Source organism: Pseudomonas taiwanensis, from assembly GCF_013393345.1.
GTDB classification, from domain to species: Bacteria; Pseudomonadota; Gammaproteobacteria; order Pseudomonadales; family Pseudomonadaceae; genus Metapseudomonas; species Metapseudomonas resinovorans_C.
In genome coordinates this window covers 56,629-112,956 of sequence record NZ_QJRF01000057.1, presented here as the reverse complement: position 1 = coordinate 112,956, position 56,328 = coordinate 56,629, and the positions used below count along the sequence as shown (strand labels likewise).

Sequence of the window (56,328 nt, the reverse complement as noted above, 5' to 3'; positions counted from 1 at the left end):
GTTATGACGCAATCCGCCAGGGGCGTATCGAGCGGATGAAGACCATGGGCCTGCTGCCCGCGGACTTCCAGAGTGCCGCGCCTTTGCCCGCGAGCCCGCAACTGCCCGATTGGGATCACCTGAACGCCGCGCAGAAGCGCGTCGAGGCCCGCAAAATGGAGATCTACGCGGCCATGGTCGACAACCTCGACCACAACGTCGGTCGCCTGCTCGACTACCTGCGCCAGAGCGGCCAGCTGGACAACACCCTGGTGGTGTTCATCTCCGACAATGGCGCCGCTGGCGAGCGCCACGAGCAGTTCTACCCGGCCGGTCCCGACACCGACAACAGCCTGGCGAACCTTGGTCGGCGCGGCTCGCAGATCGACTACGGTCTGCGTTGGGCCGAGGTGAGCGCGGCGCCCCTGCGGCTGTTCAAGGGCAGCACCGCCGAGGGCGGTATCAGCGTCCCGGCCATCGTGCTGTTGCCAGCCAGCCTCCGTCGCCAGGGCCTGGAGCGCAGCGTCGCGCGGGTGGATGAACTGGCGCCGACCTTCCTCGCCCTGGCTGGTCTGCCCGATCCGGGTGACAGCTGGAAGGACCAGCCGAAGCACCCCATCACCGGCCGTTCGATGCTGGCCATGCTGGAAGGCCAGGGCCGCCCCGAACCATTCATGGCCGGGGAGCTGTTCGGCAGCCGCTACTACCGCGAAGGCAACCTGAAACTGCTCGGCCTGGTGCCCTGGGGTAAGCCCGGTGACGTTCCGCCGCCGCTCCGCTGGCAGCTGTTCGACCTGTCCCGGGATCGCGGCGAGCAGCGGGACCTGGCAGCTGAACAGCCGGCGACCCTGGAGCGCCTCAAGGGGGCCTGGCTGGACTATGCGCGCCGGGTCGGGGTGGTCGCGCCGCCGGTTGCAGGGGTGCAATGAGGCCGAAGCGCCTGTGCCGCATCGCCCTGGACTCCAACGAGGCGATGGGTTTCGTTCCTCTACCCATCCTACGGGCTGGAGTCAGTTCGTAGGGTGGATCGGGCGGTGTGCGCCGTGCACCCTACGCCCGGCGCAGCGGCAGGTCCTCCAGGCGCAGGGCGATCAGCAGCGGTAGCAGGGCGACCAGGCTGTCCAGCAGCAACAGCTGGCGGAAGGCCTCGCCGGCGAGTGCGCCGCCGGCCAGTTCGAGGGCGTCGCTCGGCGCTTCCGGCGAGAGCAGCCAGTAAAGGCTGGACAATGCTGCTACCCCTAGTGCACCGCCGAGGCCGCGCGAGAGGCCGCAGAGACCGGTGGCGACGCCCAGGTGCTCGGTCGGCACGGCGTTCTGCACCGCCACCAGGGAGGTGGGGAACTGCATGCCGAGGGCGGCGCCACAAAGCAGCAGCACCAGCAGATGACCGCCGGCGGACAGCGGTAGCCAGGCCCAGGCCAACAAGGCCAACGGCAGCAGTGCGCTGCCGGTGACCAGCAGGCCTTTGTAGCGACCCCAGTGGGCGCTCAGCCGTCCCCCAAGGTAGGCGCCAAGGGGCGCACCGAAGGCGATGGCGGTGAGCTGTGCGGTGCTGCTGGAAAACCCCTGGCCACTGGTATGCAGGGGAATCAGCACGGCGAGGCCAATCGCCTGGAAACTGGCGAAGAACAGCAGCAGCCAGCCGCCCCGCGCCGTCGCGATGCGCAACAGCGGCAGGGGGATGAGCGGATCGCTGGCGCGCTTCTGGCTGGCGACGAACAGCGGCAGTGCCACGGCGCACAACCCCAGCGCGGCGAGGTTGCCGGCGTCCAGAGGATCCACCGCGTGGCCGACACGGCCAACCAGCCAGAGCAGGGAGGCCAGGCCCAGGGACAGCAGGGCGGCGCCCAGGTAGTCGATGGGTGAGTCCCGGCGCTGCTGCACCAGGGACTTCAGCGCTGGGCGCGCCAACAGGAAGCACAGTACCCCCAGGGGCAGGTTCAGCCAGAACACCCAGTGCCAGGACAGCCGCGTGCTGAGGCCGGTACCCAGCACCGGCCCGGCAAGGCTCGCCAGGGCGAACATGCTGCTGAACCAGCCCTGGTAGCGGCCGCGCTCGGCGGGCTCCACCAGGTCGCCCACCAGGGCCTGGGTAGTGGCCATGAGGCCGCCGGCGCCGATGCCCTGCAGCAGCCTGGCAGCCACCAACTCACCCATGTCGCGGGCCAGCGCGCAAAGCACCGAGGCCAGGACGAACAGCAGCAGGGCGACGGCCAGCATCCGCCGGCGACCCAACTGGTCGCCCAGTTTGCCGAGCAGCGGCGTGGCCACCGTCATCGCCAGCAGATAACCGGAAACCACCCAGGCCAGCAGTTCGGCACCGGACAGTTGGCGGGCTATGGCGGGCAGGGCGGCGGCCACGATGGTCTGGTCGAGGGCGGCCATGAACAGGCCCAGCATCAGGCCGGGCAGCAGGCTGCGCAATTGCGCATGGCCGGCGGGGAGGTGGCGGGGTGGCGCGTTCATCGAATTCCTTGGCGGGAGGTCGGTGGCGTGACGAATGGCGTACAGGTTAAGGGATGGACCGATGTCCCTTACAGCCTGTCGCCATGGGGAACACCGGTCCGAGGGGATGAAAAAGGCGGAGCCCATGCCTTGTGGGCGGGGTCCGTGGCGTTGGCGAAGTGACTGATCGTCACCATGCCATGGGCGCAAAAAGACTCCCGGGCCAGCCGGCTCCCGGGAGTTGAGGCGGCAGGTTCCCCTTGCCCGGGGCGTGCGGCTCCGGGGGTGTGCCTGCCGATGACGACGGAGCGCGTCAATGCTTGGGCGGCGGACCACCCGGTGCCCATTTTTCCTGGTAGTGGAACAGGAAATACTGTGAATTGTCCGCGCCGGGCAGAGCCTCACGGGCAGTCCAGCTTTCGTCGTGCAGGTCCATGTCGGCGTCGTACTCCACGTGGCAGCCCATGGGGCTGTTGAAGTACCAGAACCAGTTGGAACCCAACTGGTGGCGGCCGGGGCCCCAGAACGACTCGTAGCCCTTCTCCACCAGACGGGTGCCGGCCAGCATCACTTCGGTGGGGCCGCCCATGTGGAAGGTGAAGTGCTCAATGCCCTTCATGAACGGAGGTGTCTGGATCAGGAACAGCGTGTGGTGGTCCAGGGTGCCGGCCGGGCGCAGGAACGGTCCGACATCGGTGAAGCGGTCGGTGCAGACGAAGCCGATGCGCAGGTAGAAGGCTTCCGCCTTGGCGTAGTCAGGGACGAAGTAGACGACATGGGACAGGCTGCGGGGCAGGGCGGCCATCTCGTCGCTGGAGCCCAGGGTATTGACCTCGCGGCTGAAGCTGGAACCAGGCGCGTTGCTGATCTCGCCGGGCAGGTCGAGAGTGCGTCGGCAGGTAATCTGGAAGCCGAGGGCAAAGCCCATGTCATCCACTACGCGGAGAACGCCGTCTTTACCACGGACTACGTCGCGATCTTTCGACAGCTCGGCCTCGATGGCCTGCAGAGTCGCTTCGTCGGCGACGCCATAGACCGTTTCACGAAGAGTGCTGGCGGTTTCCATCGCCTTCGGCAGGCGCGCGTCGTCGCGATGGCGAATGACGACGCCGGTGCCGTCCAGGGCTTCCAGGTAGCCGCCGGTTGCGTCGAGACCGCGTGGCTTGAGTCCATAGTCGGTGAGGTATTGCACGCAGGCGTCAACGTCGTCGACGCCGAACACCAGGTAATCAGGTCCGATGATCTTCATGGTCGGATTCTCGTTTTGGCAATCAGGCGGTACGGCCGCCGAGGGTCTCGGCGACCCAGTCGGCGATGTACTGGCCGGCATTGATGGAGTTGTCGAAGCTGGAGTGCTGCACACCGCCTTCGCGCGGGGTGAAGATCTTCAGTTCGCGCTTCGGGCTGTTCACCAACTGCTCGTAGGTACGGTGGGCCCACTTCAGCGGGATCTGGGAATCCTGTTCGCCGTGGGTGACCAGGAAGGGGACCTTGATGCGTTCCACCACACCGTCCAGGTGGACGTTCTCGGCGATGGTCATGAACTCGTCGACGTCCTTGCCGCCCCAGACCCAGCGCACGTGCTCCCAGTAGTGCGGCACCGGGAAGCTGCCCTCGCGCTCCAGGCGGCGTTTCTGCACGTCGCGCCAGTCATGGTTGGCGCCCCAGACCACACCACAGGCGAAGCGCGGTTCGAAGGCCACCACGCGGGGGCAGTAGTAGCCGCCGAGGGACACGCCTTCGCAGCCGATGCGGCTGGCGTCCACGTCCTCGCGGGTCTCCAGCCAGTCGAAGACGCGGCTGCCCCAGTGCTCGGCGTCGTAGCGGGCTTTCAAGTCATGCAGCCGCAGGGCCTCGCCGGTGCCCGGCTGGTCGATCAGCAGCGAGGACACGCCACGCTTGGCCAGCCACATCGGCAGGCCGACGCGGTATTTCATTTCCTTGGTGGAATCCAGGCCGTTTAGCTGCACCAGCAGCGGTGCGGGGCCTTCCACACCTTCGGCGCGGACGAGCAGGCCGGAGATGACCTTGCCCTCGTAGGGGATCTCCACGCGTTCGCAGTTCTCGCCGGAGAGGGCGATGCCACGGGCGAAGGTGTCGAGGAAGCGTTGGTACAGTTCCAGACGGCCGGGGGCACCGTGGGCCTGGAGCCGTTCGCAGGTCAGATAGTAGGTGGCGGCGCGGTTGTACTTCTCCCCGGCCGAGAGCAGGCGGCCTTTCTCTTCGTCCTCGCGGGCGAGGTCACAGAGTTTGTCGGCCATCTTCGACCAGGTTTCACGGAAGGCCCGGGTACCGGCAGCGTCGGGTTGCTTGGCGGCGTCCTGCAGGGGTTCGCACATTTCGACGATTTCACCGATACGGGCGCCCATTTCCAGCGCCAGGTCCACCGAGAGATTCCAGACGTAGTTCGTAGGGAAGTAACGGAACATGTTGTTGTTTTCCTTCTTCTGATCCGGGGCGCGCCTTCGCGGCGGTTGGCGCCGGACGCAAGGCGGGCGCTCCCTGGATGACTGCTCCCGCATCAGGCAGTGGTGCGGGCGTCGACCACCCGGCTGGGGCGGCCCTGGCAAGCTCGCATGGGGGTAGGAATTGGACAAATCGCTTGTTCGGATGCCAGCTATCGGATCGCGAGATACATGGCCCCACCTCTCGCGCGACAGGCATGGCGAACGGCGATGCCTTGCATCGTCAGTCTCGATTGGTTGGCCCGCACAGGGGCTGGCTAGGGTATGCGGCCGCGCTCGCTGCGCACTGCCCAACGGAGGAGGCTGCCTTGCCCGTCACCATTCGAACTCTCGATTCCCGGCCCGGTGCGCTGCGGCGCTGGCTGGACCACCTCAGTGTCGGCGGCAAGCTGTCGCTGGGGTTCGCCCTGGTATTGGCCTGCACCCTGGGCATGGCGCTCACCGCCCTTCATGCGCTGCGCGCGACCCAGGCCGGCGCGGAGCAGTTGCGCGCCCTCGATCGGCTGCAGGACAGCCTTTCCCGGGCGCGCCTGGCGGAAAAGGATTTCGGCCTGTCACCCGTGCCGGCGGCGGTCGAGCGGGTCGAGACCAACCTGCGGCGTCTGTCTGCCGAACTGCCCCTGACGCAGTCGGGAGAGGCCTTCGGCCGGGCCCTGGAAACTACCACCGGGCAGTATCTGGACGCTTTTCGGGGCTATGCCGGGGCACGCAGCGCAGCCGTCGATGCGCGCTTGCGCATGCAGGCGTTGGCGGAGACCACCGGCCAGCGTTTCAGCGGGCTGTTCCTCGACCAGCTGGATGACATCAACCTCGGCCTCGAACAGGACGCGGCGCCCGACCCGCAGCAGATGCAGTTGCTGGAGGAGGCGGCCAGCCTGCGCGAACGCTTGGCGAATCTGCGGGACAGCGAGCTGTATTTCTCCCTGGATGCGCAGAAGCGCTTCCACGACGATTGGGAGAACCGCAGTAACGAACTGGGCACCGCCCTGACCAGCGTGGCGTCGCGGCTGGACGGCGAGCGACGCCAGTCCCTCGACGAGGCCAGCCGTGCGCTGGAGGAGTATCGCCAGGCATTCCGGCGCTTCGCCGCCAGCGGCGAGTCGGCCACCGCCGCCCAGGCGAGCATGGCGGCATCGGCGGACAAGGTGACGAGCCTGCTGCAGGCGGAGCGGGTCCGGCGTGACGCCGCCCATACCGCACTGCGCCAGCGCCTCGACCTGCAACTGGCGGTCATGGTGCTGCTGGCGCTGGCCCTGAGCGTCGGCGCTTGCCTGGCGATCCGTCGCGCGGTGGTCGCGCCGCTGCGGCGCATGCTGGGGCTCGCCCAGCGGGTGGCGTCTGGTGACCTCGGTGAGCGCCTGGCGCCTTCCGGCCGGCGCGACGAGCTGGGCCGCCTGAGCGACGCCATCGGCCTGATGCTGGAGGCCTTGCGCGCGCTGGTGGGGAGGATTGGCGAAGAAGTGGCGCAGCTGGACCGCGCCGCCGGCTCCCTGGCCGGCATGGTGGAACGCACAGGGCAGGGCGTGCGCGCGCAGCGTCAGCAGACCGACCGGGTGGTCGACGCCATGCAGCGCATGACCGGCGCGGCGGCCGAGACCAGTGCGCAGGTGGACGGCAGCCAGACGGCCCTGGGAGAAGCCGGTGCGCTGATCCGCGAGGGCGACAGCCTGGTGCGCCAGGCCAGTGACAGCCTGCAGCGGCTGTCGCGGGAAATGTCCGCCAGCGCGGCTTCCATGCAAGTGCTGGAAACCCAGAGCGAGGGCATCACCGCCGTGCTGGACGTGATCAACGCGGTGGCCGAGCAGACCAACCTGCTGGCCCTGAACGCCGCCATCGAGGCGGCCCGAGCCGGCGAACACGGCCGTGGCTTCGCCGTGGTGGCCGACGAGGTGCGGGCCCTGGCCAGCCGCACGCGGGATTCCACCGGCGAGATCGACGCCATGATCCAGCGCCTGGGCCAACTGACCCGTGACACGGCCGCGAGCCTGCGCGGCAGTCAGCGGTTGACCGGGGAGGGCGTCGAACTCAGCGGCCGCGCCACTGGGGTGCTGGCGGCGGTCAGTGCGGCGATGGTGCGCATCGAACGCACCGGACGGAGCATCGCCGAGACGGCCACCACCCAGCACGACATGGCCCGCCACGTGGATGCGGCGGTGGGCCATGTCAGTCAGGTTGTGGAGCAGAACGCCGAGGATTGCGGCCGCCTTGAAGAGGCCTCGGGCAGCCTGCAGCGGCTGAGCGCCAGCCTCGGCGAGGCCGTGGGGGTGTTCCGCAGTGGAACGCCCGATGCCGATGGACTCAGAGGGTGACGGGGGACTCCGGGCGGCGGACCATCTCCATCAGCTTCTCGCGCAGCCAGCGCAGCATGGGGTCGCGATCCAGGCTGCGGTGCCAGCTCATGTACTCCTGCATCGTCGGCAGCTCCACGGGCGGCGGCAGGATGCGCAGCGGCAGGTTGCGCGCATAGAGTCGCGCGAGGCGGCTGTGCATGGTGGCGACGCGCTGGGTGCCGATGACCAGTTGCGGCAGGGTGTTGAAGTCGTGGGTGATCACTTCCAGGCGGCGCTTGCAGCCGTACTGGGACATGAACCATTCCTCGATGCCGGGCGTGCGGCTGCGGCCGAAGGCGACGCCCACATGCCCCAGCTCCAGGTAGCGTTCGAGGGTCAGGCGCTCGCCGATGCTGTAGTTCTCGGCGCACACCACGCAGACGTGCTGCTCGTCGAAGAGCAACTGCGAGGGGTGTTCCTTGGCGACGTAGTGCTCCGGCGCGATCATCAGGTCCACCTCTCCGCGCATGAGCATCTCGACGGCGGTCTCGCCGGGGCTGATGAGTTCGAAGGTGATGTTCGGGGCTTCGTTGTTGATCTCGCGGATCACTTCGGCGAACAGCACGCTGATCAGGTAGTCCGAGGCCATGATGCGGAAGTGCCGCTTGCTCTCGGCGATGTCGTAGACCGGCTTGGCGGTGATGGAAGTCTGGATTTTCAGCAGCACTTCGCGAACCGGGATTTCCAGTTCCTTGGCCAGCGGGGTGGGCATCATCTTGCGGCCGACCTGCACCAGCAGGTCATCTTCGAAGTAGGTCCGCAGGCGTCCGAGAACACCGCTGGTGGCCGATTGGGTCATGTGCAGGCGGGCGGCGGCACGGGTGATGTTCTGCTCTTCGAGCAGCACATCCAGTGCCACCAGGAGGTTCAGGTCCAGGTGCTTGAAGCGCATTCCAGGCATCTCTAGTTGTATTTATTTTCGCGATACCCTGCATCCCGACTAACGATTAGTCAAATTGTTCGCGCCTTCCTAGCCTGTGCTCCCAAGGGCCGCTCTCCGGCTGTCGTGCTGCCTGCCGCGCTTGCGTGGTCCCCCTCGAAATACCTACCCGGCACGGGCCGTCACGCTCGCGATCGCCCGTGCGCTCCCACAACAAGAACAAGGATTCATCCATGAGCGATATCAGCAAGGTACTCATAGTTGGCGGCGGCATTGGCGGGCTCTGCGCGGCCATCGCAATGCGCCGCCAGGGCGTGGCGGTGGACCTGGTGGAGATCAAGTCCGAGTGGACCGTCTACGGCGTCGGCATCATCCAGCAGAGCAACGTGGTGCGCGAGATGGCCCGCCTCGGCGTGCTCGACGACTACCTCGACGCCGCCTACGCCTTCGAGGACGTGGGTATCTACGACCTGCAGGGTAACGCCCTGGTGCGCATTCCCGGACAGCGCCTGGCCGGCCCCGAGTATCCCGCCAACGTCGGCATCTCGCGCCTGGCCCTGCACCAGGTGCTGAGCGGCACCGCGATCGAGCTGGGCGCGCAGGTGCGCCTGGGGCTGACGGTGGAGTCCTTCGAACAGGACGTGGACGGCGTGGATGTGGCCTTCACCGACGGCAGTACCGGCCGCTACGACCTGGTGGTGGGCGCCGACGGCGTCTATTCGAAGATCCGCGGCATGCTTTTCGGCGACACCTACAAGCCGCGTTTCACCGGCCAGGCGGTGTGGCGCTACAACTTCCCCCGCCACCCGTCCATCGACCACCTGGCGAGCTACGTAGGTGCCGAAGGCAACGCCGGCCTGGTGCCGCTGGCCGACGACCTGATGTACATGTTCTCCACCTCCCATGAGCCGAGTAATCCCTGGTACGAACCAGCGCAGCTCGCGGAGCTGATGCGCGACCGCATCGGCCAGATCGGCGGCCTGGTGGGCGAGTTGCGCGAGCAGATCACCGACAGCAGCCAGGTTGTCTACAAGCCGATGGAGGTGGTGTTCGTCAACGAGCCCTGGTTCAAGGGCCGCGTGCTGCTGATCGGCGATGCCGCCCATGCCACCACGCCGCACCTGGGACAGGGCGCCGGCATGGCCATCGAGGACGCGCTGGTGCTGAGCCTGGAACTGACCGGCGCGGGCTCGATTCAGGAGCGCCTGGAGCGTTTCATGGACCGCCGCTTCGAGCGCTGCAAGTACATCAGCGAGAACTCGATCATGGCCGGCGAACGGGAAATGGCCCGCGATGCCAGCTTCGACCGCATCGGTCTGACCAAGGCAATGCTCAAGCTGACAGCCGAACCCATCTGAAGTCCGCGGCCGGCCGCCGGAGCGGCCGCCGTTCCCGTCTTTCCGCACGCCGTACCCGGTTCGCTCCGGGCACGACGGGCGTCTTTGCATGAGGTCAGTGTCCATGATCGAGGTCAGGGTCACCCGCAAACACCCGGAAGCCGAGGGCATCGTCAGCTTCGAACTGGCCCGCGCCGATGGCGGCGCGTTGCCGCCGTTCAGCGCCGGCTCCCATATCGATGTGCATCTGCCCAACGGCCAGGTGCGCCAGTACTCGCTGTGCAACCACCCGGACGAGCGACACCGCTACCAGATCGCCGTGCTGCTGGACCCGGCCAGCCGTGGCGGCTCGCAGGCCATGCACGAACAGGTCGGGGAGGGCAGCGGCATCCGCATCGGCGAGCCGCGCAACCTCTTCCCGCTGGCCCATGGCGCCCGCCGCACGCGGCTGTTCGCCGGCGGCATCGGCATTACCCCGATCCTCTGCATGGCCGAGCGCCTGGCCGCCATCGGGGCGGAGTTCGAAATGCACTACTGCGGCCGCTCGGCGGCGCGCACGGCCTTCGTCGAGCGCATCGAGGCCTCGGCGTTCGCCGGACGGGTGAGTTTCCACTTCGACGATACCCGGCGCCTGCAGACGGCCGAGGCGCTGGCGGACTATGCCGACGGCGATCACCTGTATGTCTGCGGTCCCGGCGGCTTCATGGCCCACGTGCTGGACGAGGCGCGCAAGGCCGGCTGGCCGGAGTCGGCCCTGCACCGCGAGTACTTCGCTGCCGAGCCCCAGGCCAAGGGCGATGACGGTGCCTTCGAGGTGCAACTTGCCAGCGATGGGCGTTGCTTCCAGGTGCCGGCGGATCGCAGTGTGGCCGACGTGTTGCAGGAGGCCGGGATCGATCTGCCGCTGTCCTGCGAGCAGGGCATCTGCGGCACTTGCCTGACCCGCGTGCTTGAAGGCGAACCAGAGCACCGCGACATGTTCCTCACAGTCGAGGAGCAGGGGCGCAACGACCAGTTCACGCCCTGCTGCTCGCGCTCGCGCAGCCCGCGACTGGTGCTGGATCTCTGATCCCGGTGGCAACCCTGCCGGGCCGGCGCACGCCAGGGTCGGCAGGGTGCGCCGCTGTGCGACCTAGGGGGCCGGCAGCGGACCGATGGCGGAGGCGATCACCGCCGCTTCAGTCTGTTCGCGGGTCAGCGAGCCCAGCATGTAGGGCTTGAGCATGCGGCTCTGGCGCAGCCGCGCGTAGCCGTAGAGCGTCGACCACATGGCGATCAGGCGCGCCTGCAGGCGGTCATCGTCGGTTTCTTCCAGGGCTTCCTGCAGCGTCGCCGCGATGCCCGCGTAGATGCTCTGGAGCAGGCCGCCCAGTTCGTCTTCGTCCTCGGCCTGCTGCAGCAGGCCCGAGTCGTACATCAGCAGGAACAGCCCCGGCTGCGATTCGGCGAATGCCAGGAATGCCTGGCAGGCCGCCCGCGCCTTGTCCTGCGCCGTGCCCGTACCCGCTGCCACGTTGCGATGGGCTTGCAGCAGGCGGCGGAATCCTTCGCCCGCGCAGGCGCGCAACAGGGCGTCGCGATCGGCGAAGTGCCGGTAGGGCGCGCCCCTGGAAACCTCCAGTGCCTGCGCCAGGTCGCGTAGCGATAGCTCCTGGTAACCATTCTGTTCAACCGCTTCGAGGGCGGCGTCGATCAACGATTGCCTCAGGTTTCCGTGGTGATACGCACGTGTCTCGTTCATGGAATAAGCCATTGACCGGAGTAAGGGGGATGACTAATGTGAGCGCTGCTTACATTGCTTCGATGGGCCGTCCCCTGAGCCTTCCCGCCGCTGTCACGGCGGGAAGGCGCGAGCATATCAGGGGGACGGGCCATCGATGCAGGCAACCCTGTCGAAACGCCCATGAGGACAAGAACAAGATGAAATTACTGAACAACACCTGGTACGTCGCCGCCTGGGACGATGAGGTCAAGGCCGGCGAACTATTCGCCCGTACGCTGCTCAACGAGTCCGTGCTCTTCTTCCGCAACGAGGCGGGCAAGGTGCAGGCCATCCACAATCGCTGCCCGCACCGTTTCGCACCGTTGTCCATGGGCACGCTGTGCGACGGCCAAGTGCGCTGCGCTTACCACGGCCTGGAGTTCGACGGCAGCGGCGCCTGCACCCGCAATCCCCATGGTGATGGCGGCATCCCTCGGGCGGCGCGGGTAAGGGCTTTCCCGGTGGTGGAGAAGCACAGTCTCATCTGGATCTGGATGGGCGACGTGGCGGCAGCGGACGAAGCATCGATCCCGGACTTTGGCTGCATGGACCCGGCGCGCTACTACGTTGCCAAGCGCTACCTACATGCGCGGGCCAACTACGTGCTGGAGTCGGACAACATCCTCGACCTGTCCCACATCCAATACCTGCACCCGAGCACCCTCGGCAGCAGTGATGTCAGCCAGGCAATCACCCGTGTCGAGCAGCAGGGCGAGACGATCTGGTCGTACCGCCAGACCGTCGCCGAGATCATGCCGGACTTCCTCTACGGCGCGATGGGCATCGTCCACGGCACGCCGGTGGACCGCTGGATCGACGTGCGCTGGGACGCTCCGGCCAATATGCTCCTGCTGGCCGGCGCGGTGCCTACCGGGCAGCCGCGTGCCGAGGGCCGGGAAACCCCGCTGCCGCACCTGTTCACCCCGGAGACCGACACCACCACCCACTACTGGTTCTCCTTCCCCATCCCCCGCGAGATGGGCGAGTTGGGTGAGCGCATCGCCGAGGAGCAGGTGTCCGCCCTCAACCAGCCGTTCAGCACGGAGGACCTGCCAATGCTCGAAGCCCAGCAGGGGATGATCGGTGACGCCGATTTCTGGTCTCTGAAGCCGGTCCTGTTGCACGGCGATGCAGCCGCGGTGCGCGCCCGCCGTGTGCTGGACAAGCTGATCGCCGACGAGCAGGCGGCCCGGATCGACGTGCGCGCGGTCCAGGCCTGAGTATCCCGGCGGGCGATACCTCGCATCGCCACTCGCGATTGGTTGGGGCCGGCACGCCATGGCAGCCTGCGCCCCAACAGCATTTCCGAGACCGGCCGTGCCCGACGATCTGAACTACCTCTGCCACGACGACCAGTTGGAGGAGGGCCGTGCCCGTGGGTTCGACCCCTGGGGTCATGGCCGTGACACCGTGCTCGCCCTGCGCTGGCGCGGCCAGGTGCGGGTCTACCGCAACCTCTGCCCGCATCTGGACGTGGCCATGCAGTACCGCAAGGACCGCTTCATGTCCGGTGATGGGCAGCACATCGTGTGCTTCGCCCATGGCGCGCTGTTCCGTCCCGACAACGGCTTCTGCGTGCTCGGCCCGTGCCTCGGCCAGTCGCTGCAAGCCCTTGCGGTAACGACCGATGCCGAGGGTGGCCTGTGGCTGGAGGGGCTTGCCGACACGGAGGAGCCGGCGTGCGCTTCCACGGTCTCGACCTGAACCTGCTGGTGGTGCTCGATGCGTTGTTTCTCGAGCGCCACGTCACCCGGGCGGCCAACCGCCTGCACCTGACCCAGTCGGCGGTGAGCGCCGCCCTAGGCCGATTGCGCGAACACTTCCAGGACCCGTTGTTCGTCCTGGTGGGTGGGCGCATGCTGCCCACTGCGCTGATGCAGCGCCTTCACCCCGACATCCACCAGGTGCTGGACGGCGCGCGCGGGATCGCCTTCGCCAACGTCCGCTTCGAGCCCGGGCAAGCCCGGCGACGCTTCCGCATCATGGCTTCCGACTATGTGCTGGCGGTGCTGCTGCCGGCGCTGCGCCAGCTCCTGGCCCAGGTGGCGCCCGGGGTGGACCTGCAGTTGCTCAGCCTGGTCCCGCAGCGCGGCGGCGAGGCCGGCGGCCTGGTGGACGAGGCTCTGGAACAACGGCACTGCGACCTGGTGATCCTGCCCCATGCCCACGGCTCCGAACGCCATCCGCGACAGTCCCTGTTCGAGGATGGCTTCAGCGTCATCGCCTGCGTAGACAACCCGGCGCTGGCTGAGGGCCTGACGCTGGACTTGTACCTGGCGGCGCCCCATGTGGTGCGCGAGATGGGAACCGGTGCCCAGGGCAGCATGGAGGCGGAATTCCTCGCCAGCCAGGGCCTGGACCGGCGCGTCGCGGTGGCCGTCGAACAGTTCGGGCTGATCCCCGAGTTCGTCGTCGGTGGTCCGTGCCTGGCGACGCTCCACAGCCGCCTGGCGCGGCTCTATGCACGACGCTTCCCGATACGCCTGCTGGAGCCCCCGCTGCCGTTCCCGGTCACCCGCCAGGTGCTGCAGTGGCACACCTGCCAGGACGGCGACCCGGCACTGGCATGGCTACGCGGACTATTGGCGGAAGTGGCCGCCTGACAAGCGCGGCCATCAATTTCCTTCATGCCCAGCCAGCAGCAAACTTCACTTCCCGCACTCCAGGGGCACTGGGTAGCGTGATGGCACGACAACAAGAGGCCGCACCGCCATGTCCAGACTCCACGTCCACTGCAAGACCCTGTTCACCGGCCTGGAAGATCAGGCCCGCCACGACCAGGCGCTGATCATCGAAGACGGCCTGTTCAGTCATGTCGGCCCCCGCGCGAGCGCTCCGCAGCCGCTACCAGGCGAAACCCTGATCGACACCGGCGAGCACTTCGTCATGCCCGGCCTGGTGGATGTCCATACCCACCTGGTGTTCGGCAACGCCAAGAGCGAGGAGGACATCGACCTCCACGTCTCCGCGGAATTCCGCGCCTTGCGCGGCCTGTTCTTCGCCCAGCACGTGCTAGCCGCCGGCTACACCTCGGTGGTGGTGCCCGGGGACGCCGGCCAGTGCAGCATCGCGGTGCGCGACGCCATCAACGCCGGCCTGTTCGCTGGACCGCGCATCGCCGCCAGCAGCAACGTGATCGCCAACCGCCAGAGCCTCAACGACTGGTTCCCGAGCTGGGTCGGCACGCCGGAATACTTCACCGGGCGCTTGTGCGCCACCCGTGACGAGCAAATCGCCGAAATCCGCCGCCAGGCCAAGGATGGCGTCGACCTCATCAAGATCGCCATGGACGGCACCCAGCGCCGCGCCAACGGCGAACACATCGCCGCCTTCACCGAGGCGGAGACCCGCGCGATGGTCGAGGAAGCCCATCGCCTCGGCAAGAAGGTGGCGGTGCACGCCTACGGCCGCGAAGCGGTGCTCTACGCCGCCCGCGCCGGGGTCGACGTGATCTTCCACGCGTTCTTCCTCGACGACGCCTGCATCGAGGCGATGCTCGAGTCCGGCAGCCACCTGGCGCCCACCTTCACCATGCTGGCCAACAACGTCGAGTTCGCCGAGGACTACGAGCCCTCCACCCGCAGCGGATACGCGGCCATGCAGCAGCGGGTGATCGACGTCGGCTGCCGCAACCTGCGCCGCGCGCGCGAGGCCGGCGTGCCCTTCATGACCGGCAGCGACAGTGGCTTCGCCATCACGCCTTACGGTGAATGGCATGCGCGGGAGATCGAGATACTGGTGGACTGGTTGGGCTTCACCCCAGCCGAGGCGCTGCGCGCCGCCACCTCGGTTTCGGCACGCATGCTGCCGGCCACGCAGCCAGTGGGCGCCATCGAGGTGGGGCGGCGGGCTGACTTCATCCGTATCGACGGTTCGCCCCTGGAGAACGTCGCGATCCTGCAGGAGCGCGATCGCATTCGCGGCGTCTACCTCGGCGGGCAGCGTATGGAGCCCCAGGTGCCGGGCTACGACCCCTACAAGGTGAGCGACTTCAACACCGTCAAATGGGCCGAGCTGCATACCCGGCAGCGTGCGGTGGCGGCTGGCAAGCGTCCCGTCCCGGCGCGGGGGTGACCGGCATGCGCAGACTCACTCTGGAACTGGCCTCGCTGATGGTCGATGCCGCCCTCGCCGAAGGCCGACGGCTGGCCCTGCAGCCCCTGTGCGTGGCAGTGCTGGATTCCGGCGGGCACCCGCTGGCGCTCAAGCGCGACGAGCGCGCCAGCCTGCTGAGGCCACAGATCGCCAGCGGCAAGGCGGCGTCGGTGCTCGGCATGGGCTTCGGCGGCCGCGAACTGGCGCGCCGCGCGGCGGCGATGCCGGCCTTCTTCAACGCCCTGAGCGACCTGGCCGGTGGGCAGATGCTGCCGGTGCCGGGGGGCGTGCTGGTGCGCAATGGCGGCGGCGAGATCCTCGGCGCCATCGGCATCAGCGGCGACACCTCCGACAACGACGAACGCTGCGCCATCGCTGGCGTGCTGGCGGCGCACCTGGTGCCGGATACCGGCGAGTCCTGATCTGTCTGGCTAGCTGTACGACTCCAGCGAGACTCACGCTATGGCCTGCCAAGACGTGCGTGTTCGTTGATCTGCTGGTCGAGCATATCCGCGAGCAAGGGTGGGTACAGCGCTTCGACGCCAGGCACTAATTTGGAAGGTGAATGCCGGACGAGAGGCCTCAGGTGGGGAGGAGCGCTTCTCGCCGGAATCAGCCAGTCCCGAATGGCAGCAATCGGCCGATTCTGTTGAAAAAGGCGGTTTTGCGGTAGCCAGCCGGCCAGGCGTGACAGCTTTCGAAGTGGCTGCAAGCCACTCCAAGTTGCCTTTCGGCCTTTCACTGAGCGTTCCGGCTCAGGTTTTAGGGTTAATTCGAGGGTTTCTGCTCGCCGCAGGCGTACCTATCCCGTGATTGGTGGCCCGTGAAGCATGAGCTTGGCCATACGTCGCAGGTTTTGCACCGTCGCGGCCAAGGTGAATTCGTCAGTCGCACCTGTCAGGCCACGCAGGCGCAAGCGGTCGAGTTTCATGATGCGTTTGAGGTGGGCGAAGAGCATCTCCACCTTCTTGCGCTCGCAGCGGGAGCGGAGGTACTCCGGCGTCTTGGCGATGCGTCGCGCCACGTCGCGGGCGGCTTCATGGATGCTGCGGACGATCTTGCGGTTCGGCGTTTTGGGACAGCACTTGGCTTTCAGTGGGCAGGTGGCGCAGTCGGCTTGGCTGGAGCGGTAGATGATGGTGTTGGCCTTGGTCACCCGCGACCGTTGCTGGGTGAAGGCGCGCCATTCACTGCGTAGCGGTTTGCCGGTTGGGCAGCGGTATTCATTGGCCTCCTGGTCCCAGTGGAAGTCGTTGCTGGAGAGGCTGTCGTCCTTGCGTTCGGTCTTGTCCCACACTGGCACATGCGGCTCGATGTCCTTCTCTTCAACCATCCAGGCCAGCATCGGGGCAGTGCCATAGGCGGTATCGCCGATGAGGCGTTCCGGCGTGAGGTCGAATTGCGCTTCGACGCGCTCCACCATCGTTTTGGTCGACTCGACCTCGGCGGTGCGATGCGCCGGGGTGGCTTCCACATCCAGGATCACACCGTGCGCGGTGTCGATCAGGTAGTTGGTAGCGTAGGCAAAGAAGGCCGGGCCACCTGGCGCGGCGGTCCACCGCGCCTGCGGATCGGTGAGCGAAATTTTCTTGGGCAGGGCTTCCGCCAGCGCTTCCTCATCGAGGGCTTCGAGGTACTCGCGCACGGCACGGGTGCTGAGCGCCGGATCGCGCCAGTCGACCTCATCTCCCGCCACCCCACGTTGCCGGCTGTCATCCGCCTTGATGATGCTGGCGTCGACGGCGAAGCCTTCACCCTTGACCAGGCCGGCCGCCATGCAGCGCCGCAGCACCTCATTGAACAACCAGCGGAACAGGCCGCTGTCACGGAAGCGGCCGTGGCGATTCTTCGAGAAGGTCGAGTGATTAGGGACTTCATCCTCCAGACCCAGCCGACAGAACCAGCGATAGGCCAGGTTCAGATGCACCTCTTCACACAACCGTCGCTCGGAACGGATGCCGTAGCAGTAGCCCACGACCAGCATGCGCACCATCAACTCCGGGTCAATCGACGGGCGTCCGATGGGGCTGTAGAAGTCGGCCAGGTGGGCGCGCAGGTCGCTGAGATCCAGGCACTGGTCGATGCTGCGCAGGAGGTGTTGAGGCGGGACGTGATCTTCCAGATTGAACGAGTAGAACAGGCGTGCCTGTCCTCCCGGTAACTGTCCCATCATGCAGCCTGCCCCCACGTTCGCTGAGCGCGTGATTTTGCCGGCGGCCTGGGGCGGCAGCTACTTTTTCAACAGAATCGGTCGGAAGAGGACCTTCGCAAGTGCCCGCGGCCGATCTTGTGGCTGAGAGCCGACGCGTGGCCGTCTGCACCTCGTGCAGGCACGGGTACGCATAAAAAATGGAAGTAACTCGGTGTCGCTTTGCACCGTAACTGGCTTCAGACCACTAAAATGATGCGACTCGACAGAATAAGAATGAGTGGTCGTAAACGCCGTGAAAATCCAGCCTCTTCCGCCTCTCAACAGCCTGCTTGCCTTTGAGTCCGCTGCCCGTCATTTGAGTTTTACCCATGCCGCCAAGGAGCTGAACGTCACCCAGGGGGCGATCAGTCGCCAGATCCGGTTACTGGAAGATTATCTCGGCAAGACGCTGTTCGAGAGGACCACCCGAAGCATCGCGTTGACGCCGACAGGTACCCAGTACCACGAGACGGTACGTGACTGCCTGCTTCACCTGGCCCGCTCCACAGGTGAAATCCGGCAATGGCGAGGGGACCAGCAAGTGACGGTGGCCACCAGCACGGCCATGGCATCGCTCTGGCTCTTGCCCAAGGTTGCGGAGTTTCAAAGTCAGCACGAGGAGATCGACCTGCGCATCATCGCGCTCGATCATGTGAAGGACTACGCCCGGCTAGATTGCGATCTGGCGCTCTACTACTGCAGCACGCCGCCCAAGGACATGGAGGTCACGCCGCTTTTCTCGGAAGAGATCTATCTGGTCTGCAGTCCGGCCTACCTGGCGAAGAACCCCCGGCTCTCATCCATCGAAGGGCTGTCTTCCTGTACCTGGCTATGGCTTGAGGACTCGCAGCGCGACTGGATCGGTTGGCCGGAGTGGTTCAAGCGCCTGGGGCACGAGCCGGTCATTCCGAAGCATCGGGTCAATATCAACAGCTACAGCATGCTGATCCAGTCAGCCGCTAGCGGCCAGGGTGTGGCGCTCGCCTGGAACCGGCTGGTGGATGAACCGTTGAGCACCGGCGCGCTGATACGGCCGAACGATCTGGTGCTGCAGACAGACGCCAAGTTCTGCTTGCTGGAACCGCTCAATACCCGTGGGCCACGACACAGCGTGAAGCTGTTCCGCGACTGGCTCATGGGGCTCCCCTCGGTGCAGGGATGAAGAGACGGTCGCTGCTGGCGGTGCGCGGATCGGCTTTGCGGATGCCGGAACGACCAGGGCCGTCAGCTTGTGGCTGACGGCCCTGGTGCTGTCAGGTGGCTAGTGGCGCTTGCGGTTGATCGCGTACAGCAAACCGTAGCGGCGCCACAGGTTTGCCAATGTCAGCTGGCTCTTCGTGCGGTCAATGAAGTGGCCGCTACAGCCCCGCCCAGTACCGGTCCGCGAAGTTGCGAGACACCCTCCTGGGAATGTTCCTGAACCGGTAGACGGCCACCCGGGGGTAGGTCGTGTTGGCCGTTGAACGACTCCTGGCGCAGGCTGCGAACCAGGGTGTGGCTCATTACCATCATCAGGATTGCGATTGGCAGGCCGACCACGATGCTCGCCATCTGGATGGCCTTGAGCCCGCCCGCCAGGAGCAGTCCGGCGGCAACGGCGCCTTCGAGAATGCACCAGAGCAGCCTGATCCAGTTGGGCGGGTTGGTGCTGCCCAGCGCGTTCAAGGTACAGAGCACCTGAGTGCCCGCATCGGCGGTGGTGACGAAGTGCACGGCCAGAAGCAGGCACACGAGTATGGAGAGCGCGCCACCGACCACCGGGCCGTCCAGCTTCTCCAGCAAGGTGAACATGGCCGCCGTCGCTTCCTTCTTGGTCGCCAGGAGCACGGAGCCGCCTTCGAACTTCGCCTGTTCCTGCACGAGCTCAGTGCTTGCGGCCGATTTCTCGTACTGCTGGCGCTCGGTTTGTTCCTGCTTGAGTGCGGCTCCGCCGAAGACCGACATCCAGAGAATCGTCACCAGCGTGGGCACTACCAGGGCGCCGACGATGAGCTCCCGAATGGTGCGTCCTTTGGAAATCCGCGCGATGAACAGGCCCACGAACGGCCCCCAGGTCATCCACCACGGCCAGTAGAAGGCGGTCCACCAGTTCTGCCATTCGGTGTCTTTCTGGGTATCCATCCAGAGGCTCAGGCCGACCAGGTTCTGCACATAGTCCCCGGTGGATTCGAACATGAGATTGAGGATGTAACGGGTCGGTCCGAGGGCGAGGACGATCAGCATCAGTACGAAGGAGATGTACATGTTGAGCGTTGAAATCCGCTTCATCCCTTTCGACAGGCCCGCGAGGAGGGAGACGGAGGCGATGATGGTGACCCCCAGGATGATGGACAGCTGGAGCACGGTGCTGATGGGCAAGCCGAACACCAGGTGAAGCCCGGTATTGATTTGCGCCACACCCAGGCCGAGGGACTGGGACACGCCGAACGCCGTGATGGCGACGCCCATGATGTCCACGACATGGCCGATCCAGCCGTAGATGCGGTCGCCGATGAGGGGATACAGCAGGGAGCGCAGCGCCAGGGGCAAACCCTTGCGATAGGCGAAGTAGGCCAGGCTCAGGCCGATCAGGGAGAAGATCGCCCAGGGGTGCAGGCCCCAGTGGAACAGGGTTATCCGCATGGCCATGCTCGCGGCTTCATCTGTCAGCCCCTTGGAAAAGGGGTTGTCGGCGTAGTGCAGCATTGGCTCGGCGACGGACCAGAAGATCAGGCCGATGCCCATCCCGGCGCTGAAGAGCATGGCGATCCAGGAACCGAAGCTGAACTCTGGTTCGTCGTCGTGGGCACCGAGTTTCAAGGTTCCGAAACGGCTGATGGAGATCCAGATCAGGAGGCCGAGGGCACCGCTCACCAGTGCCAGGTAATACCACTTGAAGTTGTTCAGGATGAAGGTTGACGCCGATTCGAAGGCTTCGGCCGCTTGCTCGTCCATGAGCGCGCAGAACAGTACGAATAGCACCACGGTTGCTATCGAAATCAGGGTTACGGTCGGGTTTAGGCCTTTGAGAGGGCCGGACTCTGCACGCATGTTTGTCCCCTTTTATTTTTGTTCAAGGGTTTGAGGGCTTTGCTCGTCGAAGCGGTGGTTCGCCACCGGCTTTTGCCTGTGGCCACCGCTCCAGCGCAGGGCGTTCTCGAATCATTCGAGATCCGAGAAGTGGCATCAAAATGGGGGAAGCCTTTCACGCGGACAACTCATTTCTCCTCATCAACTTATTACCAGTGATCATTAATCGGATTGCCCGCTATGACTGCTTACAAGCCACTGAATATGTGGGCTTTGTTTGATATTGAGGTTTTCTGATTAATGATCAAAAGTAATTAATCAGCCAAAAAATATCGTTTGTCGACTGCTCCGTCTCTTGCCGAAACTCGCCGCCATGCAGCAGGCCCATCGGCTGCGCATTTCCTTCCGTGCTAGCAAGAGAGAACAACAATGACTTCGACTGCTCCCTGCCTTATTCCGACCCATGCCCTGGAAACCGTCCTGGCTCCCATCCATCAGGCGCACGGCCTGACCAACGAGTTCTACACCGAGCAGCGCTACTTCGAACTGGAGCGGGACCATGTGCTCGGCCGCAATTGGGCCTGCATTGGTTTTGCCAGCGACCTGCCGAAGAACAGCTATGTGAAGCCGGTGGACTTCATGGGCCTGCCGCTGCTGATGATGCGCAACCGCGAAGGTGTGGTTCAGGTCTTCCACAACGTCTGCAGCCACCGCGGCGTGAAGCTGGTGCAGCAGGCCGGCGAAGTGCAGGGCGTGATCCGCTGCCCCTACCACTCCTGGACCTATGACCTGAACGGCGGCCTGAAAGGCACGCCGCACGTCGGCGGGATCAACCAGCACAAGGACGAGCGCTTCGCCTGCGAGAAACACGGCCTGAAGGCCCTGCGCAGCACCATCTGGATGGACATGGTGTTCATCAACCTGTCCGCCGATGCGCCGGACCTGGAAGAGCAGCTCGCGCCGCTGACCGAGCGCTGGACCCAGTTCCTCGGCACCGACGGCATGGGCCTGCTGCGTCGCGAGGCCAACAGCGGCGCCATGAGCATCGAGGTCAACTGCAACTGGAAGCTGGCGGTGGAGAACTACTGCGAGGCCTACCACCTGCCGTGGGTACACCCGAGCCTGAACAGCTATTCGCGTCTGGAAGACCACTACAACATCATGTTCGACCAGTTCGCCGGCCAGGGCAGCCACGCCTACAACCTGTCCGACGTCGCCGGCACCCACCTGCCGATCTTCCCCTCCTGGCCGACCGACCGCCTGCGCACGGCGGAGTACGTCGCCTTCTTCCCCAACGTCCTGCTGGGCATCCAGGCGGATCACGCCTTCGCCATGATGCTGGAGCCGATCGCGCCCGGTAAGACCGTCGAGCACCTGCGTCTGTTCTATGTCGGCGACGAGGCCCTCGACAGCCGCTTCGACATGGCGCGCAAAGCCGTCATGGAGTCCTGGCGCGTGGTCTTCGCCGAGGACATCGCCTCGGTAGAGGGCATGCAGATGGGCCGCAGCTCTCCCGGTTACAACGGCGGTGCGTTCTCGCCCGAGATGGATCTGCCGACCCACTACTTCCACAAGTGGGCCGCCCGCCAGCTGCTCGATAACGCCCACAGCGCCTGAGGAAATCGCCATGCATTCGATCGCATCGCACTGGCTGAACTTCATCGACGGCCAGTGGACCGACAGTGAGCAACACCTCGGCGTCCACAACCCCGGCACCACCGAAGCGGTCGCCACCATCGCCCAGGCCACAGTGGCCGACGCGGAGCGCGCCATCCAGGCGGCGCGCCGCTGCGCCGACAGCGGCGAGCTGACCCGGCCGCGCCCGGCGCAACGGGTCGCCTGGCTGCTGAACATCGCGGCGCAGATTCGCGCCGTGACGGAGGAGGGCGCCTGGGTGCTGTGCCAGGAGAACGGCAAGAGCCTGCGTGATGCCCGCGACGAATTCGTCGAGGCAGCGCGCTACTTCGAGTACTACGCCGGCATGGCCGACAAGATCGAGGGGACGTCGATTCCCCTCGGCAATGGCTACATGGACTTCACCGTCTTCGACCCCATGGGGGTGTCGCTGCAGATCGTGCCGTGGAACTTCCCCGTGTCCATCTGCGCCCGCTCCCTGGCACCGGCGCTCGCCGCCGGCAACGCGGTGGTGATCAAGTCGCCGGAGCTCTCTCCGCTGGGCTTGTGCGTCCTGCTGAAGGCCATCGAACGTGCCGGGTTGCCGCGCGGCGCGGTGAACCTGATCTGCGGCCGCGGCCGGGAAGTCGGCGCCTATCTGGCGGGGCATCGCGAGGTCGACCAGATCGTCTTCACCGGCTCCGTCGGCACCGGCCAGAGCATCCTGCGTGCCGCCGCCGAACACGCCATCCCCAGTGTCATGGAGCTGGGCGGCAAGTCGGCTGCGCTGGTGTTCGCCGATGCCGATCGTGAGCAACTGCTCGCCAGTGTCCGCAATGGCATCTTCTTCAACGCCGGTCAGGTCTGCTCGGCCATGTCCCGCCTGCTGGTGCATCGCTCGGTCTACGACGAGGTGGTGGCTGATGTGGCGGCGATGGCCGAGGGCTTGAAAGCCGGCCTCGGCCAGGACGATCCGGACCTGACGCCGGTGATTTCCGCCGGCCAGCTCGACGGTATCCAGACCCTGTGCCGGCGCGCCCAGGAACAAGGTGCGGTGGTCGCCACCGGCGGCGAGGCGCTCAGCGGCCTTGGCGGGCACTTCATGGCGCCGACGGTGTTCCGTGATGTCCGCCCTGACATGGAGATCGCCCAGGCCGAGGTCTTCGGCCCGGTCCTCGCGGTGATTCCATTCGATACCGAGGAGGAGGCCATCGCCATCGCCAACGGCACCGAGTTCGGACTGGTGGCTGGGGTCTTCACCCAGGACCTCAATCGTGCCTTGCGTTGCGCCCGGCGCCTGCGGGCCGGCCAGGTATTCGTCAACGAATGGTATGCCGGCGGCATCGAAACGCCGTTTGGTGGGGTGGGGCTGTCCGGCTTCGGTCGGGAGAAGGGCCAGGAGGCGCTCTACAGCTACGTCCGCACCAAGAACCTGGCACTGCGGATCAAGGGCGAGTGAGGAGGTTGCGGCGATGAAGAAATGGCTCTGCATCATCTGTGGCCTGATCTATGACGAGGCCCTTGGTTGGCCGGACGACGGCATTGCCGCGGGCACGCGCTGGGAAGATGTGCCGGAAGACTGGCTGTGCCCGGACTGCAAGGTCGGCAAGTCCGATTTCGAGATGATCGAGATCAGCGAGCCGGTCACCGCCGTCGCCGCTCCGCCGGCCGCGGCCAAGCAACCGCTGGCGGCCGTCGTGCCTGCCGGGCCGGTGGTCATCATCGGCAGCGGCCATGCCGGTTACGGCCTGGCCCAGGAGCTGCGCAGGGCCAACCCGCAGTTGGATATCCGTGTGCTGACCCAGGAGTCCGGGCATACCTACTCCAAGCCGGCGCTGTCCATTGCCCTGGCGCAGGGTCGCAGTGCGGCGGCCCTGGCGACGGAGAGCCCGATGACCCTGGAGCGGCGCCTGGGCATCCGCATCTACACCCATTGCAGGGTCGAGCGAATCGATACCGAGGCCAGGCGCCTGTACACCAGCCTGGGTGAAATGGACTACGGCCAACTGGTCCTGGCCAGCGGTGCCTCACCCGTGCGGTTACCCATCGAGGGTTGCGCCGATGCACTGCTGAGCGTCAACAACCTGCAGGACTACCAGGCATTCCGTGAGCGCCTGGAGGGCGTGCGCCGGGTGGCGATCCTCGGCGATGGCCTGATCGGCTGCGAGTTCGCCAACGACCTGGCGAGCAGTGGCTACCAGGTGCGGGTGATAGGCCTCGGCGCCTGGCCGATGGAGCGCCTGCTACCGGAAGCGGCAGGCCAGCAGTTGCAACAGGCACTGTCCGGCCTCGGGGTGCAGTGGAACCTGCGCACGACCTTGCAGCGCATCGAGCAGGGGGCCGACGGTTACCGTCTGACCCTGGCCGACGGGGAGGTCGTCGAGGCGGACCTGGTGCTCTCCGCCGTCGGCCTGCGGCCGAATCTGCAACTGGCTGCGGACGCCGGTTTGCACTGTGGGCGCGGCATCAAGGTGGATGCCTCGTTGCAGACCTCCAGGCCCGGCATCTACGCCCTGGGCGACTGCATCGAGATCGATGGGCAGTTGCTGCCTTATCTCGCGCCGATCAACGAGGGTATCCGCGCATTGGCCCGGACCCTGGTGGGCCAGCCGACGGCCGTCAGCTACCCGCTCATGCCGGTGACGGTGAAGACCCCGGCGGCACCGCTCTGCCTGCTGCCACCACCGGTCAATTGCGAGGGCCAATGGCGCTGCGATGCGACCGGCGATGGGCTGAGCGCGGCCTTCCATGACGCCTCCGGTGCCATGCGTGGCTTTGTCCTTCTCGGACGCCAGGCACAACAGAAACGCAATGCCTGGCTGCAGAGCTGCCAGGACATCCCACAGAACGTGGCTTGAGAGCCGAACCATGAACAGTATCGTTAATCTGCCTCACGATGATCGCACTTGTGGCTGGTATGCCGCCCTGCCCGAACCGCTTCCCTGCAAACGCCTGAGCGGCGTGCAGAAGGCCGATCATGTGGTGATCGGTGCGGGCTTCGCAGGCCTGGCCGCCGCGCGTCGGCTGGCCGAGCACCTGCCGAACTCCCGCATCCTGCTGGTGGATGCCCAGCGCATCGGCTACGGCGCCTCCGGCCGCAATTCGGGCTTCGTCATCGACTTGCCGCACAAGTTCGCGCTCGAACATCCCGATCCGCAACACAAGCAACGTCTGCTCGGGCTCAACCGTGCCGCCATCGACCAGTTGCAGACACTGATAGGCCGCCACGGCATCGACTGCCAATGGTCCCATGCCGGCAAGTACCAGGGCGCAGTGGGCGAGCGTGGACTCGCCTATCTCGATCATTTCGAGAAACTGATGGCCGACCTCGGCGAGCCCTATCGTCTGGTGGAGCGGGATGAGTTGGCCGGCGTGCTGGGAAGCCACTACTACAGTCGCGCCATCTTCACCCCCGGCTGCTACCTGATGCAGCCGGCCGCCCTGGTGCGCGGACTCGGCGCGTCGCTACCGGAGAATGTCGAGGTGCTCGAGGAGTCGCCCATCCAGCGCCTGGAGAAGGAAGCCGACGGGCACTGGGTACTTCATGGCAATGGTGGATCGATCCGTACTCCGCGCGTTCTGCTGGGCACCAGTATCTTCACCCAGGAGTTCGGCTACCTGCGCAATCGCCTGCTGCCCGTCATGACGTTCGCCAGCTGGACGCGTCCGCTGACCGATGAGGAAGTGCGCGCCATCGGCATCCAGGCCGATTGGGGCCTGACGCCGGCCGACCATGCCGGCACCACGGTGCGGATGACCCAGGATCGTCGCCTGATCATCCGCAACACCTACAAGCACGTGCCGCGTTACGGGAACAGCGTCGGCGAAGGAACCCGCGCGAAGATCCGCGACGATCATCGCAAGGCCTTCCTCGCACGCTATCCGCAGCTCGCCGGCGTGCCGTTCACCCACACCTGGGGCGGGGCCTACGCCATCTCGCGGAACTTCACCAACTTCTTCGGCCAACTGGACGATGGGGTATTCGCCACGGCTTGCGACAACGGCGTCGGCGCCGCCTGGGGCACCATTTCCGGAACGCTGCTGGCCGACCGGGTGTTAGGTGCGGAGTCCTCGTTGCTCAGCGACATCCAGGCAGTGACCGGCATGCCCTCGCTCAATCCTCCGGAGCCTTTCCTCGGGTTGGGGGTGCGTACACGCATCCGCTGGGCGGCCTGGAACAGCAGGAGCGAGCTATGACGATAGCGCCGAGTGGCAAGGGGCCGGTGCTCCTTGTCGACCATCGGAACCTGGACTTCGTCCATCGCGGAGGGCCACCTGGCGGCGCCAGCGTGGCCCGCGCGATCACCAACGAAGTCTCGCCCAACCTGGGTATCGGCTTCGCACGGTGGGAGGGCGCCGAAGTCGCATGGACGCTGCTGTACGACGAGGTGATCTTCGTCATCGAAGGTTGTTTCGAGCTGAGGGCCAATGGCGAGCTGTATCGAGTAGAGCCGGGGCAGTTGTTGTGGATTCCCGAAGGGACCGAACTCGTCTACGGCGGCCGCGCGTTGTTCGGCTACGTCGTTCATCCGGGCGACTGGAAGCAGCGCCATGGGCTCGCCTGACAACTGACTTGGGGACACAACTTGTTCGCGCTCACCAAGGTATTCGGACCGATCTATACCGCGACCCTGCTGATGCAGCTGGGCTCAAGTCTGCTGATGACTTACCTGGCACTGCGCCTGGATACCGCGGGGGCCGCGGAGTTCTGGGGTGGCGGTCTCATGGCCGCCAATGCACTGGGGATGGTGGTGGGGGGGCGGGGCGGATACTGGCTGATCGGCCGCGTCTCCCACGTCCGCGCATTCGTGGCCGCTGCCGGAGTGATAGTGACTGCGGTGCTCGGCCATCAGTTCAGCGACTGGCTGCCGCTCTGGCTAGCGTTGAGATTCATTGTGGGCGTGGCAATGATGTGCCAGATGATGGTCATCGAAAGCTGGATCAACGACTGCGCACCGTCGGATCGCCGTGGCGGCGCCCTGTCGTTGTACATGGTGGCGAGCTACGTCGGCATGATGCTCGGGCAACTGCTCCTTGGCCTCGGCCATGGGCTGGGTGCATTGGTCCTGTCCGGCGTGGCCATCGCCTTTGCCGTTGGAATTGTGCCCATGGCGCTGCACCGTGGCGCGGAGCCGAGCGCCATCAGCCAAGTGCGCGTGCAGCCGATGCTCTACATTCGCAGACTGCCCCAGGCCCTGGGCACCGTGTTTGTCTCGGGGCTGTTGAATGGCTGCTTCTACGGATTGACACCAATCTTCGCGGCGCAGCTGGGATTCTCGCCCGAGGAGGTCGGTCAGTTCATGGCGCTGAGCATCGCCGCGGGGCTCATCGCTCAACTTCCCCTTGGCATGCTTTCGGACCGGTATTCCCGTGTCGCGCTGATTCGCGTGATCTCTATCTTGCTCTGCGTTGCCTACTTACCATTGGCCGTTATCGACGCACCGGGCGCGAGATGGGCGATGTTGGCCGGCGCGATCATCGGCTTCTTGCAGTTCTGCTTGTATCCACTGGGTGTCTCGCATGCGAACGACAACCTGGAAGCCGAACTCCGGGTGGCCGTAGCCGGGGTGCTGCTGATGGCTTTCGGCATCGGTGCCGCCGTCGGGCCGCTGGTTGCAGGCACGCTCATGGAGCGATCCGGGCCTCAGGCGCTCTACCTGTTCAGCATTGGCGTGACGGCGCTGCTGACCCTGCTGATCAGAACGAGACGGGAGAACTGCGCTTCGACCGCCGCCAAGTTCATCGCCTACTAGAGCCGAGAGTTAGTTAAAAAGCAGGCGTCCTCATCCCCACGCAGTACATATCCTTCGTAGAGATTTTCGAAGTCGAGAGCCTCAAAGCTGTTTCCCAGGAAGTTGAGCAGGGTCCTGACGGAGTGGGGCATCCCGCGGCGCGTGGGGAAGAGGGCATGGACAATGCCACCCTTCGGTCTCCAATCGTCCAGTACCGGCTGCAGTACCCCATTGCGGATGTCTTTGAACACCACCAGCTTGGGTAGTTGAACAATGCCGCCGCCCTCCAGGGCGACGCGGCGCAAGGTGATCATGTCGTCAGTGACCAGGCGTGGCGTATGACGCACGGTCGCCTGGATGCCGCCACGGTCCTCCATGTTCCACTCGTACTGGGGTGCGCTGGGTCCCATGCCCAAGCTCGGGAAACGAGCCAGGTCTGCGAGGCTGCGAGCGGGGCCGACACGCTCGATCAAGCCAGGACTGGCGACCAATTCCTGCGGGCTTGCCGACAGACGTTTCATGGTCAGCCCGCTGTCCTCGAAAGGCGGGAAACCGACTCGGAGCACGACGTCGAACCCTTCGCGCAACGGATCGACCTGACGATTCGTGCTCTCCAGCTGCACCTCTACTTCCGGATAACGGTCCATGAAGCGTGCCAGCATGCCGGCCACCAGGAAATTGAGCAGGGCGGTGGGGCAGGCAGTGCGTACCAGTCCGCGCGGCGCTGCCTGGTCGTTGTCGATCACGGCCTGGGCCGCCTGTGCTCCCTCCAGCATCGTCAAGCAGTGTTGGTAGTACGCCGTGCCGAGATCGGTCACTGAGAACTGACGCGTGGAGCGGTTGATCAGACGCACTCCGAGACGCTCTTCCAGCGCCGCGAGATGGCGGCTCAGCTTCGACTTGGTTACGCCCAGCGCGCGACTGGCGGCACCGATCCCCTGATGATCGACGACTTGGATGAAGTAATAGAGTTCATTCAGGTCATACATCGCGTGGTGTTCCATTTTTGAAATAGTGATTTCTGATCCGGCGTCTACCGAGCAATCGGACCGGCGTCTAAGGTGGCAACTCACCGGTGCGGCCGCCCGGTTTCCTCAAACCGAACAAGCAGTGGGGTCTGGAAAAGTGAAGTCTGCATTGGAGGTCGCACAACTTTTTTTTGCCAGTTATCGGGTCCACGACCTGACAAAGATGTTGGCTTGCTTTGCCCCAGAGGGGCGGATCGACTATCTCCCGATCGCGCTGGAGGGCTTCGCAGAAGAGGCCGGGTGCTCCATCTGGTCGGCCTTGATCGAAGTGTTTCCCGATCTCTCCAATGAGATCACTGCAACCTATCCCTGTGCTGACGGCCGTACCGTAATCCTCGAAGTGACCATCAGCGGTACACAGTCCCGCGATGCCTTTGGTATCCGCAACAAGGGGCGCCAGTTCCATTTGCCCCACGTTTTTATCGTACGGGTCGACGACCACCAGCGGATCAGCCAGATGAAGGCCTATTGGGACAATGCCGCCTGGTTCGCCGCCCTTGGCCGAACCAGCTTGGTCGAGACTCCCTGAAGCCGAACCGATCCGTACCGCTTCCTGACGGATGGGCCTATCTGAACGAGGCCGGGCCTGTCCTTCCACAACGCAGCAATGAGGTGTGACATGAGCAAGAAGATGCTGGTGGTGCTGACCAGTTTCCCCAAATACCCAAACCTCGCACGGGCCACAGGCCTTTGGCTGGGTGAGGCCGTTCACTTCGTGAAGAAGGTCGAGGCAGCCGGCTACCAGGTCGACTACGTCAGCCCGAAGGGCGGTTACACGCCTATCGACCCCCACAGCTTGGCAATGGCTGAGGCGGTTGACTGGGAGTGGTATCAGGACAAGGACTTCATGAATCGCCTGGGCTCTACCATGAAGCCAAGCGAGGTCAACCCCGATGACTACGCAGTGATCTACTACGCCGGCGGTCACGGGGTGGTCTGGGACTTCCCTGACAATGAAGAGCTGCAGGCGCTGAGCCGTCGCATCTACGAGAACGGCGGTATCGTCTCCTCGGTTTGTCACGGCGCAGTCGGGCTTTTGAACATTGAGCTTTCCGACGGCTCGTTGCTGATCAAGGGCAAGGAAGTCACGGGTTTCTCCAATGCCGAAGAGAAGCTCGCGGAGCTGGACAAGTACGTGCCCTACCTGACCGAAGACGAAATGGTGAAACGCGGGGCGATCTACAAGAAGGCCGCCGAACCCTGGATGCCGTTCGCTGTGGCTGATCAACGGGTCATCACTGGTCAGAACCCTGCGTCTGGCGCACCGGTCGCGGAGCTGGTCCTGAAGGCACTCGCCGGCTGATAGAGGCCCTTGCAAACGCCCCCGCGCCGCCACGCACGGCCGGGGGCGTTCGCTTTTTCCGGAGAAAATTTCCAATGTCTTTTCCGCTGTATGTGATGGCGTACTTCAGGGTCAGGCCCGAGGCCGTCAGCGAGATGCTGGAGCTGCTGCGCGAACTCAGCACGCTTACGCATGGAGAGCCAGGTTGCCTCGAATATGCCTACTACCAGTCCACGGAAGATGTGCTGGAGTTCTGCTCGTTCGAGGTCTGGAAAACAGCGGGCGACGAGGCCGCCCACTGGCAGACGGAGCATCTGCTGCAAGCCTTGAAGAAGGCTGAGCCGCTGCTGCAGTCTGTGCCGCACATCATTCGCTCGACCCGCGTCACCTGACTTCCCCGCGCGGGCGGGAATGACCCGCCTGCGCCCTGGGGTTACCAGACTGGCAGTGTGTAGCTGAGGATCAGACGGTTATCGTCCAGATCGTTACCGAAGTGGCGAGTGCGTACTGTGGCGTTGCGCCATTTCACGCCGAGGTTCTTCAGCGCTCCGCTCTGGAACACATAGGCGATATCCGTATTGCGCTCCCATTCCTTGCCATTCGCTTTGCCAGCGCCCAACTCGATACCGTCGCCCGTGATGTAACGGGTCATGAAGGTCAGTCCTGGTATCCCCATGGCGGCGAAGTCGTAGTCGTAGCGCAGCTGCCAGGAACGCTCGTCACGGTTGGCGAAGTCGCCGAACTGTACGTAGTTGAACAGGAATGGGTCGCTACCGGCGATGTACGCATAGCCCGTGTCTCCCGCCATGCGCTGGTAGGCGACGCCGAGAGAATGGGCGGCGAAGCGGTAGGTCAGCATGGCGCCATAGGCGTCGTTGTCGACATTGCTGCTGCCGGCATCGTTGGCTCTGGCCGCGCGCAATTCGGTACGCAGCGATTGTTGCGGCGAGAGCGCAAGGCTGTGAGTGAGGTTGAGGATGTGCTGACGGTAGAGGTCTTCCAGCTCGCCGTAGTGGTAAGCAGTCGCCAACTGGCTGCTCCACTGGTAGGTGAGGCCGGCAAAGTTGAATGCGTCGCTCGTCTTGCTGCTCTTCACGCCAATGCCCCCGGCGCTGCCATTGCTGACCGTCATGTCCTCGTAGTCCGAGGAATTGCGCTGGTTGACCTGGGTGAGCCGTCCGGCGTCCAGGGTCAGACCGTCGATTTCCTGCGAGCTCAGGTGGCCACCGCGAAAGGTCTGGGGCAGCAGGCGTCCGTCGTTGTAGGCAACCGACGGCAAGCGCGGCTGAAGGGTTCCCAGCTTCAGCAATGTGCGAGAGACCTTGAGCTTGGCGGTAAGTCCCAGCTCGGCGTATTCGTCCTGGGCGCGGCGGGTTTCCCGGTCTTGCTTTAGCAGTTGGGTGCCACTGCGTTGCGCACCCGAGTCGAGTTTCACACCGAGCAATCCCAGCGCGTCAACGCCCACGCCGATGCGGCCTTCGCTGAAGCCCGACTCGTAGCGCAGCAGGAAGCCTTGGGCCCACTCTTCGGCCTTGGCCTGAGTAGCGCCGCTCTGGCGGAAGTCACGGTTCATGTAGAAGTTGCGCAGTTCCAGACTGGCCTTGCTGTCCTTGGCGAACTCCGCCAGGGAAAGGCCAGGCAAGCCGAAGGCGCCACCGGCCATAAGCAGGCCGGCGGTGAAGGTGTTGCGATGCATGGTGAGTCCTCTGTTTCTTGTTGTTGGGGGAGGGCGGGAAAAAAAAGGACGCGGTCCAAAGGAGTCCGGACCGCGCCTCGCTCAACAGTCGGCGACGCGAGAACGGCGCCGGTGGTGGGGGCTGTCAGTGCGCGGTCGCCCCCGCCATGCCGAGGCCTGTCTCGGCGCGCACGGCCTGGTCGGCGAAGCCCTGGCGGTCCCGCGCGGCCTGCGCGCTGCGGTCGAACCTGGACACCATCACGATGACCAGGAAGGCCAGTGGCATGGAGAACAGCGCAGGGTGGTCATAGGGGAAGATCGCCTTGTCGTGGCCGAGCACCGTGACCCAGACGGTGGGCGAGAGGATTACCAGCGCCAGTGCGCTGATCAGCCCCGTGAGTCCGCCCCAGATGGCGCCGCGGGTGGTCAGGTCCTGCCAGTACATGGCCATGATCAGCACCGGGAAGTTGGCCGACGCGGCGATGCCGAAGGTGAGGCCGACCAGAAAGGCGATGTTCACCTGTTCGAAAAGAATACCGAGGGTGATCGCCTGCAGGCCGAGGCCGAGCACGGCCAGGCGCGAGACCCGCATTTCCTGTGCTTCGCTGGCCTGGCCACGCTTGATCACGGTGACGTAGAGGTCGTGGGAGATGGCCGAGGCGCCGGCCAGGGTGAGCCCGGCGACCACAGCGAGAATGGTGGCGAAGGCCACGGCGGAGAGGAATCCGAGGAACAGGTTGCCGCCCACCGCCTTGGCCAGGTGCATGGCCACCATGTTGCTGCCACCCACCAGGGCGCCGCCCAGCTTGCCGTCGACGAAGTACTGCGGGTCGGTGCCGACGATGACGATGGCGGCGAAGCCGAGCACGCAGACCACCAGGAAGAAGAAGCCGATGAAGCCCGAGGCGTAGAACACCGATTTGCGTGCCTCGCGGGCGTTGGGCACGGTGAAGAAGCGCATCAGGATATGCGGCAGGCCGGCCAGGCCGAATACCAGGCCCAGCGCCATGGACGCCACGTTCACCGGGTTGGATAGCATGCTGCCGGGGCCCATCAGGTTCCAGCCGCTGGCGTGGCTTTCCACGGCACGGCGTGCCAGGGTTTCCAGGCTGAAGTCGAATTGTGCCAATGCCATCAACATCAAAGTGGTACCGCCGGCCAACAGCAGGATGGCCTTGGTGATCTGCACCCAGGTGGTGGCGAGCATGCCGCCGAAGACCACGTAGACCAGCATGAGCAGGCCAACCAACACCACTGCGACGCTGTAGTCCAGGCCGAACAGCAACTTGATCAACTGGCCGGCGCCAACCATTTGCAGCAACAGGTAGCAGCTCACCACCGTCAGCGAGCCGCAGGCCGCGAGGATGCGGATGCGTCGCTGGTCGAGGCGGAAAGAGACGATGTCGGCGAAGGTGTACTTGCCGAGGTTACGCAGGCGCTCGGCCATCAGGAAGGTCAGCACCGGCCAGCCGATGAAGAAACCAGTGACGTAGATGACCCCGTCATAGCCCTTGGCAAAAATCAGGCTCGACAGCCCCAAGAGGGTGGACGCGGACATGTAGTCGCCGGCGATGGCCAGGCCATTCTGCAAGCCGGTGATGCCGCCGCCGGCGGTGTAGAAGTCGTGGGTGGATTGGGTCCGCCTTGCCGCCCACCAGGTGATCAGCAGAGTGATGCCGACGAACAGGAGGAAGATGCCGATGGCGTGCAGATTGGGTCCCGGTTGGCCGATTTCACCGGCCTGCGCGAACAGGGGCAGTGCGGCCAGGCCGCCGATTGAGGTGCGTTTCATGCCTGGCTCTCCTCGATGATGCTGTTGCCGAGACGGTCGAAGTGGGTGTTCGCGCGGTGCACGTACCAGCCGGTCAGCAGCCAGGTCGCCAGGATCAGCAGGGCGCCCAGCGGAATGCCGAGGCTGAGATGGCTGCCGGCGTAGAGCGGGAGGTGCAGGAGATCCGGCCGTATGGCCGCCACTCCCATGAACAGGAAGTAACTCGCCAGTACCAGTAGCGTGAGCCACCAACTGGTACGCGAGCGGGCTCGGGTGAAGGCGATGTACCTCGGGTCCTGCCGGATGCGGCGATAGTGTTCGGCGTGATCTTCGGGTGTGCTGGTCATGGTGCCTCCGCTCGTTTTTGTTGTAGGGCTGCCCGTCGACCCGCCTGGGAGGGCGGGCCGTGAGGAAGGGAAATGGGTTGTCGATCAGCGCCAGGCGTAGTCGCTGAACAGCTCGCGCAGGGTTTTCTTGCTGACTTTGCCGGTGGCCGTGTGGGGCAGCTCATCCAGGCGTTCGCTGGCATCGGGCAGCCACCATTTCGGCAGCTTGCCCTCCAGGAAACGGATCAACTCCTCGTGGCTCGGCGCGGCGCCCGCCTGGCGTGGCACCACCACCAGCAACGGGCGTTCGCTCCAGCGCGGGTGGGCGACGCCGATTACTGCCGCTTCGGCCACTTGCGGATGGGCCATCACGGCGTTTTCGATCTCCACGGAGCAGATCCATTCGCCGCCGGACTTGATGACGTCCTTGATGCGGTCGGTGATCTGCATGTAGCCGCGCGGATCGATGGTGGCGACGTCGCCGGTGTCGAACCAGTCTTCGGATGTGTCCTGGCCGAAGTAACCGCTGCGCACCCAGGGCCCGCGTACCTGCAGCGCGCCGGAAGCCTGGCCGTCATGGGGCTGGAGTTTCCCGGTCTCGTCGACCAGGCGCATTTCTACGCCGAACAGCGCCCGCCCGGACTTGAGCAATTGCGGGCCCCGTGCGCTGTCATCCAGCTCGGCATACCAGGGTTGATTGCGGTTGTAGCTACCCATGGGGCTCATCTCGGTCATGCCCCAGCCGTTCTCCAGGGCGATGTTGTGCTGGGCCATGGCTTCGATCAGTGCCAGGGGGCAAGCGGCGCCGCCGCTGACGGCGCGTTTCAGTGTGGGCACGGCGATGCCGTGGGTGGCCAGGTACTGACTGATATTGGCCCAGAGGGTCGGTACGGCCAGGGAGAAGGTGACGCCTTCATCGTTGATCAGATTTACCATCGCCGCCGCGTCACTCACCTTGGGACCGGGCAGGACCAGCTTGGCACCTACCATGGCGGCGTTGTACGGCATGCCCCAGGCATTGACGTGGAACATCGGCACCAGCGGCATCACCACGTCCAGGGCGCGCAGGCCAACATTGTCGGCCATGTTCTGCGCCATGCCGTGGAGCACGGTGCTGCGGTGGCTGGTGAGTACGCCTTTTGGATTGCCGGTGGTGCCCGAGGTGTAGCAAAGGCCGCTGGCCTGTCGCTCATCGAGTTCCGGCCAGGCATAGCTGTCCGATGCCTGCGCCAGCAGCGTTTCGTAGCTGAGCAGGTTGGGCAGGCTGCTGGCGGGCAGCTCGTCCTCCGCGCAGAGGGCGATGAAGCGCCGTACCGAGGGGATTTCGTGCTGCAGCGTTTCCACCAGGGGAATGAACTGCGGGTCGATGAACAGCAGATCGTCCGCTGCATGCTGGATGATGTAGCGGACCTGCTCCGGGAACAGCTTGGGGTTGATGGTGTGACACACGCGCCCGGAGCAGGGCACGGCGTAATGCAGTTCGAAGTGGCGATGGTCGTTCCACGCCAGGGTGCCGACCCGCGCACCCGGAGGGCAATCCAGGGCATCAAGGACGTTGGCCAGGCGGGCCACTCGTGCAAATGCCTCGGCATAGCGATAGCGATGCACACTGCCATCGGCAAACAGGGAAACGATTTCAGTATCGGCCGCAACCTGGAGTGCATGCCGCATGATTGCGGTGATTCCCAGGTTGAAATTCATCATCAGGCCTTGCACGGGCAACCTCCTGCCTTGTTCTTGTTTGGGCATAGAGGCTGGGTCCGGTCGGTAACAGCCTCTCAACGGGTGCAGAGCAAGGGCTGTGCCAGAGGCTTTCGGCGACGGGGATTTGTGGATTTAAAGTCTTTTGTTTCAAATGGATAGGTGATTGGTGAGCTGATTGCCCACCTCACCAAAGCCCCCTCGTTTCACGTCTTTCAGTTTCAGTTCTGTAATGATTTTTCAGGGTTGAAATTTCGGTCGCGGCTGCCGGTGGTGGGCGCGAAACGGCGGGAGCTAGGCTGAACGCCCCGCGCGCAGGCGTCGCCACAGGGTCGTGCGGCTGATGCCCAGTTGTCGCGCCGCTTCATCGAGGTCGCCGTCGCAGGCATCCACTACCCGGCGGACATGGGCGATTTCACTGGCCTTGGCGACGCTGCGCAGCGCCTGGTCCGACGTATCCGGCTGGTCCGCCGTCGGCACCTGGGCGCCCGGCTCGAACAGTTCGGGGAACAGGGCGCGCAGGCCGGCCGGGTTGTCCTGATCGTTGTCACCGAGGGTCTGCGCCGACAGCGCCGCGCGCTCCACCAGGTTTTCCAGTTCGCGAATGTTGCCGGGCCAGCGGTGCGCCTGGAGGCGCGGCATGAGTCGATCCAGCAGTGCCTGGCCAGCGTTGGCGGCCGCCATCGGAAGCGCGAGCCGGTCGAGGATGGCGCCGGCCAGCAGGCGGATATCCCCGAGGCGTTCGCGCAGGGGCGGTACGACCAGGCGGAGTATGTTCAGGCGGTAGTAGAGGTCCTCGCGGAAGCGGCCATCGGTAATCCGTCCGCGCAGGTCGCAATGGGTCGCGGCGACCACGCGTATGTCCACCGGGGTCGGCTCCGAGGCGCCCAGACGCAACACTTCACGCTCCTGAAGCACACGCAGTAGCCGGGTCTGCAGGGTCACGGGCATGTCGCCAATCTCGTCGAGGAACAGGGTGCCGGTGTGCGCCGCTTCGATCAGGCCTGACTTGCCGCCCTTGCGCGAACCGGTAAAGGCGCCTTCCTCGTAGCCGAAAAGTTCGCTTTCCAGCAGCGCTTCTGGGAACGCCGCGCAGTTGATCGCCACGAACGGCCCCGCCTGGCGCTGGCCGGCGTTGTGCAGGCTCTGCGCGAGCAGCTCCTTGCCGGTGCCGCTTTCACCGGTGATCAGTACGGTGGAGTCCGTGTCGGCATAGCGCCGAGCCAGCTCTAGCAGGGCACGAAAATCGGCGGCCTGCCCGAGGAGCTGGTCGAAGTGGTAGCGCGCGGTGAACTGACGGGGGCGCGCCTGACTGCGGATACGGCGGTCGGCGCGCTGGATGGCGTTCGTCTCCTGGCAGGAGATCACCACACCGTCGGGTTTGCCATGCTCGATGACCGGGGTGACATTGGCGACCAGGGCTCGGGTACCAACGCGGACCAGCCGGCTCTCCTCGCTTTCGCCCTGGTTCAGGCTGCTGCTGATGTCGAGTTCCGGCATCAGCTCGGCGAGAGGACGCTGCCTTGCCCACTCGACGGAAATGCCGAGCAAATGCGCCATACGCGGATTAATCGATTGCACGATGCCATCGGCGTCAACGGCGATCACGCCATCGCTGAGGTTGCGCAGCACCGCGCTCAGGCGCTGCTGCTGGATCAGCGCCTGGGTACGGCTGCGGCAGATCGCCAGCGCTTCGTCCAGCGTCCGGCGCACCGCGTCGGCATTTAACGCCAGCACACCCTGGGCGCCGGCCGCTTCGGCCACTTCCACTGCTGTGGAAGAGCCCACTATCACCCGATAGCCCTCATCCACCAGTTCGCGAATGCGCTGACGTGCCTCGTCGAAGCTGGTGTAAGTGGCCTGACGGAGGTCGACGGTGAACAGCGACGCCATCGCGTCTAGTTCCGGGTGAGCCTGCTGGAAGCTGACGATACCCACCTTGGTGGCCCGTGCCCTGGCCATGTCCAGGGCGCGGATGAGGTCGTACTCGCCCATTCGGATGGACAGGATGGTCGTGCCGATATGGCGCCGCAGGTAATCAGCCGTGGCCCCGGAGCAGATGATCAGGTCAACGTCCTCGCGGCTTTCCAGCTCCATGCCAGTACGCCGCAGTTCGGTGACCGTCGTCTCGACGATTTCCACCTGGGCGCGTTGGTGATAATCGGGCACCACCTGCTGGACGATCCGAGCCATTCGGCTGGCGCCTTCGGGGGCACGGAGGTGGGTGATGAGGGCGACGACTCGGGGTAGGTACTGCGCATCTGGCATGGTCGGGTCCGCTGGTGTTCTGGCTTTTCTAGCCTGAAACAAAGATTTCAGATCTGCAATTAGCAAGGGGGCTGATAAGTCAGGACAGGCTTCAAGATTCGCCATAAATCGTTGTTATTAAAGGAGTAATAAGAATTTATAGAGAACTGGAATAGCTCTTGCTCTCTCGCTCGTAAGTCATCACCCGTGAGCAAGAGCTGCCGATGTATAGCATTCCCTCCGCAGGATCCGGCCCGTACCGGATCGACATTCCAGACGCCCTGGCGCCGCTGGCTGAATTTCTCGCCCAGCAGGTCGGCTGTGAGCGTGTCCAGATCGAAAGCTGCGAACGCCTGTCGGGCGGTGCCATCCAGGAAAACTGGCTACTGAAGGCCAGGTTGTCCTCTGGCTCCTGGCAAGCCGAGCGGCGCTGGGTTCTGCGCACCGATGCGCCGTCCTCGGTGGCGGTCAGCATGGACCGGGCGCAGGAGTTCGCCGTGTTGCAGGCAGTGCACCAGGCAGGTGTGAAGGCGCCGGAACCGCTCTGGCTGTGCCGTGATACGCAGGTGATCGGGCGCGATTTCTTCGTCATGCAGGCGCTCGGCGGTACGGCCAGCGGCCATCGCCTCGCCACCGATCCGGCTCTTGAGCCAACCCGCGCAGCGCTTTGTCGCGAACTGGGCGAAAGCCTGGCGCTGCTGCACCGGATCACGCCTGAACATCCGGCGCTCGACTTCCTGCCGGCTGCCGCTGCCGACCCGGTACAGGCGAGCATCGACCAGTACCGGAGCTACCTCGACGCACTGCCGGGCAGTCACCCGGTCATCGAGTGGGGGTTGCGCTGGTGCGAACTGAACCGCCCCGCGCCGGTCCCCTCGCGGCTGATTCACCGGGATTATCGCACCGGCAATTACATGGTGGATCGGGGACGGCTGGCGGGTGTGCTCGATTGGGAGTTCACCGGCTGGGGCGACCCCCGCGAGGACATCGGCTGGTTCACTGCACGTTGCTGGCGGTTCGCCCGCCCGGACCGACTGGCCGGCGGAGTAGGGGAGCTGGATGACTTCCTCGACGGCTACGCAGCGGTGTCCGGCTATCGTCCCGGCGCTGAGGAGCTGCGCTTCTGGCAACTGATGGCCCACCTGCGCTGGGCGGTGGTTGCGTTGCAGCAGGCGCAGCGTCACCTGACCGGACAGCAGACGTCCCTGGAACTGGCACTGACCGGACGCATGGTGCCGGAGCTGGAGCACGAAATCCTCATCCTCAGTGGAGCCACGTCATGACTGCGCCGAACGCAACCGAACTCTTGGCCACTGCCCGCGGCTTGCTCCTCGAGAAGCTTCTGCCGGCACTGCCCGCCAGCCTTGCGTACGACTGCCGGATGATCGCCAGTGCCATAGCCATCGCCGCACGTGAGATCGAGCGGGGTGATAGCGCTGCTGACCTCGAATGCGATGCCTTGGCGCAGGTACTGGAACCGCGCGGATTGGCAGGGCTGACTCGGGACGACGCACTGGCGTTGCTAGCGCAGTTCATTCGCCAGGGCATCTTCGACCAGCCCGGAGGCGAACAGGCGCGCTTGTTGGATGCGCTTGCGGCCATCACCCGGGCACGCCTCGGCATCAGCAATCCCAAGGTGCTCAAAGATGCACGCTGAGTCCGACGTCCGGCGTCGCCGTTGCTACCTGGTCAGGCACGGGCACGTCGACTACTTCGACGCACTGGGGCGGCCACTGGACCCGCGTACCGTGGCGCTTTCGCGCACGGGCACGCAGCAGGCGTGGGCGCTCGGGCAGGTCTTGCAGGATGTTCAGTTCGACCGGGTGCTGTGCTCCGACTATCCACGTGCCAGGCAGACGCTCGACCTGCTTTTGCAGGGGAATCAGGTCCCGGTGGAGTCCATGCCCGAGCTTCGTGAGATTCGCGCGGGACGCTTGCGCGAGATTCCGGCCGAAGCGCTTCGGGAGCAGGTGGTTGGCGCATACCGTGCAGCGGGTGTCGCCGGGGCGCGCTTCCTCGGCGGTGAGCGTTGGGACGACTTCCAGCGCCGCGTGCTCAGCCTCTTCTTCGAATTGCTGCAGGACCCGGGCTGGGACAGCGCCCTGATCGTCAGCCATGACGCGGTTAATCGCATCCTGCTGGGCTGGGCGGCGGGCCTGGGGCTCGCCGGTATCGCCGCCTTCGAGCAGGACACCGCCTGCCTAAACGTGCTCGACATCGATATGCGTGGCGACCAGGTACTTGGCGCCCTCATTCGCACGCTCAATTTCACCCCCTACGACCCACACAAGGCCGGTATCCACGGCACCGTGCTGGAAAACCTCTTCCTGGCCATCGAACCGGCCGGGCTGAGGGCTTGAACCTTTTCACCACAGGAAATCACCCATGAACTTTGCGCTTTCGGATGACCTTCTAGACCTGCAGGCCCGTGTACGGGAATTCATCGCCACGGAGATCATCCCGCTGGAGAGCGACCCCCGACAAACGCCGCACGGTCCATCCGGCGAGCTGCGTCAGGAACTGGTTGCGAAGGCCCGCGCACGTGGCCTGTTGACGCCGCATGCCTCTCGCGAAATGGGCGGGTTGGGACTGTCCCACACCGCCAAGGCAATCGTGTTCGAGGAGGCCGCCTATTCGCCGCTCGGCCCAACCGCGATGAACATCCATGCTCCCGACGAGGGCAACATCCACCTGATGGAAGTCGTGGCGACCGAGGCGCAAAAAGATCGCTGGTTGCGCCCACTGGTACAGGGCCATATCCGCTCCTGCTTCGCCATGACCGAGCCGGCGCCAGGCGCTGGTTCCGATCCGTCGATGCTGGCCACTACTGCCGTGCGCGACGGCGACGATTACCTCATCAATGGCCGCAAGTGGCTGATCACCGGCGCGGAGGGTGCCAGTTTCGCCATCATCATGGCGCGTACGGAAGACGGCAACGCAACCATGTTCCTGACTGATACCGACCGCCCCGGATTCATCCTCGAACGGATGATGGACTCCCTGGACAGTTGCTTCACTGGTGGCCATGCGGTGCTGCGTTTTGAGAACCTGCGGGTGCCCGCCAGCGATGTGTTGGGCGAGGTTGGCAAGGGTTTCCGCTATGCGCAGGTACGGCTCGCGCCTGCGCGCCTGACCCACTGCATGCGCTGGCTGGGGCAGGCGCGCCGTGCCCATGACGTGGCCTGTGCCTATGCCGGCCGGCGTCAGTCGTTTGGCAAAGTGTTGGGCGAGCACCAGGGCGTCGGCTTCATGCTTGCCGATAACGAGATGGACCTGCTCACGACGCGCCTCGCCATCTGGCATTGCGCCTGGGTATTGGACCAGGGTGAACGCGGGAATTCCGAGTCGAGCATGGCCAAGGTGATCAGCTCCGAAGGCATCTGGAGAGTGATCGATCGCAGCGTGCAGGTGCTGGGTGGCCAGGGCGTCACCAGAGAAGCAATTGTCGACCGCATCTTCCGGGATGCGCGCGGGTTCAGGATTTACGACGGCCCCAACGAAGTGCATCGCATGAGTCTGGCGCGCAAGATCCTCGCGCGTGTGCAAGGCGGTGCCCAATGAACCGTTCGCCGCTGCTGGCTTTCGATCTGCGCGGGCGGCGCGCCCTGGTGACCGGCGCCTCCAGCGGATTGGGCCGGCACTTCGCGCGGGTGCTGGCCGCCGCCGGTGCTCGCGTCGCCGTCGCAGCGCGGCGGGTAGAGCGTCTGGATGAACTGGTCAGCGATATCCGTTTCAACGATCACGAGGCCCGGGCCTATTCATTGGACGTGACTGCCCGCGCATCGGTGGTGGAGTGCCTGGATGCGATCCAGGCGGACTTCGGCGGGCTGGACATCGTCGTCAACAATGCCGGAGTCAGCGATACGAAACGCGTCCTCGACTATCGCGATGAAGACTGGGACGCCGTTCTCGATACCAACCTGAAAGGTGCCTGGATGGTCGCGCAGGAGGCTGCTCGAAGAATGGTCGAGGCGGGGCAGGGTGGCAGCCTGATCAACGTTACGTCGATCCTCGCATCGCGGGTGGGCGGGGGCGTTGGTCCGTACTGCGCCGCCAAGGCGGGCCTCAGCCACCTGACCCGCTCCATGGCACTGGAACTGGCGCGCTTCGGAATTCGCGTCAACGCCCTCGCGCCGGGGTACGTGGTGACTGAAATTAACGATGGATTCCTCGCCAGCGAGGCGGGCGAGCGCCTGAGAGCGCGCGTACCGTCGCGGCGTTTCTGCACCTATGAAGACCTGGAGGGGGCGTTGCTGCTGCTGGCTTCCGACGCCGGGTGCGGCATGAACGGGGCCGAGATCATCGTGGACGGAGGACATGCCTGCTCGGGCTTGTGACGAAGGATGCGATGCCCGCTGGGCATCGCACCTCCCGGTGGGATCAGGGCGTCAGCACGACCTTGCCGATGTGGCCGCCGGTATCGAGCAGACGATGAGCATCGCTGGCTTGCTGCAGGCTGAAAGTGGCGCTGACCCGAGGTTTGACCCGACCCGACTCGATCAGCGGCCAGACGTGAGCCTGCAGCTCCGCCATGATTGCAGCCTTCTCCTCGTGGCTGCGTGAACGCAAGGTGGAGCCGAGGTGAGTGAGGCGCTTGGTCAACATGGGGAAGAGGTCGACGTTCTGGGCCGGCCCCTTCAGCAGGCCAATCTGTACGATGCGTCCGTTCATGGCGGCGACTTGATAGTTCCGGCTCACGTAGTCACCGCCGATGATGTCGACCACCACGTCCACGCCTTTGCCAGCCGTGGCGGCCAGCGCGGCCTCAACGAAATCCTCTGTCTGATAGTTGATCGCGACGTCGGCGCCCAGGGCCAGGCTGGCCTGACGCTGCTCTTCGTTGCGGATGGTAGTGATCACAGTGGAGGCGCCGAATGCACGAGCCAGCATGGTCGCGGTGGTGCCGATACCGGAGGCGCCTCCGTGGATCAGCACACTGTCGCCGGCCTTGAACTGCCCGCGTTGGAACAGGTTGGTCCAGACCGTCATGAAGGTTTCCAGCAGGGCGGCCGCCTCGGTGAGTTCCAAGCCCTTCGGCAATGGCAGTGCGTTGCGTTCGTCGGCCACCGCATATTCGGCGTAGCCGCCACCGGGAATCAGCGCCATCACCTGCTCGCCAATACGCAGTCGGTTCACGCCTTCGCCCAGCGCCACGACTTCACCAGCGACCTCCAGGCCAGGGATATCCGAGGCACCGGGCGGCGGGTCGTACAGACCCTTGCGCTGGAGTACGTCAGGGCCGTTGACGCCGGCCGCCCGGACCCGGATCAGGACCTCGCGACCCCGTGGTGCGGGCGTGGGGCGGAGGGTCGGCAGCAGGACTTCCGGCCCGCCCGGCTGGCTGATCTCGATGGCGGTCATATGCTGGGGGAGAGGGGGATTGTGCATGTCATGAACCTCGATGACGGGAGATGTCGAGCATCGTAGGAGCGCGGGATGGCACCGTCGTGCAGTGTTTTCACAAGCCCTGTTTGCAGGAATGCAGCAGGAGGAAGGCGAAATGAACTGGAACGATGCAAGAGTGTTCCTGGCGATGACCCGGCAGCAGACGCTGCGTGGCGCTGCCCGGGAACTGAACGTGGATCAGGCGACGGTTAGCCGGCGGATCGCCGCCATGGAGCTGGCGCTTGGCTCGACCCTGTTCCTGCGCACCTCCAGCGGATTCCAACTGACCGGGGTAGGGGAAACCGTCCTGGAAGCGGCCGAGCGTATGGAAACCGCGGCTTTTGAGCTGGTACGCCGGGCGCAGGGGCGCGACAAGGCACTTTCCGGAGAAGTGCGGGTGACCACCACCGATTCCTTGGCCGTCGATTTCGTGATTCCGGCCATGGCGCGCGTGCACGCCCGCTATCCAGATGTGAGGGTCAATCTCAACAGTTCATCGGACGTGCTCAACCTCGCTCGCCGCGAAGCCGATATCGCCATCCGCACGCGCAAGCCGGACAACCCAGACCTTGTGGTACGGCGCCTGGCCAGTTGGCCCATGGGGCTGTTCGCCTCGGCAGAATACCTCGAAGTCCATGGCACTCCCGAGCCCGGCACCGGGTTCCTGGGGCACGACCTGGTGATGTACGAACCCCACTTGGCCGAAGGCCGCGACGTGACCCTGGTGGACGAGTCGGCCGCATCCGGCCGGATCGTCACCGCAGTGAATTCCAGCGTTATGGTCCGAAACGCCATTGCTGCCGGTCTGGGCATGGGCGAGCTTCCCCTGTACATGGGCGAACGGGATGGCTTGGTCCGCGTCTGGCCCGCTCGTGCGCGCAGTCACCCTTACGAGGTCTGGATGGTCACTCACGGCGACTTGCGCCATACCGCCAAGATCCGCGTGGTGATAGAGGCGGTTTTGATGGCTTTTGAGGGAGTGGCATCGTGTGATTCGTGAGTCAACAAACTCACGAAGCGGCTCTCTCCCGACGGCGGAATGGCCTTGGCGCTGGACATGCGCGCCGCACTCAAATGGCCTGGACTACCTTGCCTAGTGAAGGCGGCTCAGATATTCCCTCGTTTATACCTGGCACTAGGCTCGACTATCCGCCGGCACCAGTTGATGGCTGCTTTAGGTCGTTTGGTTATGGGCAAAAAATAGTACGGCCGAGAGCCGCATTAGGCCGGCAGGGTGGTCATAATAAATAGCGACGTTGGCTTTGGGCCGCCTGAGGCTATATGACCTGTCAGGATGGCCAAGAAGACAATTGTCGCAATGATGCTCGCTGCGATTTTCTCCATAGTGCTGGCGGCGCTGATTCGAGCGACTGCCTTGAAGAAAACCCCGGTAGCTGCTGACTGATGAGCTGCCGCGCCCGAGGCAACTGGTAAGGCGAAGTACAACAGGAACATCCAGTAGATAGAATTCATCGTCTCGTCCTTGTGGCGACGGCTGCTTTTGATTGTCCGCCGGACGGCAGTATAGGGACGATACAGTGCTCGATGAAGCAGGGCGAAGTACTGCGGAAATCCTTGTTCGAAGGTCCCGTTAACTGGGTTATTCCGCATCCAAATCTCGCCGCTCTCAAGTTCCAGGACCGTCGTCAAGGCTGTGTCGCTTAGGTCGTAGGCGTTGGCGTTACAGACTCATCACCACTGCTCTGGCGGCAGGCGGCGGGTGTGGAAGATGCGCAGGATCTGCAGTCGATCTCCACGGACGCGGTAGGGAATGACGTAAGGGTGGTTGGGCATGACCCATTCGCGGGTGCCGCCTACGCGGCCTTCACGGCCCATGCCAGGGAAACGGGCGAGTTGCTCGATGTCGGCGACTATGGCTTTCACCACGTCTGCTGCGGCCTGGGGATTGTCCTGGGCGATGTAGGCGGCTTCGTCGTCGAGGTTCTGTAGCGCCTTGCGGAGCCACTCAATGCGCATTGCCGGTCCACTTCTCCAGGGTGGCTTGCACCTCTTCAGATGTGGCGAAGTCGCCTTCGTCGGCTTCGGCGACGGCGCGCTGGATTTCGGCGATTTGCCAGCTCTCGCGGCGGATGTATTCGCTCAGGGCTTCCTGGGCTAGGGCGTCGGCGCTGCGGCCGGTGGCCTTGGCCAGGTTGGCCAGGTGGCGAGCGATATCGTCCGGCAGGTTGAGGGACACGAGAGACATGCGGGCCTCGGTGGGAAAGTGAGCAACGTGCCCATGGTACACGCTGGGCGCTGCCTGGCCACCCTTACAGGCCGATAGCGTGGTGGTGCTCGGCGAGCAGGTCGCGTCCGTCGACGTGGAGGGTGAAGTTCAAGAGGTCGATTTCGATCTCGGTGCGGCCGTCCACCACCAGTTGCGATGCGGTTTAATTGAAGCCATAGGAATAAACGCTCAATATCTGCACGAACTTGATCATTGGATCGGCACTGACAGAGTGAGGGTATTCGATTTTTCGATAACGAGGTTTGACTGGAAGTCGGTGTAATGCTGCTTGGATTTTTCGCCGGATGGTGCATTGCGCATGCACCATCTGGTGGGAAACATAAGTTTCTTCGCTGTCGGAGGGGTGGCAAATAGCCGCTATTTCTTAAATTTCAACTTCCAACTCCCAGTGTTGCGTTTTGCTGTAAGCAAAATCGCTGATATCACTTGGGTCGTCTATTTCTTCAGAGTCCACAGTTGTGAAGACTGGTTTTCCGTTGTCGAGATTAGCAGTAATTTCGTCGTCTCTAACATCACAGGTGAGGCAGTCATAATCTCTAGCAGGATATGAGAGAGCCATATCGTCAGAGCTGCCCTCCACATCACTAACTAGGTCTTCAACCCCGTTTGAGGAGTTGAGAAGGTCGATGGTGGCCAGTGTCTGGAGAGGATGGGGGCGCTTGTGCATGATAGAACCTGCAATAGTTTTATTTTCGTCAGGCAGGTCGTCCCGGGTCCTAAACCTGATGGATGTTGCCGCTCAGACACCTTCGCGTTTCTTCCTTCAAGAGGTATCGCGGCAATTGCAGTCTGCGCTGGGGCACGTTTGGCTCCTTGATGTACGTCAAGCTGACGCTGGAGCGAGGGATCTCATCTAAACCGTTTCGCTCTTAGAAACGGTTTAGATGAATCATGATGGTTACTTTGCATGCGAGCGCCCCTGGATCACGGGTTCCAGGAGCTCGGGGTAGTTGTTCCGATTATTGCCAACGTGTGTTGAGACAGGGTGGGCGACGAAGTCTTACGGCTGAGCGCGACTGCGCTTTAAAGTTGCGCAACGGGGGGCGCAGGAGACAACCACTGTGCGGGAGCCACGACCACCGGCATCCGGTGATGAACGAACGCTACCGATGGCGGGAACTTCAGGGCATTGGCCAAGGTCGGATTTCGCCGCGATCTTCCGCCCATGAGCCCAGGTGAGAGCCCAACCTCGATGCAAGCCAAGTCCCTCTTGTCGATCCTGACGCTCTCGCTTTGTATGGCCGCTGCGCTGCCGGCGTCTTCGGCAGATCGTCGGGTCGCTCAACCGAACAACGGTGCTTCGGCCGCCCTGCTTGAGGCTGCGTCACTGCAACTGGAGTTCGGTGAGGTGGAGCAGGCCGACGATACGTTGGAGCGCGCCTTGCGGATCGAGCCGAACAATCCGACGACTTTGCATTACCTGGGACAGGTTCGCTTCCAGCAGGGGCAGTATGCGCAGGCCGTTGCACTGGCCACGCGCTCCAATGCGCGGGGGCGCAATGATCCCGAACTGCGTGAGCGCAATTTCCAGTTGATCGAGTCGGCCCGGCAGGCCATGGGGCCAGGGATATCGACTGGGTCCGAGGTAGAAGTGGAGCGGGACGAGGAGGCGGAGGTCCGCGTCGGACTCGACCAGGACGTGCAGGCGCAGCAGGTGGCCGGTATTGCCGCCGGTGGGCTGGCGGCGCCAGCGGAGGGCGAGTTCCTGGCCGATTCGCAGGCGGGCGATTGGCAGAGCCGAGGTGACGGTGGCCTCCAGGCTGCGTCGTACGGTTCCCAGCCGGCCGATGATGAGGTGCGTATTCCTCGCGAATACATGCCGCCACCGGGGAAGTGCCGGGTCTGGTTCCCGGATCGGCCAGCGGGTCGGCAGCCGGCTCCTGGCAAATGCAAGAAGCTGCAGGGACGGATTCCCCCGGGGGCTTATCTGCTGCGTGGCTGACACCGGGACACGATGCCCTTCCAGCGCTCAAGGCGTCTGTGTCGCTGCTCCCGACGGCAGGGCATAATCGCCGTTTTCTCCCTCCTGGAGTCTCATTCATGCAGCTCGATTTCGCCCAGCTGGCACCGCTGGACGCCTACCGTTGGCTGGCCTCCACCATTACGCCGCGCCCTATCGCCTGGGTTTCCACCCTGTCGAAGGAGGGTGTGAGCAATCTGGCGCCGTTCAGTTTCTTCCAGGTCATCAGCGATGATCCGGCGACCGTGCTGGTGAACATCAATACGCGCGGCGACGGCCAGCTCAAGGACACCCTGCGCAACGTGCAGGAGACCGGCGAACTGGTGATCCAGCTGGTTTCCTTCGAGCAGGCGGAAGCGATGAATGCCAGCGCCGCCTGGCTGCCCCATGGCGTGAGTGAGTTCGAGACCTGTGGTATCGCCACCGAACCCTCCGTGCGTGTGCGGGCACCGCGGGTGCTCGGCACGCCGGTTGCCTTCGAGTGCCGGGTGGCCGAGATCCAGCCCTATCCGCGTAACAATCCCAACTGCCACCTGGTTTTCGCCGAGGTGCTGCTGGCCCATATCGATGACGCGGTGCTGAGCGAAGCGGGCCGGGTGGATCCGCAGCGTCTGGATCTGGTGGGGCGTCTGGGCGGCAGTGCCTACACCCGCACCCGCGAGACCTTCAACATGGCGCGGCCGACCTGAGCCGCACCTTCGCTGCCAGTTGGGAGTGACCGGCGGACGCTCCTGGCCGGCGTCATCTTGCTGATCGATGGTGGCGCACCCACTTGTCCGCCTCCACGACCAGGCAAGTCGCCACGGCCGTCCCGAGGCACCAGCTCCAGCCTTCCACGCTCATGCTGTTGGTACCGAACAGTTGCTGCAACGCCGGCACGTAAGTGAACGCCAGTTGCAGCAGCACCATCAGGCCCACCATGCCCCAGACCATCGGGTTGTCCTTGAAGCTGAAACTCGCCGGGCCGTTCAGTCTCCGGCTGCTGAACAGATAGCCGATCTCGCCGAATACCAGGGCGTTCACCGCCAGGGTGCGACTGGCCTCCATGCTCCAGCCCAACTGCTGGGTGTAGATGAACAGGCCGAGGCTGGCCACGGTCAGCAGGACCGAAACCAGCAGGATCAGCCAGAGCAGTTCGCCGGACAGCAGCGGCGCCTTCGGGTCCCTCGGCGGGCGCGCCATGAGGTCGTCCTCGGCCGGCTCGAAGGCCAGTGCCAACGCCAGGGTGACGGCGGTGATCATGTTCACCCAGAGGATTTGCAGCGGCGTGATGGGGAGCGTCAGGCCGAGCAGGATGGCGGTCAGCAGGACAATCGCCTGGGCGCCGTTGGTGGGAAGGATGAAAAGAATGGACTTCTTCAGGTTGTCGTAGACGGTACGGCCTTCCTCCACCGCGTGGGCGATGGTGGCGAAGTTGTCGTCGGCCAGCACCATCTGAGCGGCCTCCTTGGCCGCCTCGGTCCCTTTGATGCCCATGGCGATACCGATATCGGCGCGTTTGAGGGCAGGGGAGTCGTTGACCCCGTCGCCGGTCATGGCGACCCGTTCGCCGATTGCCTGCAAGCGCTCCACCAGGCGCAGCTTGTGGCTCGGGCTGGTGCGGGCGAACACGCTGGTTTCCTTCAGCCGGGCGTCCAGTTCGGCGTCGGTCAGGTCATCCAGGTCGGCTCCGGTCAGCGGGTTGCCCGCCGGCAGGCCCAGGCGTTCGGCGATGGCCGCGGCCGTGGCGGCATGGTCGCCGGTAATCATCTTCACGTGGATGCCCGCGCTGTGGCATTCCTCGATGGCGAGGATGGCTTCCTCACGCGGCGGGTCCATCATGCCCACCAGTCCCAGCAGCACGAAGCCGTTGTCCAGGTCGGCATGATCCAGTTCGTGCTGGCCGCTACCGGCAGTGCGACGGGCCAGGCCGATCATGCGCAGGCCGGAGGCGGCGCCTTCGCCCAACACGTCGTCCCAGATGCGCGGGTCCAGCGGCTCGGAGGCACCGTCGCGCCATTGCCGATCGCAGACTTCCAGCAACCGCTCGGGCGCACCCACCAGGTAAATCACGCCCTGGCCGCTGTCGTCGCGGTGCAGGCTGGCGAGATAGCGGCGCTCGGAGCTGAAGGGGATGGCGTCGACCCGGGGTCGTAGCGAGGCTTCCTCATCCGAGTCGAGCTGCAGCTTGCCGGCCAGGGTGAGCAGGGCGGCTTCGGTAGGGTCGCCGGTGATGCACCACTGGCTGCCCACCTCGCACAGGCTGGCGCTGTTGGCGAGCAGGCCGGCGCGCGCCAGTTCGTGCAGGTCATGGGCCAGGTCGATCGTCGGGCTGACGTCGCCCTCGGGCGCATATCCCACCCCCGAGACGTCGTAGCGGCGGGCGGCAGTGTAGACGCGCTGCACCGTCATCTCGTTGCGGGTCAGCGTGCCGGTCTTGTCGGAGCAGACCACGGTCACCGCGCCCAGGCTTTCCACGGCCGGCAGGCGACGGATGATCGAGTTGCGGCAGGCCATGCGCTGCACGCCCAGGGCCAGGATGATGGTCAGCACCGCCGGCAGGCCCTCGGGGATGGCGGCCACGGCCAGGCCTACCGCAGCCATCAGCATGTCGTCGGCGCTGTAGCCGCGCAGCAGGATGCCGAAGATGAAGGTGGCGGCCGCCAATACGAGGATGATCAGGGTGAGCTGCCGGGCGAAGCGCGCCATGTCTGCCAGCAGTGGCGTCTGCAACTGCTCCACCGAACCCAGCAGGTGGCTGATGCGGCCAAGCTCGGTCGCGCCGGCGGTGGCGACCACCAGGCCGACGCCGCTGCCAGCGCTGACCAGGGTGCCGGAGTAGGCCATGCTGTGGCGGTCGCCCAGGCTGGCATCCGGGGTCACCGGTTGGCTGGTCTTGTCGGTGGGGAGGGATTCGCCGGTGAGCGCCGCTTCCTCGATGCGCAGGTCGCGGGTTTCCAGCAGGCGCAGGTCCGCCGGCACGCGGTCGCCGGCCTCCAGCAGTACCAGGTCGCCCGGTACCAGCTCCTCGGCGGGTATCTGCCGAACTTCGCCGCCACGCTTCACCCGGCTGTCCAGGGTCAACAGCTTCTGGATGGCGCGCATGGCCGATTCGGCCTTGCCTTCCTGGATGAAACCCACCACGGCGTTGATCAGCACCACACCGAAGATCACCGCGCTGTCCAGCCATTCACCCAGCGCCAGGGTGACCAGGGTGGAGGCCAGCAGCACGTAGATGAGCAGGTTATGGAATTGCAGCAGGAAGCGCTTCAGGGGGCCTGCGCCGGCCCGTTCGGGGAGGCGGTTGGGTCCGAAACTGGCCAGGCGACGTTCCGCTTCCTCCATGTCCAGCCCGGTTGGCCTGCTGTCCAGCTGCTGCAGGCTGGCTTCGGCGGTCTCGGCGTGCCAATGGGTAGCTGATGGGGTGGTCATGGGGTCCTCCTTGGCGAATCCTGAGTCAAGCCTAGTTTCCCGGCGGGAGTCCTTTATTGGCCTGGGTCAGTTCCTGGTTTTTTGTAGGAAGAATAGAAAGCTATCCAGAAACGACCTCCAGTTAGCCAAAAACAGCACGGCCCGTGGGAAGGCCGGATTGTGGCTTGTCGCCACCATGCGCCAGCTCCTATGGTCGCCCCTTCGGGGAAGCGGATAGCAGATCGCGTCCATGCGGTTGTCGCCTTGCGGGGAGGTAGGATCATGTGGACTGTCTTGCAACGCAGGCTGGCGAGCCTGAGCACTGCCAACAAGTTGATGCTGGGGTTCGGCGTCGTCCTGGCGCTGACCCTGGTGGTGGCGGCCACCGGCTTCACCGCCTTGCGCGCGGTCGACGGCAGGGCGCGCCTGCTGGAGGAAATGCGCGCCATCAGCAGCGATGTGCTGGTGATCCGGCGCACGGAAAAGGACTACGCCCTGACCGCCGACGCCAAGCATGCCGAGACGCTGCGCCAGCAGGCCGAGGCCATAGCCGCCCGCAGTGAGGCGCTGGCCGCACAGCTTTCCGGCCCCGGTCGCGAGGCCCTGGATGAAGTGACCCAGGCCATGACCGAGTACCGCCAGGCATTCGACCGCTACGTGGAACTCACCGACAACCAGCACCTGGCACTCGACGCGGCCAACTGGTTGGTGGTCAGCGCATCCAACAGCCTCGATGTGTTGCAGAGCGGCCTGAACGAGGATGGTGTCGACCTGCTGAAAAGCTCCCAGGGCGTGCAGGGCGGCGATCTGGTGACTCAAGGCGGGCAGATCGGCCGCGTCTACCAGCTACTCCTGCAGGCGCTCAACCAGGCCCGCTTGCGCCTGGAACAGAGCCGGGGCACGGAACAAGCCAGCGCCCCGCAGATCCAGGAAGCGCTGGACGCGCAGAAGCTCGCCGCCGAACTGCGCGACGCCATGCAGGACCCCGGCTACGCCGCCGTGCTCACCGAAGTCATCGGCAACGTCGACTCCTTCAACGAACGCCTCAAGGACTACACCGCCACATTGCAGCAGCAGCGCCAGGAGTACGCGCGCCTGGCCGCCCAGGCGGACCGGGTGGTGCAGGCGGTGGACCGTGCCTACGAACTGCAGAAGGCCGACATGCGTACCCAGCAGGACTCCAGCTCGCTGCTGATCCTGCTGGCGGCGGCCCTTGCCCTGGTGATCGGCCTAGCCGCCACGGCGCTGATCAGCCTGCTCATCGTCCGGCCATTGCGCCGCGTCATCGGGTTGGCCCGGCAGATAGCCGAGGGCGATCTCAGCGCCAGCATCGAGGTACAGCGGCGCGACGAGATCGGCCAGTTGATGGAGGCCATGGCCGGCATGTCCGGCAATCTGCGCGACATGGTGGGCCGCCTGCAGGGCGGCGTGGCGCAGATTTCGGCTTCGGCGCAGGCGCTGTCCAGCGTCACCGAACAGACCCGAGTGGGGGTGAACGGCCAGCGGGAAGAAACCGATCAGGTGGCCACGGCGATGAGCCAGATGGCTGCCACCGTGCAGGAGGTGGCGCGCAACGCCGAGGCTGCGGCCAGTTCCACCGAAGCGGCGGACAACCGCGTCAGCAGTGGCAATCAGGTGGTGCGCCAGACCCTCGAGCGGGTCAACCAGTTGGCCCACGCCATGGAAGAAACCACGTCCAGCATCCAGCGCCTCAGCCAGGACACGCAGAGCATCGGCACCGTGCTGGATGTGATCAAGAGCGTCGCCGAGCAGACCAACCTGCTGGCCCTGAACGCCGCCATCGAAGCGGCGCGCGCAGGCGAGCAGGGCCGTGGTTTTGCCGTGGTGGCGGACGAAGTGCGGGCGCTGGCGCGGCGTACCCAGCACTCCACTGCCGAGATAGAACGGCTGATCGCCACCTTGCGTGAGGGTGTGCGCAGCTCGGTGGAGCACATGCAGCAGAGCGAAAACCTGGTGGGCCTGACGGTGCAGGATGCCAACCTGACCGAAGAGGCGCTGGCCGGTATCGCCGAAGCGGTGACCCTGATCCATCAGATGAACCAGCAGATCGCCGCAGCGGCCGAACAGCAGAGCGCCGTGGCCGAGGAGATCAATCGCAGCGTCACCAGCATTCGCGACATCGCCGATCAATCGGCCGTTGCCATGGACGAAACGGCAACTTCCAGCGTCCAGCTCGCCCGGCTGGGGCAGGAACTGCAAGGGATGGCCGGTCACTTCCGGCTTTGAGCCCCGCGCAAGTCTGGAGGATTCGGCATTCCGTCACCCGGCTTCGCGCCCTAGAATGGTGCCCCTGTCCAACCGGCCTGGAGTGTCGCAATGCTGAAGATCTGGGGGCGAATCAATTCCACCAACGTGCGCAAGGCACTCTGGTGTGCCGAAGAAACCGGCGTCGCCTATGAACAGCTGGATGCCGGTGGCGCCTTCGGCCTGGTCAATGAGCCGACGTATCGCGAACGCAACCCCAACGGCCTGGTGCCGATGATCGAAGATGGCGACCTGGTGCTCTGGGAGTCCAACGCCATTGTCCGTTACCTCGCCGCGCGCTATGCCGCCGGCAGCCTCTACCCGGAATCGCCGGTGGCGCGCGCCGAAGGGGACAAGTGGATGGACTGGGCCACCTCCAGCTTCGCCACGCTGTTTCGCGACCTGTTCTGGGGCACCCTGCGCACGCCGCCGGCCGAACGCAATCATGCAGCGATCGAGGCGGCACTGACCCGCTGCGGTCAACTACTCGCCATTCCCGAGCGGGCCCTGGCCGAGCGTCCTTATCTCTCGGGTGAGTCCTTCGCCATGGGCGACATTCCCCTGGGCTGCTTTGCCTACGCCTGGTTCGAAATGCCGGTCCTGCGCCCGGAATTGCCCAACCTCGAAGCCTGGTACGAGCGCCTGAAAGCCCGGCCGGCCTACCAAAAAGCGGTGATGACGCCACTGACGTGATCCGACTCGCCGATCCGGCTCCTGGAACCTAGGCTGATGTGCAGCGCTTTATGGTTGAAATTGCTGGCAATCAGCCTTATCTAGCCCCTTCCTTCTGAAGCAGACGAATCCATCATGAGTTCCGCCCTGTCCATCCGGCAGTTGACCAAGACCTACGGCAATGGCTTCCAGGCCCTCAAGGGCATCGATCTGGAAGTAGCCGAAGGTGATTTCTTCGCCTTGCTCGGCCCAAACGGCGCGGGCAAATCCACCACCATCGGTATCCTGTCCACCCTGGTGAACAAGACCAGCGGCAGCGTCAGCGTGTTTGGCAATGACCTGGACAAATCGCCCTATGCGCTCAAGCGTTGCCTGGGCGTGGTGCCTCAGGAGTTCAACTTCAACCAGTTCGAGAAGGTGTTCGACATCGTCGTCACCCAGGCGGGCTACTACGGCATCCCCGCGAACATCGCCAAGGAGCGCGCCGAGCAGTACCTGACCCAGCTCGGCCTCTGGGAGAAGCGCAATTCGGCTTCCCGCGAGTTGTCCGGCGGCATGAAGCGCCGCCTGATGATCGCCCGCGCGTTGGTCCACCAGCCGCGCCTGTTGATCCTCGACGAACCCACCGCCGGCGTGGATATCGAGCTGCGCCGCTCCATGTGGAGCTTCCTCACCGAGCTCAACGAGCAGGGCATCACCATCATCCTCACCACGCACTATCTGGAGGAGGCTGAGCAGCTTTGCCGCAATATCGGCATCATCGACCACGGCCGCATCGTCGAGAACACCAGCATGAAGGACCTCCTGAAGAAGCTGCACAAGGAGACGTTCCTGCTGGACCTCAAGGAGCCGCTGGAAGTGGTGCCGCAGCTCAATGGCTATCCTGCCGAGCTGGTGGATGACCACACCCTGGAAGTGCAGGTGGAGAAGACCCAGGGCCTGACCGAGCTGTTCCGTCAGCTGGCCGCCCTGAACGTCGACGTGCTGAGCATGCGTAACAAGTCCAATCGCCTTGAGGAGCTGTTCGTGTCCCTGGTGGAGAAAAACCTGGCGAAGGTGGCCGTATGAGTTCGGAACTGCGCGCCAACCTGGTCGCCCTGGAAACCATCGTCTACCGCGAAGTCCGCCGTTTCACACGCATCTGGCCGCAGACGCTGCTGCCCCCGGCCATCACCATGGCCCTGTACTTCGTCATCTTCGGCAACCTGATCGGCAAGCAAATCGGCGCCATGGGCGGCTTTAGCTACATGGACTACATCGTCCCCGGCTTGATCATGATGTCGGTCATCACCAACTCCTACAGCAACGTGGTGTCGAGCTTCTTCGGCAGCAAGTTCCAGCGTTCGGTGGAGGAGCTCCTGGTATCGCCGGTGTCACCGCACACCATCCTGCTCGGCTACACCATCGGCGGCGTGTTGCGCGGACTGGCGGTGGGCCTGATCGTCACCTTCCTGTCGCTGTTCTTCACCAAGCTCACGGTGCACCACATCGGGGTGACCGCGCTGGTGGTGCTGCTGACCGCCACCATTTTCTCCCTCGGCGGCTTCATCAACGCTGTCTACGCGCGCAATTTCGACGACATCTCGATTGTCCCGACCTTCGTGCTGACGCCGCTGACCTACCTGGGCGGGGTGTTTTACTCGATCAATCTGCTGCCGCCGTTCTGGCAGGCCGTTTCCCTGGGCAACCCCATCCTGCACATGGTCAACGCCTTCCGTTACGGCATCCTCGGTGTTTCCGACATCAACATCGGTGTCGCCATCGTGCTGATGCTGATCACCATGGCCATTCTCTACGTCGCCTGCATTCGCCTGCTGGTGAGCGGGCGCGGCATGCGCCAGTAAACCGGGAAACATAGCGACACAGACTGGCGTTATCCTCAATATCGACGCCCGTGGAAGTCTGTCGAAACAGTCGGCAGACTTTCTTCCCCCTATCCCCTGTCGCAGAGGCTCCGGATGACCTTCCCTCGCACCGCCTGGCTGTTGTTCGGGGCACTCGCCTCGTGGTCCGCCCTGGCCCAGGAGGCGCCGCTGGTCGAAGTGGCCGAGCCGCAGCGGGCGCTGGTGCGCGACGAACTGGTGACCTTTGGTTCGCTGCGTTCGGACGAGTCGGTGATGATCCGTCCGGAAGTGGAGGGCAGGGTGGCCAGCCTGCATTTCCGCGAGGGTGAGATGGTCAAGGGCGGCGACCTGCTGGTCAGCCTGGACGATTCAATCGCCCGTGCCGAACTGGCCCAGGCCAGGGCCAACCTTGACCTGGCGGAAAAGAGCTACCAGCGCGCGAAGTTGCTGTTCAGCCGGGGCGCGAGCAACGCCCAGGCCCAGGACGAATCCCAGTCCGGGGAACAGGCCGCCCGCGCCAGCCTGGCCCTGGCCCAGGCGCGCCTCGACAAGACCCAGATACGTGCGCCCTACGACGGCACCCTCGGCCTGCGCCAGGTCAGCGTCGGCGACTATCTCAGCGCGGGCCAGGATGTGGTCAACCTGGAGGTACTGGACCCGCTGAAGGTGGATTTCCGTGTGCCGCAGAAAGCCGT

At 64.7% G+C, this 56,328-nt stretch carries 52 protein-coding genes and 3 pseudogenes (2 of these 55 cut by a window edge); 35 read left to right on the top strand and 20 right to left on the bottom strand.

From position 1 onward, the window contains the following. Positions 1–908 carry the 3' portion of an arylsulfatase gene (locus DM872_RS12835; protein WP_179059856.1) on the top strand. 730 nt of this gene lie to the left of the window's left edge, so only the last 908 of its 1,638 coding nucleotides appear in the window; its start codon lies off the left edge, out of view; it ends in the stop codon at positions 906–908. A 121-nt stretch (positions 909–1,029) separates the two neighbouring features. Here DM872_RS12835 and DM872_RS12830 read toward each other — a convergent pair whose 3' ends face one another. The 3 genes from DM872_RS12830 to DM872_RS12820 form a co-directional block, all read right to left on the bottom strand. Further along, on the bottom strand, positions 1,030–2,445 hold the full coding sequence (locus DM872_RS12830; protein ID WP_179059855.1) for an MFS transporter: 1,416 nt from the start codon (positions 2,443–2,445) through the stop codon (positions 1,030–1,032). A gap of 292 nt (positions 2,446–2,737) precedes the next feature. Next, positions 2,738–3,673: a VOC family protein gene (locus DM872_RS12825; protein WP_179059854.1), complete on the bottom strand. Its 936-nt coding sequence runs from the start codon at positions 3,671–3,673 to the stop codon at positions 2,738–2,740. Between the two features lie 22 nt (positions 3,674–3,695). Further along, positions 3,696–4,853: an alpha/beta hydrolase family protein gene (locus DM872_RS12820; RefSeq protein WP_179059853.1), complete on the bottom strand. Its 1,158-nt coding sequence runs from the start codon at positions 4,851–4,853 to the stop codon at positions 3,696–3,698. A gap of 77 nt (positions 4,854–4,930) precedes the next feature. Between DM872_RS12820 and DM872_RS30910 the strand changes: the two are divergent. Then, positions 4,931–6,313 (top strand): annotated as a pseudogene (locus tag DM872_RS30910) (HAMP domain-containing protein); the annotation flags it as partial. Continuing rightward, entirely contained in the window at positions 6,305–7,198 is an 894-nt protein-coding gene (locus DM872_RS30905) for a methyl-accepting chemotaxis protein (RefSeq protein WP_373273712.1), read from the top strand. The pseudogene DM872_RS30910 and the gene DM872_RS30905, both read left to right, overlap by 9 nt. On the opposite strand, the gene DM872_RS12810 is transcribed toward DM872_RS30905, so the two are convergent. Continuing rightward, the gene (locus DM872_RS12810; RefSeq protein WP_179059851.1) at positions 7,188–8,111 is read right to left on the bottom strand and encodes a LysR family transcriptional regulator; all 924 of its coding nucleotides are present in this window, start codon (positions 8,109–8,111) and stop codon (positions 7,188–7,190) included. The genes DM872_RS30905 and DM872_RS12810 overlap by 11 nt on opposite strands. A gap of 221 nt (positions 8,112–8,332) precedes the next feature. Here DM872_RS12810 and DM872_RS12805 point away from each other — a divergent pair, with 221 nt between their 5' ends. Then, positions 8,333–9,457, top strand: coding sequence for an FAD-dependent oxidoreductase (locus DM872_RS12805; RefSeq protein WP_179059850.1), 1,125 nt, complete (start codon positions 8,333–8,335; stop codon positions 9,455–9,457). Between the two features lie 103 nt (positions 9,458–9,560). Next, complete coding sequence (locus tag DM872_RS12800) at positions 9,561–10,505, top strand: PDR/VanB family oxidoreductase (RefSeq protein WP_179059849.1); 945 nt, start codon at positions 9,561–9,563, stop codon at positions 10,503–10,505. Between the two features lie 63 nt (positions 10,506–10,568). On the opposite strand, the gene DM872_RS12795 is transcribed toward DM872_RS12800, so the two are convergent. After that, positions 10,569–11,177, bottom strand: coding sequence for a TetR/AcrR family transcriptional regulator (locus tag DM872_RS12795; protein WP_179059848.1), 609 nt, complete (start codon positions 11,175–11,177; stop codon positions 10,569–10,571). Between the two features lie 179 nt (positions 11,178–11,356). On the opposite strand from DM872_RS12795, the gene DM872_RS12790 reads away from it, so the two are divergent. The 5 genes from DM872_RS12790 to DM872_RS12770 all read left to right on the top strand — a co-directional run bounded on the left by DM872_RS12790 (position 11,357) and on the right by DM872_RS12770 (position 15,715). Next, the gene (locus DM872_RS12790; RefSeq protein WP_179059847.1) at positions 11,357–12,418 is read left to right on the top strand and encodes an aromatic ring-hydroxylating dioxygenase subunit alpha; all 1,062 of its coding nucleotides are present in this window, start codon (positions 11,357–11,359) and stop codon (positions 12,416–12,418) included. A 97-nt stretch (positions 12,419–12,515) separates the two neighbouring features. Then, complete coding sequence (locus DM872_RS12785) at positions 12,516–12,902, top strand: Rieske (2Fe-2S) protein (protein WP_373273710.1); 387 nt, start codon at positions 12,516–12,518, stop codon at positions 12,900–12,902. After that, positions 12,878–13,801, top strand: a complete 924-nt coding sequence (locus tag DM872_RS12780) for a LysR family transcriptional regulator (protein WP_179059846.1) — start codon at positions 12,878–12,880, stop codon at positions 13,799–13,801. Before DM872_RS12785 ends, DM872_RS12780 begins: the two co-directional genes overlap by 25 nt. Positions 13,802–13,910: 109 nt before the next feature. After that, positions 13,911–15,272 carry a metal-dependent hydrolase family protein gene (locus tag DM872_RS12775; protein ID WP_179059845.1) on the top strand — a complete coding sequence of 454 codons (1,362 nt, stop codon included), beginning with the start codon at positions 13,911–13,913 and terminating at the stop codon, positions 15,270–15,272. Between the two features lie 5 nt (positions 15,273–15,277). Next, a complete protein-coding gene (locus DM872_RS12770; RefSeq protein ID WP_077522374.1) occupies positions 15,278–15,715 on the top strand; it encodes a GlcG/HbpS family heme-binding protein in 438 nt (145 codons plus the stop codon). A gap of 380 nt (positions 15,716–16,095) precedes the next feature. Here the strand turns inward: DM872_RS12770 and DM872_RS12765 are convergent, their stop codons facing one another. Next, entirely contained in the window at positions 16,096–17,466 is a 1,371-nt protein-coding gene (locus DM872_RS12765) for a transposase (protein WP_179059844.1), read from the bottom strand. A gap of 271 nt (positions 17,467–17,737) precedes the next feature. Here DM872_RS12765 and DM872_RS12760 point away from each other — a divergent pair, with 271 nt between their 5' ends. Continuing rightward, positions 17,738–18,646: a LysR substrate-binding domain-containing protein gene (locus tag DM872_RS12760; RefSeq protein ID WP_179059843.1), complete on the top strand. Its 909-nt coding sequence runs from the start codon at positions 17,738–17,740 to the stop codon at positions 18,644–18,646. Between the two features lie 161 nt (positions 18,647–18,807). Here DM872_RS12760 and DM872_RS12755 read toward each other — a convergent pair whose 3' ends face one another. Further along, on the bottom strand, positions 18,808–20,514 hold the full coding sequence (locus DM872_RS12755) for a BCCT family transporter (protein ID WP_179059842.1): 1,707 nt from the start codon (positions 20,512–20,514) through the stop codon (positions 18,808–18,810). A gap of 408 nt (positions 20,515–20,922) precedes the next feature. Between DM872_RS12755 and DM872_RS12750 the strand changes: the two genes are divergently transcribed. The 7 genes and pseudogenes from DM872_RS12750 to DM872_RS12725 all read left to right on the top strand — a co-directional run bounded on the left by DM872_RS12750 (position 20,923) and on the right by DM872_RS12725 (position 27,860). Next, positions 20,923–22,110 (top strand): aromatic ring-hydroxylating oxygenase subunit alpha, encoded by a 1,188-nt coding sequence (locus DM872_RS12750; RefSeq protein ID WP_179059841.1) that lies wholly within the window; start codon positions 20,923–20,925, stop codon positions 22,108–22,110. A gap of 10 nt (positions 22,111–22,120) precedes the next feature. Continuing rightward, positions 22,121–23,566, top strand: a complete 1,446-nt coding sequence (locus DM872_RS12745; protein WP_179059840.1) for an aldehyde dehydrogenase family protein — start codon at positions 22,121–22,123, stop codon at positions 23,564–23,566. A 13-nt stretch (positions 23,567–23,579) separates the two neighbouring features. Continuing rightward, positions 23,580–23,741: pseudogene (locus DM872_RS30495) on the top strand (rubredoxin); the annotation flags it as partial. Continuing rightward, entirely contained in the window at positions 23,730–24,965 is a 1,236-nt protein-coding gene (locus DM872_RS12740; protein WP_256873393.1) for an FAD-dependent oxidoreductase, read from the top strand. The pseudogene DM872_RS30495 and the gene DM872_RS12740, both read left to right, overlap by 12 nt. 10 nt (positions 24,966–24,975) lie before the next feature. Continuing rightward, positions 24,976–26,304 (top strand): NAD(P)/FAD-dependent oxidoreductase, encoded by a 1,329-nt coding sequence (locus DM872_RS12735; protein WP_218649264.1) that lies wholly within the window; start codon positions 24,976–24,978, stop codon positions 26,302–26,304. Continuing rightward, positions 26,301–26,672, top strand: a complete 372-nt coding sequence (locus tag DM872_RS12730; protein WP_179059838.1) for an ethanolamine utilization protein EutQ — start codon at positions 26,301–26,303, stop codon at positions 26,670–26,672. The genes DM872_RS12735 and DM872_RS12730 overlap by 4 nt, the downstream gene beginning before the upstream one ends. Before the next feature lie 21 nt (positions 26,673–26,693). After that, the gene (locus DM872_RS12725; protein ID WP_179059837.1) at positions 26,694–27,860 is read left to right on the top strand and encodes an MFS transporter; all 1,167 of its coding nucleotides are present in this window, start codon (positions 26,694–26,696) and stop codon (positions 27,858–27,860) included. On the opposite strand, the gene DM872_RS12720 is transcribed toward DM872_RS12725, so the two are convergent. Further along, positions 27,857–28,828: a LysR substrate-binding domain-containing protein gene (locus DM872_RS12720; protein ID WP_179059836.1), complete on the bottom strand. Its 972-nt coding sequence runs from the start codon at positions 28,826–28,828 to the stop codon at positions 27,857–27,859. The genes DM872_RS12725 and DM872_RS12720 overlap by 4 nt on opposite strands. A 136-nt stretch (positions 28,829–28,964) precedes the next feature. Here DM872_RS12720 and DM872_RS12715 point away from each other — a divergent pair, with 136 nt between their 5' ends. The 3 genes from DM872_RS12715 (at position 28,965) to DM872_RS12705 (ending at position 30,541) form a co-directional block, all read left to right on the top strand. Continuing rightward, positions 28,965–29,396, top strand: coding sequence for a nuclear transport factor 2 family protein (locus DM872_RS12715; protein WP_218649262.1), 432 nt, complete (start codon positions 28,965–28,967; stop codon positions 29,394–29,396). 90 nt (positions 29,397–29,486) lie between these two features. Next, complete coding sequence (locus DM872_RS12710) at positions 29,487–30,170, top strand: type 1 glutamine amidotransferase domain-containing protein (RefSeq protein ID WP_179059835.1); 684 nt, start codon at positions 29,487–29,489, stop codon at positions 30,168–30,170. Positions 30,171–30,244: 74 nt separating this feature from the next. Then, entirely contained in the window at positions 30,245–30,541 is a 297-nt protein-coding gene (locus tag DM872_RS12705) for a putative quinol monooxygenase (protein ID WP_179059834.1), read from the top strand. Positions 30,542–30,582: 41 nt separating this feature from the next. Here the strand turns inward: DM872_RS12705 and DM872_RS12700 are convergent, their stop codons facing one another. The 5 genes from DM872_RS12700 to prpR form a co-directional block, all read right to left on the bottom strand. After that, positions 30,583–31,845 (bottom strand): OprD family porin, encoded by a 1,263-nt coding sequence (locus DM872_RS12700; RefSeq protein ID WP_179059833.1) that lies wholly within the window; start codon positions 31,843–31,845, stop codon positions 30,583–30,585. 124 nt (positions 31,846–31,969) lie between these two features. Continuing rightward, entirely contained in the window at positions 31,970–33,616 is a 1,647-nt protein-coding gene (locus tag DM872_RS12695) for a cation acetate symporter (protein WP_179059832.1), read from the bottom strand. After that, the gene (locus tag DM872_RS12690) at positions 33,613–33,942 is read right to left on the bottom strand and encodes a DUF485 domain-containing protein (protein WP_179059831.1); all 330 of its coding nucleotides are present in this window, start codon (positions 33,940–33,942) and stop codon (positions 33,613–33,615) included. Before DM872_RS12690 ends, DM872_RS12695 begins: the two co-directional genes overlap by 4 nt. Before the next feature lie 84 nt (positions 33,943–34,026). Next, the gene (locus DM872_RS12685) at positions 34,027–35,637 is read right to left on the bottom strand and encodes a long-chain fatty acid--CoA ligase (protein WP_179059830.1); all 1,611 of its coding nucleotides are present in this window, start codon (positions 35,635–35,637) and stop codon (positions 34,027–34,029) included. Positions 35,638–35,916: 279 nt separating this feature from the next. Then, positions 35,917–37,890, bottom strand: coding sequence for a propionate catabolism operon regulatory protein PrpR (gene prpR, locus DM872_RS12680; protein ID WP_179059829.1), 1,974 nt, complete (start codon positions 37,888–37,890; stop codon positions 35,917–35,919). 203 nt (positions 37,891–38,093) lie between these two features. Here prpR and DM872_RS12675 point away from each other — a divergent pair, with 203 nt between their 5' ends. From DM872_RS12675 to DM872_RS12655, 5 genes are read left to right on the top strand one after another with little or no spacing between them, the layout of a single operon-like run. After that, positions 38,094–39,152, top strand: a complete 1,059-nt coding sequence (locus tag DM872_RS12675) for a phosphotransferase family protein (RefSeq protein ID WP_179059828.1) — start codon at positions 38,094–38,096, stop codon at positions 39,150–39,152. Continuing rightward, on the top strand, positions 39,149–39,526 hold the full coding sequence (locus DM872_RS12670) for a DUF6285 domain-containing protein (RefSeq protein ID WP_179059827.1): 378 nt from the start codon (positions 39,149–39,151) through the stop codon (positions 39,524–39,526). Before DM872_RS12675 ends, DM872_RS12670 begins: the two co-directional genes overlap by 4 nt. Continuing rightward, positions 39,516–40,229 carry a histidine phosphatase family protein gene (locus DM872_RS12665; RefSeq protein ID WP_179059826.1) on the top strand — a complete coding sequence of 238 codons (714 nt, stop codon included), beginning with the start codon at positions 39,516–39,518 and terminating at the stop codon, positions 40,227–40,229. The genes DM872_RS12670 and DM872_RS12665 overlap by 11 nt, the downstream gene beginning before the upstream one ends. Positions 40,230–40,254: 25 nt before the next feature. Beyond that, positions 40,255–41,430 (top strand): acyl-CoA dehydrogenase family protein, encoded by a 1,176-nt coding sequence (locus DM872_RS12660; protein ID WP_179059825.1) that lies wholly within the window; start codon positions 40,255–40,257, stop codon positions 41,428–41,430. Next, positions 41,427–42,206, top strand: coding sequence for an SDR family NAD(P)-dependent oxidoreductase (locus tag DM872_RS12655; protein ID WP_179059824.1), 780 nt, complete (start codon positions 41,427–41,429; stop codon positions 42,204–42,206). The genes DM872_RS12660 and DM872_RS12655 overlap by 4 nt, the downstream gene beginning before the upstream one ends. A 43-nt stretch (positions 42,207–42,249) precedes the next feature. Here the strand turns inward: DM872_RS12655 and DM872_RS12650 are convergent, their stop codons facing one another. After that, positions 42,250–43,230 (bottom strand): NAD(P)H-quinone oxidoreductase, encoded by a 981-nt coding sequence (locus DM872_RS12650; protein WP_179059900.1) that lies wholly within the window; start codon positions 43,228–43,230, stop codon positions 42,250–42,252. Positions 43,231–43,369: 139 nt separating this feature from the next. Between DM872_RS12650 and DM872_RS12645 the strand changes: the two genes are divergently transcribed. Then, complete coding sequence (locus DM872_RS12645; RefSeq protein WP_179059823.1) at positions 43,370–44,254, top strand: LysR family transcriptional regulator; 885 nt, start codon at positions 43,370–43,372, stop codon at positions 44,252–44,254. 221 nt (positions 44,255–44,475) lie between these two features. Here the strand turns inward: DM872_RS12645 and DM872_RS12640 are convergent, their stop codons facing one another. From DM872_RS12640 to DM872_RS12620, 5 genes are all read right to left on the bottom strand, one after another. Next, positions 44,476–44,727, bottom strand: coding sequence for a hypothetical protein (locus tag DM872_RS12640; RefSeq protein ID WP_179059822.1), 252 nt, complete (start codon positions 44,725–44,727; stop codon positions 44,476–44,478). Between the two features lie 219 nt (positions 44,728–44,946). Next, a complete protein-coding gene (locus tag DM872_RS12635; RefSeq protein WP_179059821.1) occupies positions 44,947–45,231 on the bottom strand; it encodes a type II toxin-antitoxin system RelE/ParE family toxin in 285 nt (94 codons plus the stop codon). Then, positions 45,221–45,460, bottom strand: coding sequence for a CopG family ribbon-helix-helix protein (locus DM872_RS12630; RefSeq protein ID WP_179059820.1), 240 nt, complete (start codon positions 45,458–45,460; stop codon positions 45,221–45,223). The genes DM872_RS12635 and DM872_RS12630 overlap by 11 nt, the downstream gene beginning before the upstream one ends. A gap of 64 nt (positions 45,461–45,524) precedes the next feature. Then, positions 45,525–45,626 (bottom strand): phage major tail tube protein, encoded by a 102-nt coding sequence (locus tag DM872_RS12625; RefSeq protein ID WP_373273709.1) that lies wholly within the window; start codon positions 45,624–45,626, stop codon positions 45,525–45,527. Positions 45,627–45,866: 240 nt separating this feature from the next. Next, positions 45,867–46,169 (bottom strand): hypothetical protein, encoded by a 303-nt coding sequence (locus DM872_RS12620; protein ID WP_179059819.1) that lies wholly within the window; start codon positions 46,167–46,169, stop codon positions 45,867–45,869. Between the two features lie 525 nt (positions 46,170–46,694). Between DM872_RS12620 and DM872_RS12615 the strand changes: the two genes are divergently transcribed. Both DM872_RS12615 and DM872_RS12610 read left to right on the top strand, forming a co-directional pair. Continuing rightward, positions 46,695–47,444 carry a tetratricopeptide repeat protein gene (locus tag DM872_RS12615; RefSeq protein ID WP_179059818.1) on the top strand — a complete coding sequence of 250 codons (750 nt, stop codon included), beginning with the start codon at positions 46,695–46,697 and terminating at the stop codon, positions 47,442–47,444. Between the two features lie 98 nt (positions 47,445–47,542). Continuing rightward, a complete protein-coding gene (locus DM872_RS12610) occupies positions 47,543–48,151 on the top strand; it encodes a flavin reductase family protein (protein WP_179059817.1) in 609 nt (202 codons plus the stop codon). 52 nt (positions 48,152–48,203) lie between these two features. Here the strand turns inward: DM872_RS12610 and DM872_RS12605 are convergent, their stop codons facing one another. After that, the gene (locus DM872_RS12605; protein WP_179059816.1) at positions 48,204–50,873 is read right to left on the bottom strand and encodes a cation-transporting P-type ATPase; all 2,670 of its coding nucleotides are present in this window, start codon (positions 50,871–50,873) and stop codon (positions 48,204–48,206) included. 189 nt (positions 50,874–51,062) lie between these two features. Between DM872_RS12605 and DM872_RS30900 the strand changes: the two are divergent. The 6 genes and pseudogenes from DM872_RS30900 to DM872_RS12580 form a co-directional block, all read left to right on the top strand. Beyond that, positions 51,063–52,244 (top strand): annotated as a pseudogene (locus tag DM872_RS30900) (HAMP domain-containing protein); the annotation flags it as partial. Further along, positions 52,218–53,099 carry a methyl-accepting chemotaxis protein gene (locus DM872_RS30895; RefSeq protein WP_373273711.1) on the top strand — a complete coding sequence of 294 codons (882 nt, stop codon included), beginning with the start codon at positions 52,218–52,220 and terminating at the stop codon, positions 53,097–53,099. The pseudogene DM872_RS30900 and the gene DM872_RS30895, both read left to right, overlap by 27 nt. A gap of 90 nt (positions 53,100–53,189) precedes the next feature. Further along, complete coding sequence (locus tag DM872_RS12595) at positions 53,190–53,810, top strand: glutathione S-transferase family protein (protein ID WP_179059814.1); 621 nt, start codon at positions 53,190–53,192, stop codon at positions 53,808–53,810. Between the two features lie 114 nt (positions 53,811–53,924). Further along, on the top strand, positions 53,925–54,857 hold the full coding sequence (locus DM872_RS12590; protein ID WP_179059813.1) for an ABC transporter ATP-binding protein: 933 nt from the start codon (positions 53,925–53,927) through the stop codon (positions 54,855–54,857). Then, positions 54,854–55,633 (top strand): ABC transporter permease, encoded by a 780-nt coding sequence (locus tag DM872_RS12585; protein WP_077526170.1) that lies wholly within the window; start codon positions 54,854–54,856, stop codon positions 55,631–55,633. The genes DM872_RS12590 and DM872_RS12585 overlap by 4 nt, the downstream gene beginning before the upstream one ends. Before the next feature lie 114 nt (positions 55,634–55,747). Continuing rightward, a protein-coding gene (locus DM872_RS12580) for an efflux RND transporter periplasmic adaptor subunit (protein WP_179059812.1) crosses the window boundary here: on the top strand, positions 55,748–56,328 show its 5' portion. Its footprint extends 436 nt past the window's final position; only the first 581 of its 1,017 coding nucleotides appear in the window; it begins with the start codon at positions 55,748–55,750; the stop codon falls past the right edge of the window.

Coding starts and splice junctions, on each gene's coding strand:
- DM872_RS12640 (WP_179059822.1), bottom strand. CDS start 44,727: ATGAATTCTATCTACTGGATGTTCCTGTTGTACTTCGCCTTACCAGTT.
- DM872_RS12585 (WP_077526170.1), top strand. CDS start 54,854: ATGAGTTCGGAACTGCGCGCCAACCTGGTCGCCCTGGAAACCATCGTC.
- DM872_RS12665 (WP_179059826.1), top strand. CDS start 39,516: ATGCACGCTGAGTCCGACGTCCGGCGTCGCCGTTGCTACCTGGTCAGG.
- DM872_RS12710 (WP_179059835.1), top strand. CDS start 29,487: ATGAGCAAGAAGATGCTGGTGGTGCTGACCAGTTTCCCCAAATACCCA.
- DM872_RS12770 (WP_077522374.1), top strand. CDS start 15,278: ATGCGCAGACTCACTCTGGAACTGGCCTCGCTGATGGTCGATGCCGCC.
- DM872_RS12695 (WP_179059832.1), bottom strand. CDS start 33,616: ATGAAACGCACCTCAATCGGCGGCCTGGCCGCACTGCCCCTGTTCGCG.
- DM872_RS12595 (WP_179059814.1), top strand. CDS start 53,190: ATGCTGAAGATCTGGGGGCGAATCAATTCCACCAACGTGCGCAAGGCA.
- DM872_RS12630 (WP_179059820.1), bottom strand. CDS start 45,460: ATGTCTCTCGTGTCCCTCAACCTGCCGGACGATATCGCTCGCCACCTG.
- DM872_RS12750 (WP_179059841.1), top strand. CDS start 20,923: ATGACTTCGACTGCTCCCTGCCTTATTCCGACCCATGCCCTGGAAACC.
- DM872_RS12660 (WP_179059825.1), top strand. CDS start 40,255: ATGAACTTTGCGCTTTCGGATGACCTTCTAGACCTGCAGGCCCGTGTA.
- DM872_RS30895 (WP_373273711.1), top strand. CDS start 52,218: ATGGAGGCCATGGCCGGCATGTCCGGCAATCTGCGCGACATGGTGGGC.
- DM872_RS12615 (WP_179059818.1), top strand. CDS start 46,695: ATGCAAGCCAAGTCCCTCTTGTCGATCCTGACGCTCTCGCTTTGTATG.
- DM872_RS12700 (WP_179059833.1), bottom strand. CDS start 31,845: ATGCATCGCAACACCTTCACCGCCGGCCTGCTTATGGCCGGTGGCGCC.
- DM872_RS12755 (WP_179059842.1), bottom strand. CDS start 20,514: ATGCGTGCAGAGTCCGGCCCTCTCAAAGGCCTAAACCCGACCGTAACC.
- DM872_RS12805 (WP_179059850.1), top strand. CDS start 8,333: ATGAGCGATATCAGCAAGGTACTCATAGTTGGCGGCGGCATTGGCGGG.
- DM872_RS12620 (WP_179059819.1), bottom strand. CDS start 46,169: ATGCACAAGCGCCCCCATCCTCTCCAGACACTGGCCACCATCGACCTT.
- DM872_RS12670 (WP_179059827.1), top strand. CDS start 39,149: ATGACTGCGCCGAACGCAACCGAACTCTTGGCCACTGCCCGCGGCTTG.
- DM872_RS30905 (WP_373273712.1), top strand. CDS start 6,305: ATGCTGGAGGCCTTGCGCGCGCTGGTGGGGAGGATTGGCGAAGAAGTG.
- DM872_RS12635 (WP_179059821.1), bottom strand. CDS start 45,231: ATGCGCATTGAGTGGCTCCGCAAGGCGCTACAGAACCTCGACGACGAA.
- DM872_RS12720 (WP_179059836.1), bottom strand. CDS start 28,828: ATGTATGACCTGAATGAACTCTATTACTTCATCCAAGTCGTCGATCAT.
- DM872_RS12645 (WP_179059823.1), top strand. CDS start 43,370: ATGAACTGGAACGATGCAAGAGTGTTCCTGGCGATGACCCGGCAGCAG.
- DM872_RS12745 (WP_179059840.1), top strand. CDS start 22,121: ATGCATTCGATCGCATCGCACTGGCTGAACTTCATCGACGGCCAGTGG.
- DM872_RS12655 (WP_179059824.1), top strand. CDS start 41,427: ATGAACCGTTCGCCGCTGCTGGCTTTCGATCTGCGCGGGCGGCGCGCC.
- DM872_RS12590 (WP_179059813.1), top strand. CDS start 53,925: ATGAGTTCCGCCCTGTCCATCCGGCAGTTGACCAAGACCTACGGCAAT.
- DM872_RS12790 (WP_179059847.1), top strand. CDS start 11,357: ATGAAATTACTGAACAACACCTGGTACGTCGCCGCCTGGGACGATGAG.
- DM872_RS12705 (WP_179059834.1), top strand. CDS start 30,245: ATGTCTTTTCCGCTGTATGTGATGGCGTACTTCAGGGTCAGGCCCGAG.
- DM872_RS12735 (WP_218649264.1), top strand. CDS start 24,976: ATGAACAGTATCGTTAATCTGCCTCACGATGATCGCACTTGTGGCTGG.
- DM872_RS12740 (WP_256873393.1), top strand. CDS start 23,730: ATGATCGAGATCAGCGAGCCGGTCACCGCCGTCGCCGCTCCGCCGGCC.
- DM872_RS12825 (WP_179059854.1), bottom strand. CDS start 3,673: ATGAAGATCATCGGACCTGATTACCTGGTGTTCGGCGTCGACGACGTT.
- DM872_RS12675 (WP_179059828.1), top strand. CDS start 38,094: ATGTATAGCATTCCCTCCGCAGGATCCGGCCCGTACCGGATCGACATT.
- DM872_RS12650 (WP_179059900.1), bottom strand. CDS start 43,230: ATGACCGCCATCGAGATCAGCCAGCCGGGCGGGCCGGAAGTCCTGCTG.
- DM872_RS12830 (WP_179059855.1), bottom strand. CDS start 2,445: ATGAACGCGCCACCCCGCCACCTCCCCGCCGGCCATGCGCAATTGCGC.
- DM872_RS12810 (WP_179059851.1), bottom strand. CDS start 8,111: ATGCGCTTCAAGCACCTGGACCTGAACCTCCTGGTGGCACTGGATGTG.
- DM872_RS12730 (WP_179059838.1), top strand. CDS start 26,301: ATGACGATAGCGCCGAGTGGCAAGGGGCCGGTGCTCCTTGTCGACCAT.
- DM872_RS12795 (WP_179059848.1), bottom strand. CDS start 11,177: ATGAACGAGACACGTGCGTATCACCACGGAAACCTGAGGCAATCGTTG.
- DM872_RS12690 (WP_179059831.1), bottom strand. CDS start 33,942: ATGACCAGCACACCCGAAGATCACGCCGAACACTATCGCCGCATCCGG.
- DM872_RS12765 (WP_179059844.1), bottom strand. CDS start 17,466: ATGATGGGACAGTTACCGGGAGGACAGGCACGCCTGTTCTACTCGTTC.
- DM872_RS12605 (WP_179059816.1), bottom strand. CDS start 50,873: ATGACCACCCCATCAGCTACCCATTGGCACGCCGAGACCGCCGAAGCC.
- DM872_RS12800 (WP_179059849.1), top strand. CDS start 9,561: ATGATCGAGGTCAGGGTCACCCGCAAACACCCGGAAGCCGAGGGCATC.
- DM872_RS12775 (WP_179059845.1), top strand. CDS start 13,911: ATGTCCAGACTCCACGTCCACTGCAAGACCCTGTTCACCGGCCTGGAA.
- DM872_RS12820 (WP_179059853.1), bottom strand. CDS start 4,853: ATGTTCCGTTACTTCCCTACGAACTACGTCTGGAATCTCTCGGTGGAC.
- prpR (WP_179059829.1), bottom strand. CDS start 37,890: ATGCCAGATGCGCAGTACCTACCCCGAGTCGTCGCCCTCATCACCCAC.
- DM872_RS12610 (WP_179059817.1), top strand. CDS start 47,543: ATGCAGCTCGATTTCGCCCAGCTGGCACCGCTGGACGCCTACCGTTGG.